Source organism: Polynucleobacter sp. 31A-FELB (genome assembly GCF_018882405.1).
GTDB lineage: Bacteria > Pseudomonadota > Gammaproteobacteria > Burkholderiales > Burkholderiaceae > Polynucleobacter.
Genome location: NZ_JACVOO010000003.1, coordinates 111,738 through 158,270, shown reverse-complemented (window position 1 = coordinate 158,270; position 46,533 = coordinate 111,738). Strand labels below are relative to the sequence as shown.

The following is a 46,533-nucleotide window of genomic DNA, read 5'->3' as shown; positions in this document are numbered from 1 at the left end:
TGATTACATCGAAATGTTTTACAACCCGGTTAGACGCCATAGTTACAACAATGGGCTTTCTCCGGTAAGATTTGAACAGCAGTACCAAGCGAGGTTGGCAAGTGTCTAGGATATTGGTAGCGATTCACAATTAGCTACTATCGCTTTAGCGGCTCACTATGCGGCACCACTTGCTGTAGTAGTTGGCACAACATTGGGAATGCTCATTGCGGATGTGCCTGCGGTATTTGTTGGCAATAAGTTTGCGGCAAAGATTCCAATGAAGTTAGTTCACTCCGTTGCCGCCGCTATCTTTGCGATTATGGGTGTGTTGACGTTACTTGAAGTTGATAAGCTATTTTAAGGAGACACTATGACTTGGATCATCACCAAATACTTACTAACGGCTGGAATGGTTGTATTCATTAGTGAAGTAGCTAAACGCAGTGATAAGTTAGGTGGTTTTATTGCCGCCCTGCCTTTGATGACTTTACTAACGCTGACTTGGCTCTATATTGAGAATCAAACGGAAGAAAAGATAGCCAACCATGCTTATTACACTTTTTGGTATGTGATTCCTACGCTACCAATGTTTCTGCTATTTCCATATTTACTTCCTAAATTAGGCTTTTGGCTAACAATGGGCGCGAGTATTGTCGTAACAGTTATCTGCTTTGGACTGTTTGCCCAACTCATGAAAAACTTCGGAGTTCAATTGTTGTAATGTTTTGTCGTTTAAAACGACAGCGATAGTCAAAGTACGAAAGAGTCTAATACTGTTGAACACAGCACACTACAGAAATGAAAAAACCACCCGCAGGTGGTTTTGGTGTTTCTTGGTGGCCCGGGACGAAATCGACCAGGGCTGGGGATGCCTGACTCTATTCCATCCTACAAAAGCAATATAAGAATTGTTGGGTGGTGCCCATTGGTGTTTTATGGGTTTCAGTTGAACTATTAATGAGCTTAAAAGTCTTGCCAAACTGCCCATGGAGATTCTCTGAGTCATAGCGAACGACATCCAACCCACTACATTTCTCAGGGCCATCTGGACCAAAAGTGGACATAATCACATAACCACCATGCTTAACAGAGCGCATCACTTGCTCTACATATCTGGCTCGCTGAGCTTCTTCCGTTAAAAAGTGGAATACAGCTCTGTCGTGCCAAACATCAAAATAATTCTGAGGAAGCGTTGCCTGAGTAATATCAGCACAATACCAATGTACTTCTTCTGCTGACTTTCCCAGCCTTTCTCTAGCGACATCAATTGCTTTCTGAGAAATATCTAAAACACTGATGTCTTGGTAACCCTCAAATAAAAGGTCGTCAACTAAAGTAGCTTCGCCGCCACCGATGTCAATAATCGCGGCATCTTTATTGGCTGTTGCTTGATGAATGAGATTTAAAGAAGTTTCAAGATGGGGCGTATACCAACTGACAGCATCTGGTGCCTTAGTGTCGTAGACTTTTTCCCAGTGTTCTTTGTTATCCATAATTACCTTTCACATAATTATTTGATTCATTCTATGCTCATTAGATCAGTTTGTCGTTTTAAACGACGTCTACTGACGCAGGGATGTCTAATTGATTTGTCTTTTTAAAGGACGCTTCTTAATCGGGATATCTGATACCAATGGCGATTAACCCTGCCAAGCAGAATGAAAAAACCACCCGAAGGTGGTTTTGGTGAAAATAATTCCAGAGGCTTTTATTAACCGCCACCAGTGCAGTCAGGATTTTTATCTTGCCAAGAGACGGTTGCAGAACAGTTGGCACCTACTGGCGATGATGAACTTGCTCCAGCACAAGCAACTAAGCTAAGGGATGTAGCAAAAGATAAAACGAGTAGGGTCAGTTTTTTCATAAGAAAATTCCGTTTAATTTATGAAACGACTGCAATCTTGGTGGCCCGGGGCGGAATCGAACCACCGACACAAGGATTTTCAATCCTCTGCTCTACCGACTGAGCTACCAGGCCAAGAGTTGGAATTATAAATGAAACTGTTTGACACCTTGGGAAATCATGGTCCAGCGTATAAATTCTGCCCAAACCGTATCGTTCACTAGCCTAGAACACCGACTCCACCGCCCTCTCAGAGTTCCCATTCATTTTGCTTTTGTAGTGTTGCCACTTTTTAGGGATGTTGATTAGATTGGCGGGAAATGGGGGGATGAGGTAGAGATGTCGGAATCCTCTGCTCTATCGTTGGGCTGTTGTTGGAGTGTCGTTTTAAACGACAGCGCTTGGGTGGGGGGGCAGAAAACGGCCCGATGAAGATAGTCGCCAATCTTTTACCGCCCTTTAATTTCCGCAAGGACTGGCTTTACTTGTATTGGTCTGATTGCTTTTCTTGCAGCTCTAAGTTCTTGGCAAGGCGATACGCAATGTAATAACGGTAAATATTGCGCACATAGTCTGTAGTTTGAATACCAACCAGCTGCGCAACTGCAATCTCCACATTGTCCAACCAGATATTCGGATTTAAGCCTTTTTCAATTGCAAGCTGCCTCGCTTTGGCAATATTATGCGGTCCGGCGTTATAGCTTGCAAAAGCAAATAAATCTCGGTTTTCAGGACTCAAGTCTTGCCCTAGAGATCCTTGCGCCATTAAATAATCAAGATACTTACTTCCAGCGTGGATATTAGACTCTAAAGAAGTGATGTCTCCCACATTCATTAACTTTCCTGTACTAGGAAGTAGTTGCATTACTCCAATTGCTCCCGAAGGATTTCTAGCAGATTGATTTAATCTTGACTCTTGATACCCCATAGCCGCTAACATTAATGGATCAAAGTTATATTGCGCTCCATAGGTCTGGAAATATCGAATGGATTCTTGATACCTTTTTTGAGATATTAAATCACGCGAATCTGTTAACTTACTCACATGATTGGCATATGACTCCCATTCCCCGAATAAAGCACGCGAATGCTTCATTTCAAAATCAATAAATTTTTGGAGTACCTGCTTTAATTCAGGATTATCTTTACGAATTGCCCAACCCATCCGCACATCATCATTAATAATGATATTCGGATGTGGCTTAATTTTTGGAAGCGCCTTAGACCACATGGAGACCATCCAATCATAAGTTACCGTATTGGGTATGAGGCCCGCATTAACCATTTCTAGAGCGCCCTCATCATCTAAATTCTCAGGCAGCGCCACGATTTTCACTGGGGACTTCTTGTTTGTCCTTAAAGTTTCATTTAATTTTATGATGCCATCGTGATTGCGTAATTGTGGCCTTATATACAGGGTCTGACCAGATAGCTGCAGTATGTCGCTAATCTCAGGTGAGCTGGGGCCGGTTACTAGTACCTCTTTGGCTGGGAAACGCATGGGCTCAACAAAATCGATGCTTCCTGGAACTTCTGAGTTGGTTTGCAATCCTCCCATCGCTATATCTGCTCTACCCTCAATAACAGAAGGCACCAATTGGGTTGGCTTCATAGGGTAAGCAACCACTTCAAAGGGAATCCTTTTAGCGGAACTAGGATATTGCGTATTGAGCCAAATTGAGAGATCCTGCAAAACTATCGGCAATAAACCGATTTCATTTCCTGCGTCGTTATAAAAAAAGGTTTTGCTATAAGGCACTGCCACACGAATTGCCCGAACCTCCAGCATTCGCCCACCAAAGTCACCAGTCATTACTTTATTCAATCCCAGCAAGGGCGACTGAGCTATCTCTGACTCAGAAGGAATCTGAGCCACCGAGTTTAAGGGTGTGAAAAAACTGAGTATTAGGAATACCAATGATGCTATGCGTGGTAATTTTCTAAACATCAACTCATCTTAAAACAAAAATTAGCGAGTCAATTGGATGTTGGCTGGCCTAAAGACCTCATTTGATCCAATTGAGTTCTAGCGTGTCTGGATTGGTAGTGGGTAGTTTAAGTTGTCGTTTAAAACAACAACTTATCGATTAGGAGTTAATGAATGGCGCTGCGCATAATCCGCATTGCCTGCTGGTCCACATTGATGAATCCGTGCAGCGGTCTGTCTAGATCAGCAATGATCCCCACTGCTAGCGCCACCAAGAAATACAGTCCCCAAGACAAAATGATGTGTCGCTTAGACCCCTCGCCCAAGGATGCACCCAAAAGCACTCCATTAAAAATAAGAAAGAGCCCTACCGGAACAAACAATCCATTAGGGACATTGTTTAATAAGTATTCAGTTCGAGCATTCTCTGCAGTTCCGACACTATCGATTGCCTGAAACAAGACATCTAAAGAGCCACCCTGGGGGTCCTTTATAGCCATGGCCCTTAATTGCGACCATATTTTTTCAAGCTGGTGTTGGCTTTTATATTGGATCTCCCGAACTGACTTTTCATTGCTTTGAGTTGACGCCAGTTCTAGCCGTATATCTGCATACTCACGAATGTCTTTAACTAGCTCTTGGGAATAGGGTGCGGGTTGTAGTTTTGCCGCTTGATATGCTGTTTTAATTACAGCCGCCTCATTAATGACAGCCTGACGATTTAATTCAAAATGATCCATCGCCGAGGAAAATGTAAACCCCAAAAATAAGGCAAGCAATGCTAATGACGAATTCGTGATGGTACTGACATTTTCATCGCTATTATCAAAATAATGAGGGGCGTTTTTAGAAACTATCTTTAGCGCAAGACGACCAATCCAAAATCCAAGCTCTGACGAAACGACCAGAACAACGAAGACCCCGAAAATCAAAAGGGGGAGAGATAGATTTAATAGGGATTCGATCATTGCCTTTAATCCTGAACAATCTGTCCATCTAAATTAATTGCTTCTTGCAAGGCTCCGCCTTTTCTACTGGCAAGATACTTCACACCTTTAGCACCATAGTTTTCTGAATGAATTTGATTGGGCAGCAAATGAAAGGCGTCTCCCGCCAAGTAAGAGCATTTGATGCCACCAATGGTGATGTCAATCTGCCCCTCAATCACCAATGCATGAACTTCATAAGGATGAGCATGTAAGTCTAAGAATCCGCCGACCTCTCGCTCGACTAAAACGGGGGCTGGAAAGCCTTCTTTTGCTAATTTTTCTAAAAATGCTTCTGGCTTCATTGACGAACTTCTATTAATTTGAGTGCCTCATTGTAATGACTGCGTTAATTAGCAGGATGTGCCTTTATCTCACGCCAAACCAAATACGAGCTGCTTCATATGGGTCTTCTAAATGCTCATCTCTGATTTCAAAACTTTGCATAACATCACGAATCATCTGTACAGCTAGATTTTGTCGATTGTTATTAAAGTAACGATCTGCATCATTGCCCATCAACCAGTCAATTGCCTCTTCGAATACGCCCCCATCATTGGCGGTTTGCAACCACTTGCTAATGACAAACTTGCCCTGTAAGAAGATACTTACTTGAGCCTGTAATACTTGCTCATCTAAAGAGCCTACCAATACTTTCATATTAATAGGATCTTTGGACATGAGTGAACGCTTACTTTATATGCTTAATTACTTGGCACGAGTCTTCTTTGGAGCAGCTTTAACTGCTTCACCAAATTGGCCTTGAGCCTGGCTTAGTGCTGACTCAAGGCTCTTTTCAAAGTTAGCAAATGTATCTGCTGCAGATGCACGAGCCTGATCAAACTGTTGAAGTGAAGTTTCAAAGGCTGTTTTGAATGCAGAAATAAAAGCTTCAGATCCAGCAGGAGCTGCCTTAGTAGCCTCTTGAACAAACTTCACTAAATCTTCACGAGCATCATCAATCGAAGCATCAATTACATTAGCAACTTCTTGATTGCCATTGCGAATCACATTGCTTACTTTGGCTTGATAGGCGGCCGCATACTTAGCAATTTCTTGGGCAGCTTCTTGCTGGCCTAAGTTAGCGAACTGTTGTGGATCTTTAATGGCGGACAATTGGGCGCTAGCTTCTTGGGCTACAACCATTGCGTCTTTAGCGGCAGCTTGATTAATTTCTGCCAATTCTTGTGCGCTCTTGGCGGCCACTTCAGCCAAATGTTTAGCGTTTTCTAGAGCCTTAGCTTGAGCTTGGGCAATCTGGTCATTTAATTGATTCTGAAACATGGCATTTCCTTTATTAGTGAGATAGCTGTATTTTGCTGCGATGCACCATTTTAAGAGCACTTTGGCGACAAAACAAGGCCTATTTGCTGCGACGCAACATATTTAGGGTGATTACCTAATATCCACAGCTAATAAATTGCATATGATGAAATGACTGTTAGAACCCTAGATAGGCAACATGCTCAGAAATACCAATCAATTACCCGTTAAATCTGGCGTGGTTTATATAGTAGATGATGATGGGGCAACGCGGGATTCGCTATCCTGGTTACTTGAATCAAATGGGTTTATGGTGAGCTGTCATGAAAATGCTGAGCGTTTTTTACAAGCACTTGCCAGCACCGATTCTGCAACAGTGGCTTGCGCCCTATTGGATATGAGACTGCCAGGCATGTCGGGGATTGAACTTCAAAATAGGCTTCGTGAGGATGGTCACCTGTTTCCTGTTGCGATAGTTACTGGATATGGGGAAGTGAAATTAGCCGTTCAAGCAATTAAACAAGGCGCAGTAGATTTTTTAGAAAAGCCGTTTAAAGAAAATCAACTTTGTAGTCTAGTAGAGAATATGTTGTCAAAAGCTTATCTAGAGCAAAAGCAAAATTTAGAAGTGCAAGCAGCGCAGTCCAAACTAAAAACTCTAACGAAACGCGAACGAGAAGTTTTAGAGTGCATTGTTGCAGGGTGCACCAATAGAGAGGTTGGTGAGACTTTAAATATTTCACTCAAAACAGTTGAAGCACATCGAGCCAATGTCATGGATAAGCTCGGAGTGAATAGAGCGGCAAGTTTATTAAAGCTAGCCATCTCTCATCAGCAATAATTTTACATAGCAAGCGTCTATTAACCAGACGCTTAACTTTTTTGTTCTAAATGGAACGGATAATCAACCATCCTCTATCTATCGAGGTTTTATTGGATATGGCACCTAAAGACCCAAAGAATTAGTTCTCATTAATGCTAGAAGCATTCTTCTCTAATTTTGATAAGACTTGGTTACGCACTAAATTAAGTGCACCCTTCATTGTGTATAGACGATTCTTCTCCTCTGAGGATACCCACCCATCTCGGGTGTCTTTATCGAGTTGCTCCAACCTAATCAATAACTTCCTAAGGAGATCTGGATTATTTGTATTCGCAGATAATTGATCAATTTCTTGAATCTCATCATAGCCATCCTCAATAATCATTAGCGAGTGCTTACTTCTATAGCTAGGTAACAACCTAAAAATTGGATAAATTACTGCTAATAGCCCTAGTAATATAAGCCACATGCGATCGATGTAACTTGAAAGCCAAACTGGTAGTCGCTCCAACATCGGCATCCTGCCGCCCTCATAAAATCTTTTAGCAATCGGACTAATTGCAACTGCATGATCTACATAAGCTGGAAAAAATTCTGGCTTTGCAAAGAATTGGTCTAGTTCATTAGAAATTTTTTCCGCGGCTAAAAGGAAAATGCTCTGTACCGCAGGATGCATATCCTTCCCAATTAAGAGGGTGACTGTTGAAGCTAACATCTGTATATCTTCAGCGGGGTAGGCTTTGTTTAGATCTAAAGAGCCCTTAGGAATAGTCACCACACTCATGTAGGGTAATTTTTTTACATAGGCAGGTGCATAACTAAAATTGAGAACATGGATGTCAGGATGTTGTAATAGCTCCTGAATATTAGGGCTATTAAATCCATCCATAATGAACACTCCATCAATCTCATTACTCAGCAATCTTGAAATAGCATCTTTGTTCGGTATTTTGAGCACATTAGGTCGACCCTCGATGGAAATTCCGCTTAAAGCCAATATCCTTCGCAAGATAATCTCGGCCGCACTTCCACTCGGGCCAACCGAGACTTGTTTGGTTGAAAAATACGCAAATGGCTTTGGTCCATGAAATTCTGGCCCCCTATAAAACAGCCAAAGTGGAGCATATTCAACGCTTCCAAGCGATCTCAATCCTGGATAGGCCCCGCTATCGGCTACACCGCCAATCATGAGTGCCGCATTAACAGCGTTTCCCTTATCCGCAAGATCGACAAGACTTTTTGCGGAGCCCTGGGTATTAACCAAGTGAAGGTGAACACCCTCAGCCTCAAAATAGGGAATAAACTTTTTTCCAAGCATTTCAAATGTTGAGCCTTCTTGTCCAACAGCGAAATAAACATCCTTTGGCGGCAAAGGGCGGCTGAGAATAATTAAAGCGGTTATGCCAACGCATAGCAGCAATAACCAGTGCCAATCAGTTCTAATTAAATTCATCCATGAGTGAAGCTCTTGAGCCAAAGAATTTCGAAGATGAGAAATTAGAGAGGGATTTCTAGACATTAGTGCGCCCAAAGAGAGATTAAAAAATTAACACTTGGCTCTTACTCTTTTATTAGACAACAATCCCTTGCTTGAATCTATTTAAATTCTTATTGCTTAATCAAAAGATTCAGAGTTCTATGGCTAAACTTTGCGGCTCTATATGTGAAAAAATATTTCTCCAACTAGACGCTGTCGATGCCATTCGGGCGATATTCGAAACCGCTGGAAGCCACGAGATTCGGTGCTTGTAGGGCGGCGGGTCGCAACCAGCTAAGACCCAATGTGCAGAACTGTTTTAGTCCTCTATCCTAGCTTTTCAATCCTCTGCTCTACCGACTGAGCTACCAGGCCAAGAGTTGGAATTATAAATGAAACTCTATTCCAGCCCGAAAAACGGGTCTATCGCCGATAAGTCTTGGGTAAACGCTGAAAATTGCTGCCAAATGCTCTTACCGTAGCCCTAACTACCGCTAGCTACAGCCTTTGCTCTGGCAGCATGCAGTTTCTTATAGCTATCTATTAGACGATGATGCCTATCGAGGCCCCCTAACTTCATGCTGGTTGGAGTCAATCCATAGAAACGAACACTTCCGTCGACTGAGCCCATGACAGCATCCATTCTTTCGGCGCCAAACATTCTACGCAAATTGACTTCGTAGTCCTCAAGATTGAGATCATCGTTTAGGACAATCTCGAGTACCGCACTTAAAGCCTGATAAAACAATTTGCGCTCTACTGTATTGTCGTTGTATTGAAGGAAGGCGCCGACAAGCTCATGAGCCTCTTCAAATTGCTTTAAGGCAAGATGGATCAATAGCTTTAGTTCGAGAACTGTTAGCTGACCCCAAGGCGTATTTTCATCGAATTCAATGCCAATCAATGTAGCAATATCGCCGTACTCATCAAGCTCATTATTTTCTAAGCGCTCAAGTAGCGCATTCAATCCGGCATTATTCAAATTTGATAAATTCAAAATATCGTTGCGGAACAACAGCGCCTTATTGGTGTTATCCCAAATCAAATCTTCTATTGGATAAACCTCGGAATACCCTGGCACTAAGATTCGACATGCGATTGCACCCAACTGGTCATATACCGCAACGTATGACTCCTTACCCAAAGATTCAAGAATGCCAAATAGGGTGGCAGCCTCTTGAGCATTTGAGTTTTCGCCCTTGCCAGAAAAATCCCACTCAACAAAATCGTAATCTGATTTTGCACTGAAGAATCGCCACGACACAATTCCACTTGAATCAATAAAGTGTTCAACAAAATTATTTGGCTCAGTCACTGCCTCACTTGCGAAAGTGGGCGGGGGTAAATCATTCAAGCCCTCTAGGCTGCGGCCTTGAAGCAATTCAGTCAAACTCCGCTCAAGCGCCACCTCCAAGCTTGGATGGGCGCCAAAGGATGCAAATACTCCGCCTGTTCTTGGGTTCATCAGAGTAACGCACATGACTGGGTAGACGCCGCCTAATGATGCGTCCTTGACTAATACTGGAAAACCTTGATCCTCAAGACTCTGAATGCCTTCCAGAATGCCGGGATATTTAGCGAGAACTTCTTGTGGCACATCAGGTAAAGCAATTTCACCTTCAATAATTTCTCGCTTCACCGCCCGCTCGAAAATCTCTGACAAGCATTGCACCTGAGCCTCAGCTAAGGTGTTGCCAGCACTCATGCCATTACTGACATAGAGATTTTCAATGAGGTTCGATGGAAAATAAACTGTCTCGCCATCGGACTGACGAATATATGGCAAAGAACAAATCCCGCGCTCGACATTACCGGAATTGGTATCAATTAAATGTGAGCCACGTAGTTCACCATCAGCATTAAAAATCTTTAGGCAATACTCATCAAGAATTTCTGGGGGGAGCGAATCTTTTGGCCCCGGCTTAAACCAGCGTTCATTCGGATAATGAACAAATGCACCATTAGCAATATCTTCACCCCAGAATGCCCCGGCGTAAAAGTGATTGTTGCTGAGTCGCTCAATATACTCACCAAGCGCTGAGGCCAGAGCACTTTCCTTGGTAGAGCCTTTACCATTTGTAAAGCACATTGGCGAGTGCGCATCACGAATATGCAAAGACCACACATTAGGAATTAGGTTGCGCCATGAGGCGATTTCAATCTTGATTCCTAAGTTTGCCAACACGCTAGACATATTGGCAATGGTTTGCTCTAGCGGTAAATCCTTCCCCGCGATGTAGGTGCTTGCTTCAGAGGCTGGCTTCAGCGTCAACAAAGTCTGCGCATCAGCATCTAAGTTCTTGACCTCTTCGATAACAAACTCGGGCCCCGCTTGAACAACTTTTTTTACTGTGCAGCGCTCAATCGAGCGCAATATGCCCTGACGATCATTTGCGGAGATATCTTCCGGCAATTCAACCTGAATTTTGAAAATCTGTTGATAGCGGTTATCTGGATCAACAATATTATTTTGTGAAAGCCGAATATTCTCAGTTGAAATATTGCGTGTATCGCAATACAACTTCACAAAATAGGCCGCGCATAAGGCCGATGAAGCTAGGAAATAATCAAAAGGTCCAGGGGCTGAACCATCGCCCTTATATCGAATGGGCTGATCAGCAATCACCGTGAAGTCGTCGAACTTGGCTTCAAGACGCAACTTTTCGAGAAAGTTAACCTTTATTTCCATGGGAGTAATTCCGAGATGATATGGGCACCATTATCCGTCGCATCGGCAATGCTGTGTGCCGCATCAATGGCCACAAAGATTCATTGCCAAGACTGATGGCAGGTGTATTACTGCTCGGCCTTATTGCGTGACGTATCGATTCCCAAGGCCTTTAACTTGCGATAAAGGTGAGTACGCTCGAGACCTGTGTATTCGGAAATCTTGGTCATACTGCCGCCCATAATGATCATTTGGTGCTCAAAGTAGGCTTTTTCGAATAAGTCCCTAGCCTCTCGGAGCGGCAAATCAAAATAGGTTTTGGCTATCCCGCTAATATATTCGCCATCTTGGGCTTGGGGCGCCTGTTCGCTGACCACCGCCTTAGGGCTTGGGCTTGACGTAGATGCTGACGCAGCCCTCTCTTCAACTGGCTCCACATACTTAGGGGAACTCTCCAGCGCTTTATTAACTGTCTTTAGTAGCTTTTGAAGCGCAATCGGCTTTTCTAAAAAGTTCAGCGCGCCAATACGTGTAGCTTCAACCGCGGTATCGATCGTGGCATGTCCAGACATCATGACTACCGGCATTGTGAGCTGTCCGGTCTTGGACCACTCTTTTAACAGGGTAATGCCATCAACATCTGGCATCCAGATATCCAGCAAAACAAGGTCTGGGCGCATTTGCTCGCGGATTGTGCGAGCCTGCATGGCACTCTCTGCCGCATAAACGGTGTGGCCTTCATCCGTCAGAATCTCATTGAGAAGCTCTCGGATTCCCATCTCATCGTCGACCACCAAAATACTTGCCATTCTTATGCTGCCTCTTTTGCCAGATTCATAAACAAAATTGATACTTGTGCGCCGATCACTTCATCTCCCTGCATACGATTCCGGACTTCGATCTTGGCACCATGATCATCAACGATTTTCTTCACCACCGCTAGACCCAATCCGGTGCCCTTACTCTTTGTTGTTACATACGGCTCAAATGCTCTTGCCAATATCTTAGCTGGAAAACCTGAACCGCTATCACTTATTGTTAATCGCACCGCATTTTGTGGCACACCACTAAGCTCTCCGTAAGACACCAATTCTGTTTTTACTTCAACTGGTTCAGCCTGATGCTTGCCCTCAAGAGTAGCATCTTGTGCATTTTGCAAAAGATTATGAATAATCTGTCTCAGTTGAGTGGGGTCACCCATAATATTTGGGCACTGCGAATCAAGCTGGGTTCTTAACGGGCTTCCCTCATAAAGGCCCAAGATCTCTTTGGTCAAAGTATTAATAGAGAGTGATTTCAGTTGGGGGCTTGGTGTCTTCGCGAAATCCCTAAAGTCATTCACCATTTCTTTCATGGCCTGAACTTGCCCAATGATGGTTTCCGTACTGCGATTCATCATCTCTTCCTGCTCGGGGCTCAATTTACCAGCCAACTTATGCTGTAATCTCTCCGCTGAGAGTTGTATAGGGGTCAGCGGGTTCTTGATCTCGTGCGCAAGGCGCCTTGCCACTTCACTCCAAGCAATGGAGCGCTGAGCACTCACTACATCAGTAATATCATCAAAGACCACCATACGTAAGTCCGCGGTTAATTCGGTTCCGCGAATAAATAAAGTGACGCCAGGCTCATTCTCAAACTCATTTGTACTGTGGAGCTGAATTTGTTTTTGCCATACTGGCGCTGTTTTATTGGCATCCATTTTCGGCTGACCACTCTCCGCGGCGACCGCTAACTTCATAGTTGCAAAGCCTTCTTTAATGGCCTGCTCAAACTCAACAAGACTTGGGCTATCACTTAAAGGGCGTCCATCCATTTGCGTTAAGTCTTGTCCAAAGATACGATCAGCGCCTGCATTGCTAGACACCACATTAAAGCTCTTATCAAAGATGCAAACACCGGCAGTTAAATTTCCTAATACCGTCTCTAGAAATGATTTGGATTCTTGCAAGGATGTTCTGGTGTCGGCAAGTTGGCGAGTCATCACATTAAATTGCCGCGTGAGCATACCCAACTCATCGCCAGTATCGAGCTCTGGTTTAGGAGACAGGTCTCCCTGAGCAACAGCCTGCGTGCCTTTTAATAACATTAACAAAGGTCTGGCTAACTGACGGCCCAGAACTAAAGCCAGCGTAACCGCAACAAATAGTGCAAAAAATAGCGTTAATGTGAGCGTACCCACAAACATTTTTCGCAGACCGGTCCTGCCTAATGATTTTTCTTGATAGTCGCTGTAGGCAGACTCAACCGCAACGATATTTTTAGCCAAAGGGCCAGGAATGAAGCGAACTAATTGCAGAAAATATTTATCCTCTATTTCTTTACCAGCATCTGATTTGTTGGCGATATGTTTTTTACGCACAATTGGGACAATAGCCCTTATGCGATACCCGCGCTGCCCGCCATCCATTTCAATTTGATCTACAAAAGTGGCGCCCTTCTTTTTAAATGCTTCCGCAATGACCTCTGGGGCGGGTGCCGGAAAATATTTCTTGGGTCGCGACTCACTGGTTAGTATCAAATTACGCTGAATAGTAAATAGGCTAACCTCTTGAATGCCAAATTGATTGCGAGCCTTCATCACCATAGCGCCAACTTGTTCAGAAGTTGCTCCAGAAGGGATCTGCACAATTTGCTCGGCGATGTAATTGCCCTCAGCCAATATCTCTTCTTGTGCAACGCGCAGAGTAACGCGCCCCAACTCAAGCCCAGCATCCAATGCAGACTCTACTTGAACGTCAAACCAAGTTTCAATACTACGGGACACGAACTGCAGGGATACGCCATACAAAATTAATCCCGGGACAACGCCAACCAAGGCAAAAATCATAGCCAGTTTTGCTACTAGACGCGTACCAAATCGGCCCTTGCGCCAACGAACAGCAATCACAATAACCAAAGTCAGAATGACCAAGGTTAAACAAATGCCAACGATTACATTGGCCGCATATAGCCAAATAAAATAGTTATCAAAAAACTCGGTGTTTGATGTTGCGATTGACAGCAGCACCAAAAGCAAGAGGGCAAAAGCCCCGATCACCGCCATGGCTGTAGGTAGTGCTCGTCTTTTCCAGGCATCCTTCTCAAAGGCATTGGATCCAATGAAGTCTAAAGATATCTTCATCGTTTAATGATGTTGGGGCCATTTGGCAGGAATGGAAAGCGCAGCCAATCGCTGGTGACATTCCAGTCGCGATTATTTAATGCATTTACTTGAAATGGCTTTGGCAGCTTACTTAAATCTAAAGTCATTCTTAATGCCGCAGTGTAAGACTTACTTGGATCAACTTGGCTGCCGTCAATTACTCGCCAACCCCCAATACTACCAACCGCCTGCAAAGCTTCAAACATGGTCTTGGCAGAAAAGGTAAAACCTTCGGAAGCAATACGATATTGCTGCGTCATCGGCTGATAAGATAATCGGGTTAGTCGTTGCGCAAGGGCAGATTTTTCATCAAACCAATACCAGCGTGAACGGGTTACATCAAACTCAGTCTGAAAATATAAGACCACGCCTTTTTGAACTGCATCTTCTAAGCCTGGGGTTAATTCAATCTGGAATGTGGCATTTAATAGCCAGTCACCATCCACCCGCTCAAGGTCGGCAGATTTAAGTTTGATTCCCTCTGCGCTTGCTGCCACTGAAAATACACTCAGCGCTATCAACACACAAAGAAAGAATTGTTTAATGCCTTGGCTCATGCACCATTTTTCTTAAACAAAGCGTAATAAAAACCATCATTTAGCTCGGCGGGCAAAATTTGTCCGGGGGCGCTTAATCGTAACGCATCGGCATGCTCTACCGCAAACCAAGTTGCCTGATCTTCGCCCTCCTCCGGAAACACGGAACAAGTCACATACAAAAGCGTGCCGCCAATCTTGAGCATCTTCCAAGCCTGCTCCAATATAGCCCGCTGTCTTAGTTGTAGGGCTTTAATATCTGCCTCACGACGCAGAAATGGAATGTCTGGATGTCTAGCAACAATGCCAGATGCTGAGCAGGGTGCATCTAATAAAATTTTGTCAAATGGCTTGCCATCCCACCAAGCCGCCTTTGAGGCATCACCGCGGACCACTCGAACAGCATCAGACTGAAGGCGCAAACGATCTAAATTGCCGCCAATTTTTCCAAGGCGCTCTCCATCTAGCTCTAAGGCAGTCATCTCGCATTGCGCTAGCTCTAGTAAATGGGCAGTTTTGCCCCCAGGCGCTGCGCAAGCATCCAATATGCGTTCACCCGGTTTTGGATCAAGCAATATGGCTGCAATTTGGGCGCCTGCATCTTGAACAGAAACTGCGCCACTATAAAAGCCCGGCAAATCAGATACTGGCACCGGCTCACGCAAGAGCAAAGCAGAATCCAGTCTAATCCCAACGACATCCTTAATAGGCTCGGCAACTATGCCCGCTTGATGCAATAGTTCTTGATATTCCTGGCGCGTATGTTGTTTAACATTCACTCGCAAAATTAATGGCGCACGTTGAGCTTGCTGAATCAACATTGCCTGCCAAGCCTTTGAATAGTTTCGCTTCAAACTGGCTCGCCACCAGGGCGGGAAAAACATTGGGATTGGATCTGGTGGATACGGCTTCTCATTCTCAGCCTGAACTGCGAGGCTCACCTTGCGAAGTACAGCATTTACCAAACCCTTGGCATACATCGTAGGCTCATACTCACTGCAGGCTTTGACAGCTTGGTCAACGATCGTATGTGCCGCGTATCCTTTGCCTTCGGTTACGCCCTGCAAAAACAATGCCATCGCTACGCTTAATAAATATTCCACCTCTGGTGGTGGTGGTTTTGGAATAAATTCCTGAATAAACTCATGCGACCTCACCCACTTACGCAAAGCATCAAATGTGAGGCTTTGCACAATGGGGCGCTCATGGGGCTCGAGCTGATCCAATACTTCTGTGAGTGATCGCCCCAACATCACCTCGCCAATGGCTTGTGCAGAAATAGTGATTGCCTCTGATAGCGGAAGACTGCGTGGTGTTTTTTGATCAGTCAAATTATTCCGCTCCGGGGTAAACCCCGTTTTTAGCCATACTGTTTAAACGAGCTACTCGCTCCTCCATCGGGGGATGAGTAGAAAAAAGTTGCGAGAGTCCGCCAGCGATCAAAGGATTAATGATCATCATCTGCGCGGTTTCAGGGTGTCGTTCAATTGCTTGAAATGGAATATTTTGGGAGTAAGCGTGAATTTTTTGTAGGGCCTGCGCTAGCGCCTCGGGATCAGCGCTAATTTCTGCGCCACCACGATCTGCCTCGTATTCACGTGCGCGGGAGATGCTCATCTGAATTAGGCTGGCTGCCAAGGGCGCCAAAATCATGACCAGTAATGATGCCAACGGATTACCTTGTCGGCCCTCAGAATTTCGGCCACCTGCAAACATCGCAAGATTGGCTAAGGCTGAAATAGCACCGGCCATGGTTGCGGCTAAAGTAGAAATTAAGATATCCCGATGCTTGACATGGGCAAGCTCGTGCGCCATAACGCCCCGCAATTCTCGGCCAGACAATATTCTGAGAATGCCAGTGGTTGCTGCAACGGAGGCATGCTCAGGATTTCGACCGGTCGCAAAGGCGTTAGGGGCATCCTCGTCAATCAAAAATACTTTGGGCATGGGCAGCCCAGCTTTATTCGCCAACTCTTGAACCAAAGCGTAGAGCTGTGGCGCGGAGCGCTCATCTACTTGTTGCGCATTGGTCATTTTGAGCACCATCGTGTCTGAAAACCAATAGCTAAAAAAGTTCATTCCAGCCGCCATCAACAAAGCCAAGAGCATTCCTTGCTCACCACCTAGCATGCCACCGACCACTACAAACAGTGCGGTGATTGCCGCCATCAAGATAGCTGTCTTTGCCAAATTAAACATTCTTAAATCCTTGCTTATTTGCGAGCTTTTCAAACCTCATGGGGGAATGAGCAGTAGTGCCACCTGAAATACAGAGACTAGCAGCAATCTTTTTACCGCCAGGCTTTTGCATTTCTAAGATCTCAATCACACCATCGCCGCATTGAACATATGCGCCATCTCCATCAAATCCTAAAACCTGTCCGGGCTTGGCGTCTTGGCTTTTTGGCGCTTTGCTAGGCAAGCAAGAATTCCAAAACTTGAGTTGCTCACCATGGAGGCTGCTGGTGGACCCAGGGAATGGATTAAAAGCTCGAATACGTCGATCAATTTCAGTGGCACTTAAATGCCAATCGATCTCCGCTTCGCTCTTCAATATTTTTTCTGCATAGGTAACGCCTATGCCAGGCTGTGGAGTTCTTGTGATGCCAGGGTCTTTATCCAAGTCATTGAGCGTCTTGACCATGAGCTCCGCACCCAAGACTGCCAAACGATCATGGAGTGATGTGCTGGTTTCGTGAGGTGTAATTTGTAAATCACCTACCAAAACGGTATCACCAGTGTCCAAGCCCGCATCCATCTGCATGATGCTCACACCTGTAGTGGCATCGCCACTCTCGATAGCACGCTGTATCGGTGCCGCACCACGCCATCTTGGCAGCAAGGAGGCATGAATATTAAAGCAGCCATATCTACCATTGCGAGAGGCAATATCAAGAATATCTTGGGGAAGAATTAATCCATAAGCAACAACTACCATCGCATCAAAATCAATATCAGATAAATATTGATAAGCCTGTTGAGCGGCAATCTTCTTTTGTGGATCTGCATGCCCCCGCTTCAGCGTTTCTGGTTGTAATACGGGAATGTTTTTTTCTTGTGCAAATACTTTTACAGGACTAGCCTGCAGATGCATGCCGCGACCTGCACGACGATCTGGCTGAGTAAGCGCTAAAACGATTTGATGGCCAGCGCCATCTATTGCACGCATTGCTTGCGCAGCAAACTCTGGGGTGCCAGCAAAAACTATTTTCATTGGGCGCTTAGCGCTCGCCTACTAATTCTTTTGCGCGCTTTTTCATTTTGAGAGAAATGCGATTGCGCTTCAACATCGAGAGATACTCAACAAATACTTTGCCTTGCAAGTGATCCATCTCATGTTGCAAGCAGACCGATAACAAACCATCTGCCTCAACTTCAAATTCTTTACCGTTAATATCAAGCGCCTTCACTCGCACGACTGCTGGACGATCTACTTCATCGTAATACTCGGGTACAGAGAGGCAACCCTCACGCCACGATTTTTTTTCTGGGCTCGCCCAAACTAATTCTGGGTTGATGAACACCATTAATTCATCTTGATTGTCTGAAACGTCAATCACAACAATTCGCTCATGAATATCCACCTGAGTTGCAGCCAAACCAACTCCGGGAGCTTCGTACATTGTCTCGGCCATATCAGCCACAATTTTTTTGATACGTGCGTCTACCTGCGCCACGGGTTTTGCAACTTTGTGTAAGCGCGGATCTGGATAACAAAGGACAGTTAATAAAGCCATATCGGAATTATCCAACAGAGTAATCAGGCTGTCCTGATAGTTCTCTCTCGCCCTATGCTGAAAATTGCTTTATGCACATTCCAAAAAATCCTCACAATATTCAAATATGCCGGAATTCCCCTGGCTACCCAGCTCGCTTGCTAGATTTATGCGACCCACCTCATTCACTCTATATATATGGGGACATTAGCCTGCTAAATTTGCCCATGATTGCCATTGTTGGGTCGCGCGCCGCTAGCCCAGAAGGAATCAAAAACGCCCACTATTTTGCGCAGGCCCTATCTGCAGAGGGCTATCTGATTGTTTCTGGCCTAGCTAAAGGGATTGATGGCGCTGCCCACCTAGGGGCTCTTGGACCAAATCAAGGCTATCCAACCTTAGCGGTGTGCGGAACAGGGCTGGATATCGTGTATCCAAGAGAGCATCTTCGGTTGGCTAAGGCGATTGCTGGTGCCGGGCTCTTGGTATCCGAGCTAGCCCCAGGGTTGGGTCCAAAACCCTGGCACTTTCCACGCAGAAACCGCATCATTGCGGCCCTAGCCCTAGGAATTCTTGTAATTGAGGCAGCTGAGCGCTCTGGTTCGCTGATTACCGCCAGGCTGGGGAACGAGCTTGGCCGGGAGATTTTTGCGATTCCCGGATCGATTCACCACCCCCTTTCCAAGGGTTGCCACCAACTTCTGCAGCAAGGTGCCAAACTGGTCCAATCCCCGGAAGATATTCTTGAGGAGTTACCAAAATACCAAAAAACCTCATTTAAAAGGCTTTAAAAGCCTATTTTGACTAAATTGACCCTTCATAAGACCCCCTAGTAGCTCACAAAAAATGCGGGTTTTGGACTTTTGTTAATTTATCGGTTAATAATAAAAAAGAGGGGTGCGGCGGGTTTACCCAGGATCTGGTTTAAATTGGTCGCCCGTTTCTACCCATTAAAAACATGATTTCAAGCTCAAATTTAGGCAAAACGCGTGGCAACTAAAGCAACTACCAAAAAAAGCAGCTCAAAGACCTCAACCGTAGATCATCCTAAAGCACTGATCATTGCGGAGAAACCTTCCGTTGCGAATGACATTGCCAAAGCTTTGGGCGGCTTCACTAAATATGAGGACTATTTCGAGAGTGATGACTTTGTTATTTCTTCCGCGGTTGGCCATCTATTAGAAATCGCCGCCCCCGAAGAATTTGATGTCAAACGCGGTAAGTGGTCATTTGCAAATCTTCCGGTTGTGCCACCCTATTTTGATTTACGCCCGATTGCTAAAACTGAATCGCGACTTAAGGTGTTGCAAAAGCTCATTAAGCGTAAAGATATTAATGAACTTATTAATGCATGTGACGCGGGACGCGAAGGTGAGTTGATTTTTCGTTTGATTGCTCAGCACGCAAAAGCACCCCAAGCAATCAAGCGACTTTGGTTACAGTCGATGACGCCAGCAGCCATTCGTGATGGCTTTGCCTCACTACGTAGCGATAGCGATATGCAACCACTAGCAGATGCAGCGCGTTGCCGCTCTGAGGCCGATTGGCTTGTGGGAATCAACGGTACTCGCGCCATGACTGCATTCAACAGCAAGAGTGGTGGATTTTTTCTAACAACAGTTGGTCGAGTACAAACACCCACACTATCAATTGTGGTGGAGCGCGAAGAGCTCATCCGTAAATTTATCTCCAAAGATTATTGGGAGGTGAAGGCAGAATTTATTGCTGCGGCTGGCGTGTATGAAGGTCGTTGGTTTGATCCGAAGTTTAAGAAAGATGCGGCTGCGCCTGATGCGCGTGAAAATCGCTTGTGGAGCGAAGCAGCAGCGCAAAGTATTGTTGCAGCCTGCCGCGATAAAAAGGCTAGCGTTAAAGAAGAAGCAAAACCAGCCACTCAACTGGCGCCGCAACTATTTGACTTAACAAGTTTGCAACGTGAAGCCAATGCACGCTTTGGCTTCTCAGCTAAAAATACTTTGGGTTTAGCCCAGGCACTTTACGAGCGTCACAAGGTACTTACTTATCCACGTACAGATGCAAAAGCATTGCCTGAAGACTATCTAGAAACCGTGAAGCAGACCATGGAAAACTTGGCTGAACATTCACAAGAATATCGCCCCTTCGCCAAACAAATTTTGCAAGGCGATCCCAAGGATCCAAAGGCTAAGGCTGGATATGGCTGGATCAAACCAAACAAACGTATTTTTGACAACTCAAAAATATCCGATCACTTTGCAATCATCCCCACCTTAGAGTCTCCAAAGAGCCTGAGCGAGCCCGAGCAAAAGCTGTATGACTTAGTTGTGCGTCGCTTCTTGGCGGTGTTTTATCCCGCAGCTGAATTCCGCGTCACCACTCGGATCACCGAAGCATCAGGGCACCACTTTAAAACTGAAGGTCGCGTACTGGTCACACCAGGTTGGCTAACGGTGTACGGCAGATCTAATCAAGCGGATGATGAGTTGGTAGCAGTGCAAGAAGGTGAAACTGTTCAAACTGAATCTATCTCAGCGATCCCATTAAAAACCAAACCACCAGCTCGCTACACCGAGGCAACTTTATTATCAGCAATGGAGAGCGCCGGTAAGTGGGTGGATGATGATGAGATGCGCGAAGCGATGGCTGAAAAGGGCTTGGGCACACCTGCAACGCGCGCAGCCATTATTGAAGGCCTGCTAGCAGAAAAATATATGGTGCGCGAAGCACGCGAGCTCATTCCTACAGCTAAAGCATTCCAATTAATGACACTCTTGCGCGGCTTAGATGTTGAGGAATTGACGCGCCCCGATCTCACGGGCAGCTGGGAAAATAAACTTTCCTTGATTGAGCGTGGCGAGATGAATCGCGACACCTTCATGCAAGAAATTGCCCAGATGACCCAACGCATCGTCAAGCGCGCAAAAGAATATGACAGCGACACGATTCCTGGTGACTATGCCACTATGTCTACGCCATGCCCACACTGTAAAGGCGCGGTTAAAGAAAACTATCGTCGCTTTGCATGTGAGAAGTGCGGCTTTACGATTAGTAAAACTCCGGGTGGTCGCGCATTTGAATATCCAGAAGTAGAAGAATTGCTGCGTGAAAAAACTATTGGGCCATTGCAGGGGTTCCGCAGCAAAATGGGTAGGCCATTTGCGGCGATTATCAAATTAAGCGAAATTCCTGAGGATGATAAGGATTATCCAAATGCAGGCTTCAAGCTTGAATTTGATTTTGGCAATACTCAAGAAGATGAGTCTGAGGCGATCGACTTTACTGGCCGCCAAGCCTTAGGCGTTTGTCCAAAATGTTCTGGCGCTGTATATGAAGATGGCATGCGCTATTTATGCGAAAGAAATACTGGGCCAGAAAAATCATGTGATTTCAAAACAGGCAAGGTTGTTTTGCAACAAGAAATTTCTGCTGAGCAAGTTCAAAAATTGCTCGCCGAGGGTAAGACAGATTTGCTGACCAACTTCAAATCAAACCGTACTGGTCGTGGCTTTAAGGCCTATCTTGCTTTGGGTGCCGACGGCAAAATTGGTTTTGAGTTTGAAGCAAAAGCACCCAAAGCGGGTGCTGCCGCTAAAGCGCCAGCAAAGAAGCGTGCGGGCGCTAGTGCAGCAACTAAGTCTGCAGCAAAACCCAAGCGTGCCAGCAAAGCAAAGTCATCTTCAAGCACTTGAGTAGTAATGAGTTTGGCGGCTAAAGCCGACCACAGTGCGCCTCTCGACCCCAGGGCTGTTGCCAAAAATATCCCTGGGCGTTGAGTCAGTGCGCCAATAATCGGCAAACGATCGCCAGCGACGCAACGAACACCTACAAAACTTCCTGACTTTTGAAGTTGGCTAAGGTCACCATGTTCATAATTCAGCAAGCCTCTTGCCTGTTCACGATTAAAGTCATCACTAGCATCCCAATCCCGAAGATCAGACTCCCCCTCATCAAAACTAGAGCCCACTATCCATTGATAATTTCCATCAGGCAATTTCTTGGCTGGCAAACAATAGCCATCGCCCGATATAGCGGTGTGAGGTAGTCTTGCTGCCCACGAACTATTTTCATCAATAGAAAAAATGCTTAGCTGTCCACGTACCGGCCTCAAAGGAAGTCGTACGTCAATACTTGCAGCTAACTTTTTCGTTTCAAGCGCTGTCGCAATAATGACTTTGCCAGCAATCATGATGGGTCTATCGTGAGGGTCGATTAATTGCCAGCCGGCATTTACCTTCTCCAGACGAGCTACGGGAGTATTCCAGCTGCAAGTCAATTTTGGGTGGGGGGCTAACGCATCTTGAGTTGCTTCAAACAGATTTAATGATGCGCCCCGTGGAAGCCAAATGCCATCTTGAGAAATTCCACAAGCCCGCATAGCATCATTCGCATCAAGTGCTTGTGCCATCCCCTCATCAAGATCGAGTGAACGCAGGTAACCTGCAACATCATCCCGATTAAAAACTTTGTCTTTTTTGTTTGGCTGAAAGATGCCGTGCTGATTCCAGACCTTGCCCCATCGAGCTTCGGCTATCAGAAAGGCAATGCGAGTTAGGCGCAATAAACGGGGGGCGCCACGACCAACATGTGGGTGAGCAATGGCGTAAGCGTGACTAGAACATGCTGATGCGGGGTGAGGGGCTGAGTCAATAATACAGACCGCTTGACCGCGCTCAAGCAACTCACTGGCAATGCTGGAGCCAGCAATGCCTGCCCCAATCACCACGATGTCATGGTGTTGGGGTAAGGTCATTAAATAAAGATGTTTTTGAAAATGCTTCTTAAACCTCTAGGGAATGCCTAGGCGTTTAAGCGCTTCTCGATTTTGCTACGAGCTTCGACCAACTCTTTAGGTAAGCGCTCACCTAAATGCTCAAACAATTCTGAATGAAGTTTGAGCTCGTTCTTCCAGTCGTCAACAGCAACAGTAATCGCTTTTTCAAACTTGTCTACTGAGTAATCGAGACCATTCCAATGCATATCAGCGTGCTCTGGACAAATGCCAAATACAGTTTCCTTGCCCCTAGCTGTGCCTTCAGCGCGGCCCAAGATCCAAGACAACACGCGCATGTTTTCACCAAAACCAGGCCATACAAACTTACCGTTTTCATCTTTGCGGAACCAGTTCACACAATAGATTTTTGGCAACACGGCGCCTTCAGCAGCAAGCTTGCTACCAATGTTTAACCAATGTTGGAAGTAATCGCTCATGTTGTAGCCAGCAAATGCAATCATCGCAAAAGGATCGCGACGAACAACGCCGACTTGACCAGTAATAGCAGCAGTAGTTTCAGAGCCCATTGTTGCGGCCATGTAAACACCTTCTACCCAGTCACGCGCTTCACTTACCAATGGAACCGTGTTCGAGCGACGACCGCCAAACAAGAATGCATCAATCGCTACGCCCTCAGGATTATCCCAATTAGGATCAACTGCAGGGTTATTGGTAGCAGCTACAGTGAAGCGTGAATTTGGGTGTGCAGCTTTGCGACCAGCAGCGCCATCAGCAGGAGTCCAGTCCTTGCCTTGCCAATCAATTAAATGCGCTGGAGGTGTATCAGTTAAACCTTCCCACCAAACATCACCATCATCAGTTAAGCCAACGTTAGTAAAGATTACGTCTTGGTTTAATGAATCGAGACAGTTTGGATTGGTTTGACGATTTGTTCCTGGAGCAACGCCAAAGTAACCAGACTCTGGGTTAATCGCAAACAAACGTGTCTTACCTGTAACAGGGTCTTTGCGTGGCTTGATCCATGCAATGTCATCACCAACTGTAGTGACCTTCCAACCTTCGAAGCCCTTTGGAGGAATCATCATAGAGAAGTTGGTTTTTCCGCAGGCAGATGGGAACGCAGCAGCGATATGGTATTTCTTACCTTCTGGTGAAGTCACGCCCAAGATCAACATGTGCTCAGCTAACCAGCCTTGATCGCGCCCCATATTGGATGCGATACGCAAAGCAAAACATTTTTTACCTAACAATGCATTCCCACCGTAGCCAGATCCAAAAGACCAAATCTCACGTGTCTCTGGATAGTGAACGATGTATTTGTTTTTGTTGTTAGGCCACGCAACGTCTTTTTCGCCAGCAGCCAAAGGCTTACCAACAGTGTGAATACAAGGAACAAATTCACCAGTGGCGCCAAGTTGATCAATCACTGCTTTACCCATGCGAGTCATCAAGCGCATATTGATAGCAACATATGGGCTATCAGAAAGCTCAACACCAATGTGGGCGATTGGGGAACCAATTGGGCCCATTGAGAATGGCACTACGTACATTGTTCTGCCGCGCATGCAACCATCAAACAATGGCTGTAGAGTGGCGCGCATTTCGCTTGGCTCTACCCAGTTATTTGTCGGGCCTGCATCTTCTTTTTTTGCAGAGCAAATAAACGTGCGGTCTTCAACACGAGCCACATCATCTGGATCTGACAATGCTAAGAAAGCGTTTTTGCGCTTAGCTGGGTTGAGGCGCTTGAATACGCCGGCATTTACCAGCAACTCACAAAATTCATCGTATTCAGACTGGGAACCATCACACCAATGAATCTTGTCTGGTTTAGTTAAGGCGGCCACTTCGGCAACCCATTGAATCAGTTTTTGATTTTTTACGTACTCAGGTGCATTGGTATTGATAGTCATGAGAGTCCTATGAAATGTAATATTTTTGATCGCACTATTTTAACATTTTGGGCATATTTTTAGGGCTTGGCCCACCAAGAGCAAACCCTTTACTTGCCAATACAAAATTGGCTAAAAATCTTGCCCAAAAGGTCATCGGGGAGCAGTTTTCCAGTAATGTGCCCTAGCTGATCTTGCGCTAAACGGAGCTCTTCTGCAAATAACTCCAGCGATATGTTGCCATCTGCTGCGAATTGTTGAGATTTATCTAAGTGGGTGGCAGCCCTATCTAAGCAATCCAAATGTCGTCTACGTGCCAAGATAGCACCCTCTTGAGTGCCGCCCCAACCCACAGACTCTAAGATTTTCTGTTTTAGCAGCTCAATACCATCACCCGTCTTGGCCGAAATCAGCAAACGGGGGTTTGTGTCTTGATTTATTGCGGATTCGCCCAGCAAGTCTGATTTGTTGCAAACCTCAAGGACGGGGCACTTTGGGGGGAGCGCTTGCAAAATTTGGGCTTTCAGCCCCGAGGCCTCAGCGTTATTGTTTTTGTCTGTAGAGCTTGGGTCTTGTAGAAATATAACCAGGTCGGCAGCTCGGATGGCCTCCCAAGATCTTTCGATGCCTTTTGCCTCAACTAGATCACCAGTCTCACGCAAGCCAGCGGTATCAATGATGTGCATAGGTACCCCATTAATGGTGATGCTCTCCTTAACCCGATCCCTTGTAGTTCCAGCGATAGGCGTGACAATGGCCACCTCCTCACCAGCCAAACGATTAAGGAGGGAGCTTTTTCCAACATTGGGGGCGCCAGCCAAAACCAACTGGATGCCGTCACGCAAAATTTTTCCTTGCTTTGCACCCTCACGAAGTCCTTGCAACTTTTTCATTACCGTACTGAGGCGCTCGCGAGCCTGGGCATTCTCTAAGAACTCAATCTCTTCTTCAGGAAAGTCTAGGGTGGACTCCACCAAAATACGTAACTGGGTAATTTCTTCAATCAAACTATTGATATCGTTTGAAAAAGCTCCTTGCAATGAGCGTGCTGCACCACGAACTGCCGCCTCACTTTGGGCGTCAATTAAATCTGCGATAGCCTCTGCTTGCGCTAAATCGATTTTGTTGTTGAGGTAGGCGCGCAAGGAAAACTCGCCAGGTTCAGCAATTACTAAGCCCTGATCTTTCCCAAGCTCAAGACAACGCTTCATGACCAACTCTAAAAGTTGTGGCCCGCCATGGCACTGCAGCTCTAAAACATCTTCACCAGTAAAGGAGGCGGGGGCGGCAAAGTAAATGGCAATGAGTTGGTCTATCGACTCGCCTTGCGCATCACGAAGTGTCAGTAAGTTGGCCTGACGGGGCGAAAGCGCCTTCTGAAATAAAGCCTCAGACAGCGGCAAAAGCTGAGCCCCACTGATGCGAATGACTCCAACACCAGCTTTGCCTGGTGCGGTGGCAACCGCAATGATGGGCAACTTTCTAGTCATCATTGCGGGCACTCCGTATTCATCTTTGGGCAGCTAAAAATTTATTTAGCTGGCTTCTTTCCAAACATTTGATTGATTTGCCATTGTTGAGCAATTGACAGCAAGTTGTTTACCACCCAGTACAGAACCAAGCCCGCAGGGAAGAAGAAGAACATTACCGAGAACACTAGCGGCATATACATCATCACCTTCGCCTGAATTGGATCTGGTGGCGTTGGGTTTAGTTTGGTTTGCACAAACATAGATGCTGCCATGATGATTGGCAAAATGTAATATGGGTCCGGAACTGATAGGTCATGAATCCAACCAATCCATGGTGCATTGCGCATTTCCACTGAAGACAGCAGAACCCAGTACAAAGAAATAAATACAGGAATCTGAATAACTACCGGTAAGCAACCGCCCAAAGGATTAATTTTTTCCTTGCGATACATCTCCATCATCGCTTGGTTTAATTTTTGTGGCTCACCTTTGTATTGCTCTTTCATCGCAAGCAAACGTGGCTGAACTTCTTTCATGCGTGCCATTGACTTATAACTAGCAGCGGACAGCGGGAAGAACACCAGCTTAATCAAGATGGTCAACAAGATGATTGACCAACCCCAATTACCAACATAGGAGTGAATGTTTTCTAGCAACCAGAAAATAGGTTTGGCAAGAATGGTGAGGTAGCCATAGTCTTTGAGCAAAGCAAACCCTGGGGCAATCGTTTCTAAAACGCTTTCCTCTTGCGGGCCTACAAACAGCTTTGCTTTTTCAACAACGGTTGTTCCTGGTGCAACTACGCCCAAGGGTGTTTGCATGCCAATGCGGTAAAGATTGTTATCAATTCTTCCCGCATAAATGTCTCGCGCCGTCTTGTCACCGGGAATCCACGCGCTGGCAAAGTAGTGCTGAACCATGGCAATCCATGCAGGATCCCCAGCCGGCACTTGCGTAGGAATAGTAATTTTGTTTTTATCAATCGCCGTGAATTCCAGCTTATTGAATTTTTCTTTTTCGGTGTAAGCGGCAGGACCCGTGAAGGTGCTTGCAGAGAACGCGCCATCAAAGGGTCCAATTTTTTGCTCTTGTGAAGCATCGCGCACGATCTCTGTGTAGAGAACTAGTGGCGCTGCATTTGCATTGCTTTGTGTAACGCGATGTCCAACATCAACAACATAACTGCCGGGACTTAAGATAAATGTCTTCTCTAGTTTTACGCCATTGCGCTCGCTAGCTAAAACAATAAAAGGTTTGCCGGATCCATCTTTCCCGGACTGCACTAATTTAAATGTTGTGGTGTGGTTAGGTAGATCCGCATTACCCAAAGCAATTAAGCCAGAGCGTGCAAAGTATTTATGGTTCGGTGCGTATTGGAATAGTTCAACAGGCTTCTTTTCTGCTGTCAGCTGCTTAGGTAGCTTCGCATCAATAATGTTGGCGCCATTGGCGCTGATTTCCAAAATCAACACATCGTTTTGCAATACAAACTTTTCTGATGTTTCAATTGCGTTAGCAACAATGGCGGGCGCTTGGTTCGGCGCTGGAATGCTGGGACTTTGTACTGGGGATGGAATATCAATTTTGCTTGCTTGAGCTTTATCAGCTACAACAGCAGTGCTTGCAGGGCTTCCACCAAACATCGATGGTTTTCCCTCGTGAACCTGCCAGTTGTTGTACAACATCAGGCCCGACATAGAGAAGACTGCCCAAAGAATTGTTTTTTTAAAGTCCATTTGCATTCACTTAATGATGATGAGGTATTGGTTTTACTGCGGGGTCTATCCCCCCTTGTGACCATGGGTTGCAACGCAAAACACGCCACACCATGAGCCTACAGCTTTTTAAAAATCCGTAATTTGCAAAGCAGTCGCAAGCGTATTGGGAACAAGAAGGTACAAACTTACATTGCATTCCAACAAAAGGGCTGAGCGCAATTTGATAAACCCTCAAAGCCTTAATGGCCAACTTATTCAATAGACGCACGTTAAATTAACCCTGCAATTTGGCTTCGCAGCGTTTCTTTTTCTTTGCTTCTGAGTCTGCCGCGGGTCTCGCGACCGATTGGTTTTTTCAGCTTCACCACAACGTCGCCGTTGAGATGTGTAGCTTGAGCACTTCTAATTAATTCGCGGATCATGCGCTTTAATTGGTTGCGATCCACCGCACGCTTAGCTAACTTTTTGGCGACCGCAATACCTAAGTCTGGCTTAGCGCCCTGATCTGACGATGCCAAATACAAACCCCAATACAAACTTGTCTTGGGGCGTGTTTTTAGTAATTCAGAAATCCTGGCGCTATTCAACTGCTAACTTAAACAGCTAGACGTTTGCGGCCTTTAGCGCGACGTGCGTTTAATACTGCGCGTCCACTCTTAGTTTTCATGCGAATACGGAATCCGTGAGTGCGTTTACGACGTGTTACTGAGGGTTGGTATGTTCTTTTCATGATTCATCCTGCAAAACCCCGTATTTTCCTTGTTGCGCAGCAAAAGGTCAACCGCTGCGGAACAATATATAGGTATTTTTCTCTATTTTACTTGGCTGTTTTTATTAACTAATTGATTTATATAGGTTTTTAAGTTTTATACACAAGTTATCCACAGGTTTTCCACGTTTTTCTAGCTTGTGGATAACTTTGTGGGATCGCTACAATGGATCCTCCAAAAATATGAGTAACTTACAGAATCCTCCCACATTGAATTCACTTAGCCCACTGGGGTTTTGGGATGGCGCCCTAGGCGCGCTTGCTCGAGAGCTCTCCCCCCAACAATTTAAAACCTGGATTGCTCCACTAAGTCTGGTTTCTTATGATGAAAGTGAGCAATCACTCATATTGGGAGCCCCAAACAGATTCAAACTTGATTGGATTAAAAAGACTTTTTCTGACCGCTTCCAAGAGATGGCCGACCAATACTTTGGTCACCCTATCACCTTAAGCTTCATTCTTAATGTTGAGGGATCGAGCAGCCAAACAATGCCGGCCAGCACCCCACAAGAAAAGCTTGAGCCTCAGGGGCCTGTAATTAGCGCAGATAGTTCATCGACAGAGGAGCAGGCTTTTGAAATTGAAGATCACTCCAAACTAAACCCCAACCTTACTTTTGAAACATTTGTAACCGGTAAAGCCAATCAATTGGCAAGGGCTGCGTCAATTCAGGTTGCCCACAACCCGGGCACCTCTTATAACCCCATGTTTTTATATGGTGGTGTGGGTTTAGGTAAGACCCATTTAATTCACGCGATTGGAAATCACCTTTTAAAAGAGAAGCCCAACGCCCGAATTCGATATATCCATGCTGAGCAGTATGTCTCAGACGTGGTTAGGGCTTATCAACAAAAGGCTTTTGACCGCTTTAAGCGCTATTACCACTCTTTAGACCTACTATTAATTGACGATATTCAGTTTTTTAGCGGGAAATCGAGAACGCAAGAAGAGTTTTTCTACGCATTTGAGGCGCTTCTGAGCAACAAAGCCCAAGTCATCATTACCAGCGATACCTACCCAAAAGAAATGGCTGGTATAGATGATCGCCTTATTTCACGCTTTGACTCAGGCCTCACGGTTGCAATTGAACCCCCTGAACTTGAGATGCGGGTGGCTATTTTGATGAAGAAAGCTTTAAGTGAGGGCATCCCCATGAGCGAGGATGTGGCCTTCTTTGTAGCGAAACACTTGAGATCCAATGTACGAGAGTTAGAGGGCGCATTAAGGAAGATTTTGGCCTTCGTTCGCTTCCACGGTAAAGAAGTCACTATTGATGTGGCCCGCGTAGCCTTAAAAGACTTGCTCTCAATACAAAATCGTCAAATCTCGGTTGAAAACATCCAAAAGGCGGTGGCGGATTTTTACAGCATCAAAGTTGCGGACATGTATTCCAAAAAACGTCCGGCAAATATTGCTCGGCCACGTCAAATTGCGATGTTTATGGCAAAGGAGCTTACCCAGAAAAGCCTCCCAGAGATTGGAGAGTTGTTTGGCGGCAGAGACCACACCACGGTTTTACACGCCGTGCGAAAGATTGGTGAAGAGCGCTCCCATGATGGGCAGCTTAATCATGAAATCCACGTTATTGAGCAAACCCTAAAGTCATAGGTTTTTAACCTGTGGATAAGGTTGTGGATAGCTCAATGGATAACTTTGGGGACATCATGTGGATAAATTGTGGAAAGCTCGCGCTTCATGCAAAAATAGGGTGTTGATTAAAAGTTATCCAATATTTATGCAGTGCTTATACAAAAGTTTTCCACAGGTTTTTTTGGTTTTAACGGGTTGTTTTATATACGGTTTTTGAGTTATCCACTGAAATAACGAGCCTTATTACTACTACTAATAAGATATATACAAGGATTTAAAAGCAATGCAACTAGTAAACACCTCACGTGACAGTTTGTTAAAACCTCTTCAGGTTGTTAGTGGCATTGTTGAACGTCGACATACCTTACCCATCTTGGCAAACCTGTTGTTTAAGAAGCGGGGTGACAAGGTTTCTTTTATATCCACCGATATAGAAATTCAAATTACAACCAATGCCAGTTTTGGTGTTGGTACTGAAGATGTAACAACTACGGTTGCCGCAAGAAAGCTGCTTGATATCTTGCGCGCGCTTCCAGAGGGGCCGGTAGCGCTAAATCTTAAAGATAACAAGATGGTTGTTCAGAGTGGCAAAAGCCGCTTCTCTTTGCAAACTTTATCTGCAGCTGAATTTCCAGTAATGCAAAGTGTTGGTGAGGTAACCGCAAGTTGGAAGATGACTCAAAAGAGTTTTCGTCAGCTAGTTAGTCAAGTCCATTTTGCAATGGCTCAACAGGATATTCGCTACTACCTTAATGGTATGTTGTTGGTTGTTGAGGGCAAACAAGTAATCGCTGTAGCTACCGACGGCCATCGTTTAGCTTATTCTCAAGTTGAGTTGGCTGAGGCCCCAGTGGGTTCTGGACAAAGACAAGAAATTATCATTCCTCGTAAAACCATTCTTGAGTGTCAACACCTGCTTGAGGACTCGGATGAGATATTGGAGATGAGTCTTACATCAAACCAGGTGAAATTTACTTTTGGTGATATCGAATTGATTTCAAAATTGGTTGAGGGTAAGTTTCCTGATTTTCAGCGAGTAATTCCAAAAGGTCACAAAAATTCATTAGTGGTCGGGCGTGACGTTTTGCAATCAGCGCTACAACGTGCTGCAATTTTGACAACTGATAAATTTAAAGGTGTTCGTTTCTCCTTATCACCTAACCGAATCACCGTTCAATCAACGAACGCTGAACAAGAAGAGGCGCAGGAAGAGATTGAGACTGAATATAGTGGTGATGTAGTTGAAATTGGTTTCAACGTGAGTTATTTATTAGATGTTTTGTCAAACTTGAAGAATGAAAAAATTCAAATTAGCTTGGGTGATGCCAATAGTAGTGCGGTGATTACTTTGCCTGGTTCAGAAGACTTCAAGTATGTTGTGATGCCAATGCGTATTTAATTTAGAAAAAAATGACTGAAGAAAAAAAAGTAGTAGAGCAGTACGGTGCATCATCGATCCAAATCTTAGAAGGTCTTGAGGCAGTTCGTAAGCGTCCAGGTATGTATATCGGGGATACCTCCGATGGCACAGGTCTGCACCACTTAGTTTTCGAGGTTTTAGATAACTCTATTGATGAAGCATTAGCAGGTTATTGCTCTGAGATTACTGTTGTTATCCAAACTGATAACTCCATTTCTATTGTTGATAACGGTCGTGGGGTTCCAACAGGCATTAAGTACGACGACAAGCATGAGCCTAAAAGAAGTGCGGCTGAGATTGTGATGACGGAGTTACATGCCGGTGGTAAGTTTGACCAAAATAGCTATAAAGTTTCTGGTGGTTTACATGGTGTAGGTGTTAGTTGCGTTAACGCACTATCTAAATGGTTGAAGCTCACCATTCGTCGTGACGGTAAAGCACATTACATGGAGTTTGCGCGCGGCGTTATTCAGAGCCGTAATATTCAAGAAGAGAATGGTGTTGCGGTTTCTCCAATTACTATCACTGGTGACACCACGCTATCTGGTACAGAAGTTCACTTTTTAGCTGATGAAGATATTTTTGGAAATATTGAGTTTCATTACGAGATTCTTGTCAAACGTATTCGCGAGCTCTCATTCTTAAATAACGGTGTTCACATCAAATTAATTGATCAGCGCTCTGGTCAAGAAGAAGATTTTGCTTTCTCTGGTGGTGTAAAAGGTTTTGTTGAATACATCAACCAAACCAAAAACGTATTACACCCAAACATTTTTTACGCAGAAGGCATTCGCCCATCAGACCTAGGTGGCAACATTACTGCTGAAGTCTCTATGCAGTGGAATGATAGTTTTAGTGAGCAAGTACTTTGTTTTACTAACAACATTCCTCAGCGTGATGGCGGTACTCACTTAACTGGTTTGCGCGCTGCTATGACGCGAGTCATTAATAAATATATTGACGAACATGAAGTCGCCAAAAAGGCAAAGGTAGAAATCTCTGGTGATGACATGCGAGAAGGCCTTGCTTGTGTGTTGTCGGTTAAGGTGCCTGAACCAAAGTTTTCAAGCCAAACAAAAGATAAATTGGTTTCCAGTGAGGTGCGTGGCCCGGTAGAAGAAATTGTTGCAGAGGCCTTGAGCGCTTATCTTCAAGAGCGTCCTGCTGATGCAAAAATCCTTTGCGGGAAAATTGTAGATGCCGCTCGCGCTCGTGAGGCTGCTCGCAAAGCTAGAGATATGACTCGTCGCAAAGGAGTCTTAGATGGTTTAGGCCTCCCTGGAAAATTGGCGGACTGCCAAGAAAAAGATCCAACTAAATCTGAATTGTTTATTGTCGAGGGAGACTCCGCGGGAGGCTCTGCTAAGCAGGGGCGCGACCGCCGTTTCCAAGCAATTCTTCCCCTAAAGGGAAAAATCTTGAATGTGGAGAAGGCGCGCTTTGACAAGATGTTGGCAAGCCAGGAGGTGGTTACTTTAATCACCGTCCTTGGTACTGGCATTGGCGCAGAAGAATATAAGGCCGATAAACTCCGTTATCACCGCATCATCATCATGACCGACGCGGACGTTGATGGTAGTCATATTCGCACACTACTACTTACTTTCTTCTATAGACAGATGCCTGAGCTGATTGAGCGTGGCCACATTTATATTGCGCAACCACCTTTATATAAGGTGAAGTTTGGTAAGAATGAGCAGTACATCAAGGATGATGCTGAATTAAACCAACTGCTTTTAAAGATCGCCCTAGAGTCAGCATCACTACAAACCCCTGCTGGTGAAATTATTGAAGGTGCTGCATTGGGTGAGTTGGCAAAGCATTATCAAGTCATTCAATCTATTGTTGATCGCCTCTCACGCACCATTGATGAAGATGCCTTGCGTGCAATTGCTTCTGGTACCCAATTAAATTTAGATACTGAACAGTCTGCTCAAGAGTCTGCTGAGCGGTTACGCATTGCACTTGCTGATTCTTTAAATCCTTTGGCCTTGCCACCAGAAATTATTGTGCAAAAGGAAGAGCGCACCGATCGATTTAAGTTGTTGCTCTCTCGCCGCATACATGGCAACTTGAAGTTATCTGCAATTAACTCTGACTTTGTTCATGGTGATGACTATCAAAGTTTGGCAAATGCTGCCGCGGTTTTATCTGGCAAAGTATTGCCTGGCTCGAAAGTGCGTCGTGGCGATCCAGACAAAAACCAAAAAGAACAAGCCATTCAAGATTTCAGAGCAGCTTTTGCTTGGTTGCTTTCGGAGGCAGAACGTGTGCTCAGTCGTCAGCGTTACAAGGGTCTTGGTGAGATGAACCCATCACAGTTGTGGGAAACCACAATGGATGCTAGCTCACGCACCTTGCTTCAAGTCAAAATTGAAGATGCAATTGCAGCTGATCAAGTCTTCACCACCTTGATGGGTGATGAGGTTGAGCCGCGTCGTGCGTTTATTGAGAAGAATGCATTAATTGCGCGTAACTTGGATGTTTGATTTAAATGGCTAAAAAGAAATTGGCTTTACCGAACGTGGATAGGTCTTGCATTATTGTTAAATCTTCACCCATTCACGGCAAAGGGGTGTTTGCTGCAAAGCCTATTAAAAAAGGCGCGGCCATCATTGAGTACAAAGGTGAGCGTATTAGTTGGAAGTTGGCCGAGAAGCGCCACCCACACGATCCTAAAGACCCAAATCACACCTTCTACTTTTCTTTAGAAGATGGGCGCTGCATTGATGCCAAGTACGGCGGTAACGCTGCGCGCTGGATTAACCACTCCTGCAAGCCTAGTTGTGAAACCCGAGAAGATAATTTTGACGGTGAGCCACGTGTATTTATTTATGCGAAACGCGATCTCAAGTTGGGTGAAGAGCTTTTTTATGACTACTCACTTGATGTCGAAGGTCGCATTACCAAGCAAATGAAAAAAGATTACGAGTGCCGTTGCGGTGCAAAAAATTGTCGCGGCACCATGTTGTCGCTTGATGATAAGTAATTCTTAAAATGTTGTTTGTTAGCATTCAAGAGTTAGAGGCTGCCATTAATTATTGGCGCAGCCAATCCCCTGCGATTGGTGAGGAGTTGCACTTGTGTCCAGAGGCTGCGGCTCTTGCAAAACCATACGCCCTCATGATTGTTCAGGGCGCCCAAAGAGTTCCTATGGATGTTTTGGATGAGGCTGCAAGAGTGGCAATTCAAAACTTTTTCAAAAATAGCCATACAAATTAAACAACACCCACTTTGTGTGTTTAGGGTTATCGCTATATTAGTAAATGCTCTCTTAGGGTATTCTTAATTTCTTGCCTAAAAATGGGTATGGGGATTTGAGCTTGCAAGAAACAATATTAAAAACAATTGGCCTTGGAAAAACCTTTAAAGGTTTTTCTGCGGTAAGTGACGTCAATCTAGATGTTACTAGGGGCACCATTCATGCTTTGATTGGGCCTAACGGCGCGGGAAAGACCACCTGCTTTAATCTGCTCACGAAGTTCTTGGAGCCCAGTAGCGGACAGATCTTATTTAATGGTTTTGACATTACCAAAGAGAAGCCCGCTCAAATTGCACGGCGCGGCGTTGTTCGGTCGTTTCAGATCTCTGCAGTTTTTCCCCACTTAACTGTTTTAGAAAACGTTCGTGTTGCACTGCAGCGAGGATTGGGTACGGAGTTTCATTTTTGGAGGTCTGGCGACTCACTCAATGTGCTCAATGAGCGTGCTGAAGAGTTGTTGCTTGAGGTTGGTTTGGCTGATTTTGCTCATGAAGAGACCCTAAATCTAGCTTATGGCCGCAAAAGAGCCCTTGAAATCGCCACCACCATGGCCATGGAGCCTGAGTTAATGCTGCTGGATGAGCCGACACAAGGTATGGGTCACGAGGATGTGGAGCGTGTTACCGAGTTAATTGATCGGGTAGCAAAAGGGCGCACTATTTTGATGGTCGAACACAATATGAAGGTGGTTTCATCTATTGCTGACCGCATTACGGTATTACAGCGTGGCTCGGTTTTGGCTGAAGGCTCTTATCAGGAAGTTTCAAATAACCCACTGGTGGTTGAGGCTTATATGGGTAGTCACGGGGGTGACAGCATATGAGTAATATGGCTTTAGAGGTTAAAAACCTTGAATCTTGGTATGGAGAGTCCCACATCCTTCACGGCGTGAACTTTGCTGTGCGTGATGGCGAGGTGGTTACTCTTTTGGGTCGCAACGGCGCTGGTCGCAGCACCATTTTAAAAACCATTTTGGGCTTAACCAGCAAGAGAACTGGTTCAGTAGAGATTTATGGCGCTCAAACTATTGCGATGCCAACCTACAGAATTGCGCGCTTGGGGGTTGGTTTCTGCCCAGAAGAGCGCGGCATCTTTGCCAGCCTAAGCACCGAAGAGAACTTAATATTGTTGCCAGAGATTGCTCCTGGCGGCATGGGTTTGGACGAGATTTATGAAATGTTCCCCAACCTTTATGAGCGACGCAACAGTCCTGGTACAAGGTTGTCGGGCGGTGAACAACAAATGCTCGCAATGGCACGCATTCTGAGAACAGGCGCAAAACTATTGTTGTTAGATGAGATTACTGAGGGTTTGGCACCAGTGATTGTTCAAAAGCTGGGCGAGGTGGTTACTAGCTTGCGCAATAAGGGTTTCACGATTGTGTTGGTGGAGCAAAACTTCCGTTTTGCTGCACCCTTGGCCGATCGCCATTATGTTGTTGAGCACGGCAATGTAGTCGAGGTTGTTAATCAAAACGAGCTTGCTGAGAAAGCAAGCTTATTGAATGAGTATCTTGGTGTTTAGTGGTTATCTATAGGAGATAAAAATGAAGTTAAAGCAAATTACCGCGTGTCTGGTGGCGGCAACCTTTTTTGGTTCAAACCCAGCGTTTGCACAAACATCTAAAGTTAGTGGTGATGTAATTAAGATTGGTGTGTTAACTGACTTATCTTCAACCTATTCAGACTTGGCTGGTCCTGGCGCAGTGATTGCGGCAAAAATGGCGATCGCTGATTTTTCAAAAGACGGCACTGTTATTGGCAAAAAGATTGAATTGGTTAGCGCCGATCATCAAAACAAAGCAGATATTGCCGCAAACAAAGCACGTGAGTGGTACGACAAAGACGGCGTTGATGTGATTGTTGAGTTGGTGTCTACCAACGTTGCGCTCGCCGTAATGGAAGTGGCAGAACAAAAAAATAAAATCACATTAGTTTCTGGCGCAGCCTCTTTGCCAATTACCAATGAAAAATGTACCGCCAATAACGTACATTGGACTTACGATACCTATGCGCTTTCAAACGGTACAGCTAAGGCTGTTGTAAAGCAGGGCAAAAAGAACTGGTACTTCCTTACAGCTGATTACGCTTTCGGCGCTGCTTTGGAGAAAGATTCAACCAACGTTGTTAATGCAAACGGCGGCAAGGTGTTGGGTACTAGTAAGCACCCATTCCCAAATAGCGACTTCTCTTCATACCTTCTAAAGGCGCAAGCTAGTGGTGCCGATGTTGTGGCATTGGCGAACGCCGGTCAAGATACTATTAACTCGGTGAAGCAGGCTTCAGAATTTGGTATCAACAAAAAGCAAACTGTAGTTCCTTTGCTTATGTTTATCTCCGACGTTCACTCTTTGGGCTTGAATGCTGCACAAGGCATGTATTTAACCGAAGGCTTCTATTGGGATAAAGACGATAAGACACGCGCATTCTCGAAGCGTTTCATCTTGCAACACAAGCGTATGCCTACTAGTGTTCAGGCCGGCGTTTACTCATCTGTTCTTGCTTACTTAACTGCAGTACAAAAAGCTGGCACTGACGATACACAGGCGGTAATGAAGGCCCTGAAATCCACCAACATTGATGATGGATTGTTCAAAGGAAAAATCCGCGCCGATGGTAAGTTTGAGCACGACATGTATTTGCTTGAAGTGAAGAAGCCATCCGACTCTAAGAGCCCATGGGATTATTACAACGTCAAGGCAGTGATTCCTGCTGCTGAGGCAACACAACCACTTTCATTGTCACGATGCAAGTTGGTTACTAACAAGTAATTCATTTCTAGCTAAGTATGTTTGAACTTCTTGGAATTACCCCACAAGGGCTGGTTGCTCAGCTCTTGGTGGGGCTTATTAATGGCTCTTTCTATGCCATTTTGAGTTTGGGTCTGGCCATTATTTTTGGCCTACTCAACATCATCAATTTTTCGCATGGCGCCCAGTACACAATGGGTGCATTTGTTGCCTGGATTGGCCTTACTCAAGTCGGCCAATGGTTTGGCTTTCCTGAGTTCTCTATTAACTATTGGTTTGCATTAATTTTGGTGCCCTTGGTTATGGCGGGCTTTGGTTTGATTCTTGAGCGCACAATGCTCAGGCGCCTTTATCACCTTGATCACCTTTATGGCTTGTTGTTAACTTTTGGTTTGGCGCTCATTATTGAGGGCATGTTCCGTCACTGGTATGGAATCTCTGGTGAGAGCTATCCAGCTCCTGAGCTATTGCAAGGTGCAATACCTTTAGAGTCTATCGGCATTATTTTGCCCAAGTACCGTTTGTGGGTTGTTGTGGTTTCTTTGGTAGTTTGTTTCTCTACTTGGTATGTGATTGAGCGAACCAAGTTGGGCGCCTATCTTCGCGCTGGCACTGAAAATCCAAAACTTCTTCAAGCATTTGGCATCAATGTTCCACTAATGATTTCCTTGGCTTACGCCTATGGTGTGGGCCTTGCTGGCTTTGCTGGCGTTTTAGCTGCGCCAATTTTTCAAGTTAACCCATTGATGGGGTCGAATCTCATCATTGTTGTTTTCGCGGTTGTTGTGATTGGCGGCATGGGCTCCATCATGGGCTCTATATTGACCGGTCTAGCCTTAGGTTTGATCGAGGGCTTAACTAAAGTTTTTTACCCAGAAGCTTCTGGCGTGGTTATTTTTGTGATCATGGCAATCGTGTTGCTCATTCGTCCAGCTGGACTTTTCGGCCGGGAGAAATAAGTGAACTCAAATACAAAACTGCTTTATGGGATTCTGGTTTTAATTGCCCTACTGCTTCCGTTCCAAGACTTTATTTATTTAGTTTTTGCAATGAAGGTCTTGTGTTTCGCCCTCTTTGCTTGCGCATTTAATTTGTTGTTGGGTTTCACGGGACTTCTTTCTTTTGGACACGCGGCATTCTTTGGAACCTCTGCTTACATCACCGCCTATCTTTGTAAAGAAGCTGGCCTATCTCCGGAGTTTGGAATTGTGTTGGGCGTCTTGGGCTCTGGCGTCTTGGGCTTTCTGATTGGCTCTTTGGCTATTCGTCGACAAGGTATTTATTTTGCGATGGTGACGCTTGCGCTCTCCCAGATGGTCTACTTCTTAGCGGTTCAACTCCCCTTTACTGGTGGTGAGGATGGCATTCAAGGTGTGCCACGCGGAATGCTATTTGGCCTAATTGATTTAAAAGATGATGTCAGCATGTATTACTTTGTGCTCGCTGTTTTCTTGCTTGGATTTGCATTGATCGTTCGCACAGTGCATTCCCCTTTTGGCCAAGTCTTAAAAGCTATTCGTGAAAACGAACCGCGCGCAGTTTCTTTGGGTTATGACGTTGATCGTTTCAAGCTAATCTCTTTTGTGATTTCAGCGGCGCTTGCGGGCCTTGCTGGTTCTTTGAAAACCCTTGTCTTCCAGTTGGCAACATTGACCGATGTTCATTGGCACATGTCTGGCGAAGTTGTTTTAATGACATTGCTTGGTGGAATGGGCACCATCCTTGGTCCAGTAGTCGGTGCCGGCATTGTGGTTGGTTTACAAAACTATCTAGCTAACATTGGATCTTGGAGCACGATTGCAACTGGATTTATTTTCGTAATCTGTGTCTTGGCATTCCGTCGCGGGGTTGTTGGCGAAATTACTCATCTCTTTAAGAAGAAGAATTGATTTAGTTTTTTCTTGTTTGCTTTTAGTACGGCGCTTCGGCGCCGTACTCATTTAAATCCTCCCGCCATTCGTTCAATATGTGCCGCTACTTCTCGGCGGCGGCCATTGTGGGATTGTTTAGCACCAATCATTAATAGCTATTTTTACAAAAACTCAATTAAATCAATGACTTATTAAGTAGGTGCTATATTTTATTGTTATTTGAGTGAGCATTTGTTTCACGTGAAACCTACAAAATGCTATGATCATCGCCCTATCTGAGGCAAATCATGCGTTATTCAAAGAACTTCGATGTCATTGTGGTTGGTGGCGGTCATGCTGGGACTGAGGCCGCCCTTGCGGCTGCGCGCATGGGATGCGATACCCTTCTTATTACTCACAGTATTGAGAATTTAGGTGCCATGAGTTGTAATCCCTCAATTGGTGGGATTGGCAAAGGCCATCTGGTTAAAGAAATTGATGCTATGGGTGGCGCCATGGCGGCGGCCACAGATGAGGCCGGTATCCAGTTTCGGATATTGAATTCTAGTAAGGGCCCCGCTGTCCGCGCGACTCGGGCACAGGGTGACCGAGTTTTATATAAAGCAGCGATTCGCCGTCGTCTCGAAAATCAAGAAAACTTAACCTTATTCCAGGCTGCTGTAGATGATCTATTGGTTGCCGGGGACGAGGTCCGGGGCGTAGTCACGCAAATGGGGCTGAAGTTTATGGCCAAGAAAGTCGTCCTTACGGCCGGAACCTTCTTGGACGGAAAGATTCATGTCGGCTTAAATAATTACGCGGGTGGTAGAGCTGGTGATCCGGCGGCCGTTTCTTTGTCCGCCAGGCTAAAAGAGTTGAGGCTTCCCCAAGGAAGACTAAAGACGGGTACGCCGCCGAGGATCGATGGCCGCACTATTGATTTCTCGGTGATGCTGGAACAGCCTGGTGACTTAGATCCGGTGCCGGTTTTCTCTTATTTGGGTCGACCTGAGCAACACCCAAAGCAAGTTCCTTGCTGGATTTCCCATACGAATGAGCAAACACACGACATTATTCGGGGTGGTTTAGACCGCTCGCCAATGTATACGGGTGTAATTGAGGGGGTTGGTCCCCGCTATTGCCCTTCTATTGAAGACAAGATTCATCGCTTTGCCTCCAGAAATAGTCATCAGATCTTCTTGGAGCCTGAGGGCTTAACAACAAACGAGTTTTATCCCAATGGAATCTCTACTAGCCTCCCCTTTGATATTCAGTGGAGTTTGGTGCGAAGTATTCGGGGTTTAGAGTCTGCGGTGATTGTGCGTCCTGGTTATGCCATTGAGTACGATTTCTTTGATCCACGCCACTTACGCCATAGTTTGGAGACCAAGGCGATTGCCGGTCTTTACTTTGCAGGTCAGATTAATGGCACTACGGGTTATGAAGAGGCTGCAGCACAGGGCATGCTTGCTGGCATCAATGCTGGTTTAGCGGCACAGGGCAAGAAGCCTTGGTTGCCCAAGCGCAGTGAGTCTTACATTGGTGTTTTGGTGGATGACCTGATTACTTTGGGTGTTCAAGAGCCTTACCGCATGTTTACAAGTCGTGCCGAGTACCGCTTGAGCCTGCGTGAAGACAATGCGGATTTGCGTCTAACTACCATTGGCCGTGAGCTTGGTTTAGTAGATGACTATCGCTGGAATACGTTTTGCAGAAAACAGGAGGCTGTTTCACGTGAAACATCCCGCTTGCAAGATATTTGGATTGGACCAAAGCATGGCTCAGCGAAGGCAGTTTCTGAGCTTTTAGGCCAAGACTTATCCCACGAGTGTAGTTTGGCTGATCTTTTGCGGCGCCCCGGCATCACTTATGAGGCGATAACCAGCTTGGCTGATGGCCTTTGGTCGCCGGGAACGCTGGATGATGACTTGGGTTTAGCGCAGCAAATTAGCGATCAGGTTGAAATTTCTATTAAATATCAAGGCTATATAGATAGGCAGGCGGTTGAGATTGCTCGGCAAGAGCATAACGAGAGCTTTCCTTTGCCCGAGTCTTTGGACTACACCCAGGTTCTTGGTTTGTCTAAAGAGGTGCAGCAAAAACTGAATCTGCATAAGCCTGGCACCTTGGGTCAGGCCGGCAGAATTTCTGGTGTGACGCCGGCGGCTCTCTCGCTACTACTGGTCCACCTTAAAAAGGGTCTAGGCCGCACCCAAGAAGAAACCCATGAGTAATGATTTGGTTTCTTTGGGAATTGAAGGGTTAGGCCTCAATCTCAGTTCCGCGAATATTGCAGATTTAGAGCTCTTTTTGCAGGAAATGGGTCGCTGGAACCAGGTGCATAACTTGACTGCAATTGAGGGTGAAAAGAACTCAGTACGATTGCATCTCATTGATTCCATTACGGTTTTACCCGTGATGCGTCAATTTTTGGATTTAAAAAACCCCAAAATTGCAGACCTTGGCTCGGGTGGTGGTTTACCAGCAATCCCTATTGCCATCTTGCAGCCCGAGTGGCATGTGACCCTGATTGAGGCTATCCGCAAAAAAACAGCGTTCTTGCAACACGTACGTGGCAAGTTGGGCCTAAAGAATATTCAGGTTCTGAGTGAACGTGTCGAGGCGGTGGCTAAATCACAGCCTGGACAGTTTGATGCAGTGATTTCTAGAGCATTTACTAATCTTGCCCATTTTCTAGAGCTTTCCCTTCCCCTTCTGAAGTCTGATGGCCTAGTGTTCGCGATGAAAGCTAGGCGGGCAGATGAAGAGCTGCAAGATGTTTGCATGGATGACTGGCGCTTGGTTGCCGATGAGCCCTTACAGATCCCAAATTTGGCGGTGGAGCGCAGACTTTTAGTCTTATCCCCCGTGAGAAAATTACCCCTCTAAAGTACGACATTTTTAAGAAAAACTATGGCCAAAATATTTTGTATTGCAAATCAAAAAGGCGGGGTTGGTAAAACCACCACTGCTGTGAATTTGGCCGCCGGTTTAGCCGGACATCAGCAACGTGTTTTGTTAGTAGACTTAGATCCACAAGGTAATGCCACGATGGGATCTGGAATTGAAAAAGCGGATCTCAATAACACCGTGTATCAAGTCTTAATTGGCTTGTCATCAGTGAAAGAGTCCGCGGTGCGTTGCGAAAGTTCTGGCTACGATGTGCTTCCAGCAAATCGTGATTTAGCTGGCGCAGAAATTGAGTTGGTGGATTTGGATTCTCGCGAACAACGATTGAAAGATGCGCTTGCACTCGTAGCAAATGACTACGATTTTATTTTGATTGATTGTCCCCCTGCACTATCTTTGTTAACTCTCAATGGATTGTGTGCAGCGAACGGCGTGATCGTACCAATGCAGTGTGAATATTTTGCGTTAGAGGGATTATCAGATTTAGTTAACACCATCAAACAGGTACATGCAAACTTAAATCCTGACTTGGTGATTATCGGTTTGTTACGCGTGATGTTTGACGCGCGCATGACATTGCAACAACAGGTTTCCGATCAATTGCTTGAGCACTTTGGCGACAAAGTATTCAAGAGCATTATTCCCCGCAACGTCCGCCTGGCCGAAGCCCCGTCTTATGGGCTTCCTGGGGTGGCGTTTGATAAGTCATCGCGTGGCGCTAAAGCTTACTTAGAGTTTGGTGCTGAGATGATTGAGCGCATTAAGCAAATGTAAAACCTAGGAACAAGAAAAATATTATGGTTGCTATTAAGAAAAAAGGTTTGGGTCGTGGCTTAGAGGCGCTGCTCGGTGATAAGGCGCAGAAAGAAACTACTGCTGAAATTAATCGTTTGCCATTAACCGCATTGCAGGCTGGTAAATATCAGCCGCGTCAAAAAATGGAAGCAGTCGCATTACAAGAGTTGGCTGAGAGTATTCGCGAACAAGGTGTGATGCAACCATTGTTAGTGCGTTTGGTCGCTCCTGGTAAATATGAAATTATTGCGGGTGAACGTCGCTTCCGTGCGGCAACATTGGCAGGCTTAAAAGAGGTGCCTGTTTTAGTTTCTGGCGCAAATGATCAAGCTGCCGCCGCAATGGCTTTGGTTGAGAATATGCAGCGCGAAGATTTGAATCCGCTGGAAGAATCTCAGGGTCTCGCAAGGTTAATTGAGGAGTTTGGTTTCACGCATGAACAAGCAGCAAAAGCGGTAGGCAAATCACGCAGTGCTGTAAGCAATTTATTGCGCTTAAATCAACTGGCAAAACCAGTGCAAGCTATGCTTTTGGCGGGTGATATTGATATGGGCCACGCACGCGCTTTATTGCCTTTGCCTGGAGCAAGTCAAGTCGCCTTGGCGCAAAGAATTGCAGCCCAAGGTCTTTCTGTTCGGGAGGCTGAAAAAATGTCTACCGCCCTAGCCCTCGCCGGTGGACAGATTGGCGATAAAAAAGTCAAAACTCAGGCGGAGGGCGGCGCACCAAGTCGAGATCCAGATATGCGCCGTTTAACCCAAGAAATCGCTGATTTGATAGGTTTAAATGCAGAATTTAAGTTCAAAGGCAAGGGCGGCGAACTCAGAATTCGCTTCAGCCAATTTGACGAGTTGGATTCTTTGCTAAAAAAGCTGGGCGTCGAGGCTTAAAAGTCATTAAAAATGACCCTAAAACATTTGACCTATTGCAGTGCACACATTAAACTCACGGGGCTAAATTGATTCCTCAAAAAAATCGATTTTCCGAGGCAAATGACTGGGATGAGCCCGAAGAAGAGGTCTATCGGGTTTTAAGTAAAGAGGAAATGACTGCGTTGCAAGCCAGCAATGCCGTTAAACACCCCCTGCTGTCGCCCTGGAGGATTTTGGCTGCGCAAGTAGCCGTTACCGTGCTCAGCATGGTGATTTGGTCAATTTTTGGGGAGCCGGTAGGGGTAAGCCTTTATACTCAGTCGGCCTTTTTAGGTGGTTTAATTAGCGTCTTGCCGTCAGCCTTGTTTTTGATCAGGCTGGAGTTGGCAAAAAATACGCAGATATTGAATCCAGGTAATTATTTGGCAGCATTGGTTTCGGGCGAATTTATCAAAATCGTCGTTACTTTGATGCTGTTTTTAGGGGTTGCATATTTGATCCCGGGTGTGCTTTGGGTCCCATTGTTGGTGACTTATGTGCTTGCCCTTAAGTGTGTGTGGCTGGCGTGGTTGTGGCGCTAAGAGTAATAAATGAGATTGAACCAAAGGACTAGTTAAGAGATGTCTAGCGAAGCAAACCAAGCCCACGCGGCAGCCGAGCAAATGACGCCAACAGCGTACATTTCAGAGCACTTACAAAACCTCAACAATTCAGGTGGACCACAGACGTCCATTATTGATTTCAGCATTATCAATTTAGACACCATTTTTTGGGCATCCCTCATGGGCTTGCTCACGGTATTTATTTTGTTGATTGCAGCGCGTCGCGCAACTCCAGGTGTGCCAGGTCGTTTCCAGTGCTTTGTTGAAATGATTGTGGAGATGGCTGAAACACAATCGAAGAGCATTGTTCATGGCGACCGCTCTTTCATTGCCCCGCTTGCTCTGTTTGTATTCTTTTGGATCATCCTTTTAAATACTCTCGACTTGATTCCAGTGGATTGGGTTTTAGGCGTCAATCACTTCATCGAAAGTTTTGGCGTTCATGTTCCGCACCATAAGGTTGTTCCTACAACCGATCTGAATGCGACCATGGGTATGTCCATGTCTGTTTTGCTTTTGGTTTTCTTTTACAGCTTCAAAGTAAAAGGTTTTGGCGGCTTCTTGCATGAGCTCGTTTCTGCCCCGTTTGGCGCGAAGTGGTACTTGGCCCCATTCAATCTCGCTTTGAACATCATCGAATATCTTGCTAAAGGTGTTTCATTGGGAATGCGACTATTCGGCAACATGTATGCCGGCGAGTTGGTTTTCTTGTTGATCGCATTGCTAGGTAGCGTGTGGACGTTTAATTTTGATTTATCCCTGTTCGGATTGGTGGGCCATGTTATTGCTGGATCAGCTTGGGCCATCTTCCACATTTTGGTTATTTTGTTGCAAGCCTTTATTTTCATGATGTTGACCTTGGTCTACATCGGGCAAGCGCATAGCCATCACTAAGATTTTTTATTTTTAACTTATCTCTTTAACTTCAGGAGTCAGCAACATGCAACAATTTCTCGCAAACATTCAAGGTTTCACAGCAATCGCTATCGGCATCATCATCGGCCTCGGCGCGATCGGTGCTTGTTTAGGTATTGCATTGATGGGTGGTAAGTACATCGAAGCTTGTGCACGTCAACCAGAATTGATGGAGCCACTCCAAACTAAGATGTTCCTTTTGGCTGGTTTGATCGACGCTGCGTTCTTGATCGGCGTTGGTGTTGCAATGTTGTTTGCTTTCGCAAACCCACTGCTCGCAGTTATTAAGTAATTGTTTTGGCGTGGATGACCACCGGGTCATCCAACCGTTCTCAACAATACTGAAAGGAATATCGTGAATCTGAACGCGACCCTATTCGCGCAAATGATCGTTTTCTTCGTCTTATGGTGGGTTGTTGCACGCTTTGTGTGGCCACCGCTAGTTAAGGCGTTAGATGAGCGTTCAAGCAAAATTGCCGACGGCCTAGCTGCTGCCGAGCGTGGTAAAGAAGCACTCGCATTAGCAAGCAATGAAGCAGAGCAAGAATTAAATAAAGCACGCCAAGAAGGTGTGCAGCGTGTTGCAGAAGCAGAAAAACGTGCGCAAATGTCCGCTGAAGAAATTCGCGTAAATGCACAAGCT

General features: G+C 45.4%; 46 protein-coding genes, 1 tRNA gene and 1 pseudogene (1 of these 48 cut by a window edge). 24 read left to right on the top strand and 24 right to left on the bottom strand.

Annotation, left to right across the window (positions count from 1 at the left end):
* From ICN30_RS11735 to ICN30_RS03580, 3 genes are all read left to right on the top strand, one after another.
* On the top strand, window positions 1-109 hold a 109-nt coding region (locus tag ICN30_RS11735), incomplete at its 5' end, for an IS3 family transposase (RefSeq protein ID WP_370626583.1).
* Between the two features lie 3 nt (window positions 110-112).
* On the top strand, window positions 113-343 hold the full coding sequence (locus ICN30_RS03585; RefSeq protein ID WP_370626582.1) for a TMEM165/GDT1 family protein: 231 nt from the start codon (window positions 113-115) through the stop codon (window positions 341-343).
* 9 nt (window positions 344-352) lie between these two features.
* Window positions 353-703 carry a DUF3147 family protein gene (locus ICN30_RS03580; RefSeq protein ID WP_216273239.1) on the top strand — a complete coding sequence of 117 codons (351 nt, stop codon included), beginning with the start codon at window positions 353-355 and terminating at the stop codon, window positions 701-703.
* Between the two features lie 157 nt (window positions 704-860).
* Here the strand turns inward: ICN30_RS03580 and ICN30_RS03575 are convergent, their stop codons facing one another.
* The 8 genes from ICN30_RS03575 to ICN30_RS03540 form a co-directional block, all read right to left on the bottom strand.
* A complete protein-coding gene (locus ICN30_RS03575; protein WP_215284971.1) occupies window positions 861-1,475 on the bottom strand; it encodes a class I SAM-dependent methyltransferase in 615 nt (204 codons plus the stop codon).
* Between the two features lie 218 nt (window positions 1,476-1,693).
* Complete coding sequence (locus tag ICN30_RS03570) at window positions 1,694-1,846, bottom strand: hypothetical protein (protein WP_216273237.1); 153 nt, start codon at window positions 1,844-1,846, stop codon at window positions 1,694-1,696.
* A gap of 38 nt (window positions 1,847-1,884) precedes the next feature.
* Window positions 1,885-1,960 (bottom strand) — tRNA-Phe (locus ICN30_RS03565).
* Window positions 1,961-2,306: 346 nt separating this feature from the next.
* Window positions 2,307-3,701: a transglycosylase SLT domain-containing protein gene (locus ICN30_RS03560; protein WP_216273235.1), complete on the bottom strand. Its 1,395-nt coding sequence runs from the start codon at window positions 3,699-3,701 to the stop codon at window positions 2,307-2,309.
* Between the two features lie 218 nt (window positions 3,702-3,919).
* On the bottom strand, window positions 3,920-4,720 hold the full coding sequence (locus tag ICN30_RS03555; RefSeq protein WP_216229630.1) for a hypothetical protein: 801 nt from the start codon (window positions 4,718-4,720) through the stop codon (window positions 3,920-3,922).
* 5 nt (window positions 4,721-4,725) lie between these two features.
* A complete protein-coding gene (locus ICN30_RS03550) occupies window positions 4,726-5,043 on the bottom strand; it encodes a cupin domain-containing protein (protein WP_216273232.1) in 318 nt (105 codons plus the stop codon).
* Window positions 5,044-5,107: 64 nt separating this feature from the next.
* Window positions 5,108-5,419, bottom strand: a complete 312-nt coding sequence (locus tag ICN30_RS03545; protein ID WP_216273230.1) for a hypothetical protein — start codon at window positions 5,417-5,419, stop codon at window positions 5,108-5,110.
* Window positions 5,420-5,446: 27 nt separating this feature from the next.
* Window positions 5,447-6,022 carry a phasin family protein gene (locus ICN30_RS03540; protein WP_216273228.1) on the bottom strand — a complete coding sequence of 192 codons (576 nt, stop codon included), beginning with the start codon at window positions 6,020-6,022 and terminating at the stop codon, window positions 5,447-5,449.
* 178 nt (window positions 6,023-6,200) lie between these two features.
* Between ICN30_RS03540 and ICN30_RS03535 the strand changes: the two genes are divergently transcribed.
* Window positions 6,201-6,842, top strand: a complete 642-nt coding sequence (locus ICN30_RS03535; RefSeq protein ID WP_216229626.1) for a response regulator transcription factor — start codon at window positions 6,201-6,203, stop codon at window positions 6,840-6,842.
* Window positions 6,843-6,963: 121 nt separating this feature from the next.
* Here the strand turns inward: ICN30_RS03535 and ICN30_RS03530 are convergent, their stop codons facing one another.
* The 9 genes from ICN30_RS03530 to def all read right to left on the bottom strand — a co-directional run bounded on the left by ICN30_RS03530 (window position 6,964) and on the right by def (window position 18,384).
* Window positions 6,964-8,343 carry a TAXI family TRAP transporter solute-binding subunit gene (locus tag ICN30_RS03530; protein WP_216273226.1) on the bottom strand — a complete coding sequence of 460 codons (1,380 nt, stop codon included), beginning with the start codon at window positions 8,341-8,343 and terminating at the stop codon, window positions 6,964-6,966.
* A gap of 442 nt (window positions 8,344-8,785) precedes the next feature.
* On the bottom strand, window positions 8,786-10,990 hold the full coding sequence (locus ICN30_RS03525) for an OsmC domain/YcaO domain-containing protein (RefSeq protein ID WP_216273224.1): 2,205 nt from the start codon (window positions 10,988-10,990) through the stop codon (window positions 8,786-8,788).
* 107 nt (window positions 10,991-11,097) lie between these two features.
* The gene (locus ICN30_RS03520) at window positions 11,098-11,778 is read right to left on the bottom strand and encodes a response regulator (protein WP_216273222.1); all 681 of its coding nucleotides are present in this window, start codon (window positions 11,776-11,778) and stop codon (window positions 11,098-11,100) included.
* Between the two features lie 2 nt (window positions 11,779-11,780).
* Window positions 11,781-14,090 (bottom strand): ATP-binding protein, encoded by a 2,310-nt coding sequence (locus ICN30_RS03515; RefSeq protein ID WP_216273220.1) that lies wholly within the window; start codon window positions 14,088-14,090, stop codon window positions 11,781-11,783.
* The gene (locus tag ICN30_RS03510) at window positions 14,087-14,668 is read right to left on the bottom strand and encodes a DUF4390 domain-containing protein (protein ID WP_216229621.1); all 582 of its coding nucleotides are present in this window, start codon (window positions 14,666-14,668) and stop codon (window positions 14,087-14,089) included. Before ICN30_RS03510 ends, ICN30_RS03515 begins: the two co-directional genes overlap by 4 nt.
* On the bottom strand, window positions 14,665-15,978 hold the full coding sequence (gene rsmB / locus ICN30_RS03505) for a 16S rRNA (cytosine(967)-C(5))-methyltransferase RsmB (RefSeq protein ID WP_216229620.1): 1,314 nt from the start codon (window positions 15,976-15,978) through the stop codon (window positions 14,665-14,667). Before rsmB ends, ICN30_RS03510 begins: the two co-directional genes overlap by 4 nt.
* A 1-nt stretch (window position 15,979) precedes the next feature.
* Complete coding sequence (gene htpX / locus ICN30_RS03500) at window positions 15,980-16,846, bottom strand: zinc metalloprotease HtpX (RefSeq protein ID WP_216273219.1); 867 nt, start codon at window positions 16,844-16,846, stop codon at window positions 15,980-15,982.
* Window positions 16,839-17,861 carry a methionyl-tRNA formyltransferase gene (fmt, locus tag ICN30_RS03495; protein ID WP_216229618.1) on the bottom strand — a complete coding sequence of 341 codons (1,023 nt, stop codon included), beginning with the start codon at window positions 17,859-17,861 and terminating at the stop codon, window positions 16,839-16,841. Before fmt ends, htpX begins: the two co-directional genes overlap by 8 nt.
* A gap of 7 nt (window positions 17,862-17,868) precedes the next feature.
* Window positions 17,869-18,384 (bottom strand): peptide deformylase, encoded by a 516-nt coding sequence (gene def / locus ICN30_RS03490; RefSeq protein ID WP_197712879.1) that lies wholly within the window; start codon window positions 18,382-18,384, stop codon window positions 17,869-17,871.
* A gap of 71 nt (window positions 18,385-18,455) precedes the next feature.
* Here def and dprA point away from each other — a divergent pair, with 71 nt between their 5' ends.
* Both dprA and ICN30_RS03480 read left to right on the top strand, forming a co-directional pair.
* On the top strand, window positions 18,456-19,154 hold the full coding sequence (gene dprA, locus ICN30_RS03485; RefSeq protein WP_216229617.1) for a DNA-processing protein DprA: 699 nt from the start codon (window positions 18,456-18,458) through the stop codon (window positions 19,152-19,154).
* 198 nt (window positions 19,155-19,352) lie between these two features.
* Entirely contained in the window at window positions 19,353-22,031 is a 2,679-nt protein-coding gene (locus ICN30_RS03480; RefSeq protein ID WP_216229616.1) for a DNA topoisomerase III, read from the top strand.
* Here the strand turns inward: ICN30_RS03480 and mnmC are convergent.
* The 7 genes and pseudogenes from mnmC to rpmH all read right to left on the bottom strand — a co-directional run.
* Window positions 22,001-23,092 (bottom strand): annotated as a pseudogene (gene mnmC, locus ICN30_RS11635) (FAD-dependent 5-carboxymethylaminomethyl-2-thiouridine(34) oxidoreductase MnmC); the annotation flags it as partial. The gene ICN30_RS03480 and the pseudogene mnmC sit on opposite strands and share 31 nt — an antisense overlap.
* 47 nt (window positions 23,093-23,139) lie before the next feature.
* The gene (locus ICN30_RS03475; RefSeq protein WP_216273216.1) at window positions 23,140-24,987 is read right to left on the bottom strand and encodes a phosphoenolpyruvate carboxykinase (GTP); all 1,848 of its coding nucleotides are present in this window, start codon (window positions 24,985-24,987) and stop codon (window positions 23,140-23,142) included.
* Window positions 24,988-25,076: 89 nt separating this feature from the next.
* Entirely contained in the window at window positions 25,077-26,456 is a 1,380-nt protein-coding gene (gene mnmE / locus ICN30_RS03470) for a tRNA uridine-5-carboxymethylaminomethyl(34) synthesis GTPase MnmE (RefSeq protein ID WP_370626581.1), read from the bottom strand.
* 41 nt (window positions 26,457-26,497) lie between these two features.
* Window positions 26,498-28,174 carry a membrane protein insertase YidC gene (yidC, locus tag ICN30_RS03465; protein WP_216273212.1) on the bottom strand — a complete coding sequence of 559 codons (1,677 nt, stop codon included), beginning with the start codon at window positions 28,172-28,174 and terminating at the stop codon, window positions 26,498-26,500.
* Between the two features lie 10 nt (window positions 28,175-28,184).
* Window positions 28,185-28,424: a membrane protein insertion efficiency factor YidD gene (yidD, locus tag ICN30_RS03460; RefSeq protein ID WP_216273210.1), complete on the bottom strand. Its 240-nt coding sequence runs from the start codon at window positions 28,422-28,424 to the stop codon at window positions 28,185-28,187.
* 1 nt (window position 28,425) lies between these two features.
* Window positions 28,426-28,743, bottom strand: a complete 318-nt coding sequence (gene rnpA / locus ICN30_RS03455; protein ID WP_216273208.1) for a ribonuclease P protein component — start codon at window positions 28,741-28,743, stop codon at window positions 28,426-28,428.
* 8 nt (window positions 28,744-28,751) lie between these two features.
* Window positions 28,752-28,886, bottom strand: coding sequence for a 50S ribosomal protein L34 (rpmH, locus tag ICN30_RS03450; RefSeq protein ID WP_011903922.1), 135 nt, complete (start codon window positions 28,884-28,886; stop codon window positions 28,752-28,754).
* A 222-nt stretch (window positions 28,887-29,108) separates the two neighbouring features.
* Between rpmH and dnaA the strand changes: the two genes are divergently transcribed.
* The 18 genes from dnaA to ICN30_RS03360 form a co-directional block, all read left to right on the top strand.
* Entirely contained in the window at window positions 29,109-30,533 is a 1,425-nt protein-coding gene (gene dnaA / locus ICN30_RS03445; protein WP_216273206.1) for a chromosomal replication initiator protein DnaA, read from the top strand.
* A 265-nt stretch (window positions 30,534-30,798) separates the two neighbouring features.
* A complete protein-coding gene (gene dnaN, locus ICN30_RS03440; RefSeq protein ID WP_216273204.1) occupies window positions 30,799-31,914 on the top strand; it encodes a DNA polymerase III subunit beta in 1,116 nt (371 codons plus the stop codon).
* 11 nt (window positions 31,915-31,925) lie between these two features.
* On the top strand, window positions 31,926-34,424 hold the full coding sequence (gyrB, locus tag ICN30_RS03435; protein ID WP_216273202.1) for a DNA topoisomerase (ATP-hydrolyzing) subunit B: 2,499 nt from the start codon (window positions 31,926-31,928) through the stop codon (window positions 34,422-34,424).
* Window positions 34,425-34,429: 5 nt separating this feature from the next.
* Entirely contained in the window at window positions 34,430-34,924 is a 495-nt protein-coding gene (locus ICN30_RS03430) for an SET domain-containing protein (RefSeq protein ID WP_216273200.1), read from the top strand.
* Window positions 34,925-34,932: 8 nt separating this feature from the next.
* Window positions 34,933-35,157 carry a DUF3717 domain-containing protein gene (locus tag ICN30_RS03425; RefSeq protein WP_216273198.1) on the top strand — a complete coding sequence of 75 codons (225 nt, stop codon included), beginning with the start codon at window positions 34,933-34,935 and terminating at the stop codon, window positions 35,155-35,157.
* Between the two features lie 95 nt (window positions 35,158-35,252).
* A complete protein-coding gene (locus ICN30_RS03420; protein ID WP_216229605.1) occupies window positions 35,253-36,020 on the top strand; it encodes an ABC transporter ATP-binding protein in 768 nt (255 codons plus the stop codon).
* Complete coding sequence (locus ICN30_RS03415) at window positions 36,017-36,721, top strand: ABC transporter ATP-binding protein (RefSeq protein WP_216229604.1); 705 nt, start codon at window positions 36,017-36,019, stop codon at window positions 36,719-36,721. Before ICN30_RS03420 ends, ICN30_RS03415 begins: the two co-directional genes overlap by 4 nt.
* Before the next feature lie 22 nt (window positions 36,722-36,743).
* Entirely contained in the window at window positions 36,744-37,967 is a 1,224-nt protein-coding gene (locus ICN30_RS03410; RefSeq protein WP_216229603.1) for an ABC transporter substrate-binding protein, read from the top strand.
* Window positions 37,968-37,984: 17 nt separating this feature from the next.
* Entirely contained in the window at window positions 37,985-38,905 is a 921-nt protein-coding gene (locus tag ICN30_RS03405; protein WP_216229602.1) for a branched-chain amino acid ABC transporter permease, read from the top strand.
* Entirely contained in the window at window positions 38,906-39,835 is a 930-nt protein-coding gene (locus tag ICN30_RS03400; protein ID WP_216229601.1) for a branched-chain amino acid ABC transporter permease, read from the top strand.
* Between the two features lie 269 nt (window positions 39,836-40,104).
* Window positions 40,105-42,030, top strand: a complete 1,926-nt coding sequence (gene mnmG / locus ICN30_RS03395; RefSeq protein ID WP_216273196.1) for a tRNA uridine-5-carboxymethylaminomethyl(34) synthesis enzyme MnmG — start codon at window positions 40,105-40,107, stop codon at window positions 42,028-42,030.
* Entirely contained in the window at window positions 42,023-42,685 is a 663-nt protein-coding gene (gene rsmG, locus ICN30_RS03390; RefSeq protein WP_216229599.1) for a 16S rRNA (guanine(527)-N(7))-methyltransferase RsmG, read from the top strand. The genes mnmG and rsmG overlap by 8 nt, the downstream gene beginning before the upstream one ends.
* Before the next feature lie 24 nt (window positions 42,686-42,709).
* Window positions 42,710-43,480 carry a ParA family protein gene (locus ICN30_RS03385; RefSeq protein ID WP_216178742.1) on the top strand — a complete coding sequence of 257 codons (771 nt, stop codon included), beginning with the start codon at window positions 42,710-42,712 and terminating at the stop codon, window positions 43,478-43,480.
* A 23-nt stretch (window positions 43,481-43,503) separates the two neighbouring features.
* On the top strand, window positions 43,504-44,391 hold the full coding sequence (locus ICN30_RS03380; protein WP_216229598.1) for a ParB/RepB/Spo0J family partition protein: 888 nt from the start codon (window positions 43,504-43,506) through the stop codon (window positions 44,389-44,391).
* Between the two features lie 68 nt (window positions 44,392-44,459).
* Complete coding sequence (locus tag ICN30_RS03375; RefSeq protein ID WP_216273193.1) at window positions 44,460-44,954, top strand: ATP synthase subunit I; 495 nt, start codon at window positions 44,460-44,462, stop codon at window positions 44,952-44,954.
* Window positions 44,955-44,993: 39 nt separating this feature from the next.
* Window positions 44,994-45,869 carry a F0F1 ATP synthase subunit A gene (gene atpB / locus ICN30_RS03370; protein ID WP_216229596.1) on the top strand — a complete coding sequence of 292 codons (876 nt, stop codon included), beginning with the start codon at window positions 44,994-44,996 and terminating at the stop codon, window positions 45,867-45,869.
* Between the two features lie 46 nt (window positions 45,870-45,915).
* Window positions 45,916-46,182: a F0F1 ATP synthase subunit C gene (gene atpE, locus ICN30_RS03365; protein WP_012357116.1), complete on the top strand. Its 267-nt coding sequence runs from the start codon at window positions 45,916-45,918 to the stop codon at window positions 46,180-46,182.
* Between the two features lie 63 nt (window positions 46,183-46,245).
* Window positions 46,246-46,533 carry the 5' portion of a F0F1 ATP synthase subunit B gene (locus ICN30_RS03360; protein WP_215334139.1) on the top strand. The gene runs 183 nt beyond the window's last position, so the window shows 288 of its 471 coding nt (coding positions 1-288); the start codon lies at window positions 46,246-46,248; its stop codon lies off the right edge, out of view.

Bases quoted from the DNA above. Each gene is read 5' to 3' on its own strand.
- ICN30_RS03580 (WP_216273239.1), top strand. From the start codon at position 353: ATGACTTGGATCATCACCAAATACTTACTAACGGCTGGAATGGTTGTA.
- ICN30_RS03575 (WP_215284971.1), bottom strand. From the start codon at position 1,475: ATGGATAACAAAGAACACTGGGAAAAAGTCTACGACACTAAGGCACCA.
- ICN30_RS03570 (WP_216273237.1), bottom strand. From the start codon at position 1,846: ATGAAAAAACTGACCCTACTCGTTTTATCTTTTGCTACATCCCTTAGC.
- ICN30_RS03555 (WP_216229630.1), bottom strand. From the start codon at position 4,720: ATGATCGAATCCCTATTAAATCTATCTCTCCCCCTTTTGATTTTCGGG.
- ICN30_RS03550 (WP_216273232.1), bottom strand. From the start codon at position 5,043: ATGAAGCCAGAAGCATTTTTAGAAAAATTAGCAAAAGAAGGCTTTCCA.
- ICN30_RS03545 (WP_216273230.1), bottom strand. From the start codon at position 5,419: ATGTCCAAAGATCCTATTAATATGAAAGTATTGGTAGGCTCTTTAGAT.
- ICN30_RS03540 (WP_216273228.1), bottom strand. From the start codon at position 6,022: ATGTTTCAGAATCAATTAAATGACCAGATTGCCCAAGCTCAAGCTAAG.
- ICN30_RS03535 (WP_216229626.1), top strand. From the start codon at position 6,201: ATGCTCAGAAATACCAATCAATTACCCGTTAAATCTGGCGTGGTTTAT.
- ICN30_RS03530 (WP_216273226.1), bottom strand. From the start codon at position 8,343: ATGTCTAGAAATCCCTCTCTAATTTCTCATCTTCGAAATTCTTTGGCT.
- ICN30_RS03525 (WP_216273224.1), bottom strand. From the start codon at position 10,990: ATGGAAATAAAGGTTAACTTTCTCGAAAAGTTGCGTCTTGAAGCCAAG.
- ICN30_RS03520 (WP_216273222.1), bottom strand. From the start codon at position 11,778: ATGGCAAGTATTTTGGTGGTCGACGATGAGATGGGAATCCGAGAGCTT.
- ICN30_RS03515 (WP_216273220.1), bottom strand. From the start codon at position 14,090: ATGAAGATATCTTTAGACTTCATTGGATCCAATGCCTTTGAGAAGGAT.
- ICN30_RS03510 (WP_216229621.1), bottom strand. From the start codon at position 14,668: ATGAGCCAAGGCATTAAACAATTCTTTCTTTGTGTGTTGATAGCGCTG.
- htpX (WP_216273219.1), bottom strand. From the start codon at position 16,846: ATGTTTAATTTGGCAAAGACAGCTATCTTGATGGCGGCAATCACCGCA.
- fmt (WP_216229618.1), bottom strand. From the start codon at position 17,861: ATGAAAATAGTTTTTGCTGGCACCCCAGAGTTTGCTGCGCAAGCAATG.
- def (WP_197712879.1), bottom strand. From the start codon at position 18,384: ATGGCTTTATTAACTGTCCTTTGTTATCCAGATCCGCGCTTACACAAA.
- dprA (WP_216229617.1), top strand. From the start codon at position 18,456: ATGCACATTCCAAAAAATCCTCACAATATTCAAATATGCCGGAATTCC.
- ICN30_RS03475 (WP_216273216.1), bottom strand. From the start codon at position 24,987: ATGACTATCAATACCAATGCACCTGAGTACGTAAAAAATCAAAAACTG.
- mnmE (WP_370626581.1), bottom strand. From the start codon at position 26,456: ATGACTAGAAAGTTGCCCATCATTGCGGTTGCCACCGCACCAGGCAAA.
- yidC (WP_216273212.1), bottom strand. From the start codon at position 28,174: ATGGACTTTAAAAAAACAATTCTTTGGGCAGTCTTCTCTATGTCGGGC.
- rpmH (WP_011903922.1), bottom strand. From the start codon at position 28,886: ATGAAAAGAACATACCAACCCTCAGTAACACGTCGTAAACGCACTCAC.
- dnaA (WP_216273206.1), top strand. From the start codon at position 29,109: ATGAGTAACTTACAGAATCCTCCCACATTGAATTCACTTAGCCCACTG.
- dnaN (WP_216273204.1), top strand. From the start codon at position 30,799: ATGCAACTAGTAAACACCTCACGTGACAGTTTGTTAAAACCTCTTCAG.
- gyrB (WP_216273202.1), top strand. From the start codon at position 31,926: ATGACTGAAGAAAAAAAAGTAGTAGAGCAGTACGGTGCATCATCGATC.
- ICN30_RS03430 (WP_216273200.1), top strand. From the start codon at position 34,430: ATGGCTAAAAAGAAATTGGCTTTACCGAACGTGGATAGGTCTTGCATT.
- ICN30_RS03425 (WP_216273198.1), top strand. From the start codon at position 34,933: ATGTTGTTTGTTAGCATTCAAGAGTTAGAGGCTGCCATTAATTATTGG.
- ICN30_RS03415 (WP_216229604.1), top strand. From the start codon at position 36,017: ATGAGTAATATGGCTTTAGAGGTTAAAAACCTTGAATCTTGGTATGGA.
- ICN30_RS03410 (WP_216229603.1), top strand. From the start codon at position 36,744: ATGAAGTTAAAGCAAATTACCGCGTGTCTGGTGGCGGCAACCTTTTTT.
- ICN30_RS03405 (WP_216229602.1), top strand. From the start codon at position 37,985: ATGTTTGAACTTCTTGGAATTACCCCACAAGGGCTGGTTGCTCAGCTC.
- mnmG (WP_216273196.1), top strand. From the start codon at position 40,105: ATGCGTTATTCAAAGAACTTCGATGTCATTGTGGTTGGTGGCGGTCAT.
- rsmG (WP_216229599.1), top strand. From the start codon at position 42,023: ATGAGTAATGATTTGGTTTCTTTGGGAATTGAAGGGTTAGGCCTCAAT.
- ICN30_RS03385 (WP_216178742.1), top strand. From the start codon at position 42,710: ATGGCCAAAATATTTTGTATTGCAAATCAAAAAGGCGGGGTTGGTAAA.
- ICN30_RS03380 (WP_216229598.1), top strand. From the start codon at position 43,504: ATGGTTGCTATTAAGAAAAAAGGTTTGGGTCGTGGCTTAGAGGCGCTG.
- atpB (WP_216229596.1), top strand. From the start codon at position 44,994: ATGTCTAGCGAAGCAAACCAAGCCCACGCGGCAGCCGAGCAAATGACG.
- atpE (WP_012357116.1), top strand. From the start codon at position 45,916: ATGCAACAATTTCTCGCAAACATTCAAGGTTTCACAGCAATCGCTATC.